The sequence below is a fragment of the Pseudomonas sp. MWU16-30323 genome (assembly GCF_020515595.1).
Taxonomy (GTDB): Bacteria; Pseudomonadota; Gammaproteobacteria; order Pseudomonadales; family Pseudomonadaceae; genus Aquipseudomonas; species Aquipseudomonas yamanorum.
Map to the genome: position 1 here is coordinate 1 of NZ_JAIWYM010000028.1, position 55004 is coordinate 55004.

At 62.9% G+C, this 55004-nt stretch carries 56 protein-coding genes (1 of these 56 running past the window's edge); 31 read left to right on the top strand and 25 right to left on the bottom strand.

Annotated elements, in window-relative coordinates; translation table 11 throughout:
* The 7 genes from LIY45_RS24490 to LIY45_RS24520 form a co-directional block, all read right to left on the bottom strand.
* Positions 1-261 (bottom strand): hypothetical protein (locus tag LIY45_RS24490; protein WP_226477932.1); only part of this gene is annotated, 261 nt, incomplete at its 3' end.
* Positions 262-435: 174 nt separating this feature from the next.
* Complete coding sequence (locus LIY45_RS24495) at positions 436-1197, bottom strand: SDR family oxidoreductase (RefSeq protein WP_226477885.1); 762 nt, start codon at positions 1195-1197, stop codon at positions 436-438.
* A complete protein-coding gene (locus tag LIY45_RS24500; protein ID WP_226477886.1) occupies positions 1190-1990 on the bottom strand; it encodes an SDR family oxidoreductase in 801 nt (266 codons plus the stop codon). Before LIY45_RS24500 ends, LIY45_RS24495 begins: the two co-directional genes overlap by 8 nt.
* Positions 1983-2804 (bottom strand): molybdenum cofactor biosynthesis F family protein, encoded by an 822-nt coding sequence (locus tag LIY45_RS24505; protein ID WP_017478940.1) that lies wholly within the window; start codon positions 2802-2804, stop codon positions 1983-1985. Before LIY45_RS24505 ends, LIY45_RS24500 begins: the two co-directional genes overlap by 8 nt.
* Before the next feature lie 86 nt (positions 2805-2890).
* Entirely contained in the window at positions 2891-3550 is a 660-nt protein-coding gene (locus LIY45_RS24510) for a helix-turn-helix transcriptional regulator (protein WP_226477887.1), read from the bottom strand.
* A gap of 51 nt (positions 3551-3601) precedes the next feature.
* Positions 3602-3967 carry a cupin domain-containing protein gene (locus LIY45_RS24515; RefSeq protein WP_076016036.1) on the bottom strand — a complete coding sequence of 122 codons (366 nt, stop codon included), beginning with the start codon at positions 3965-3967 and terminating at the stop codon, positions 3602-3604.
* A gap of 25 nt (positions 3968-3992) precedes the next feature.
* Entirely contained in the window at positions 3993-5291 is a 1299-nt protein-coding gene (locus LIY45_RS24520; protein ID WP_226477888.1) for an FAD-binding oxidoreductase, read from the bottom strand.
* 195 nt (positions 5292-5486) lie between these two features.
* On the opposite strand from LIY45_RS24520, the gene hpaR (LIY45_RS24525) reads away from it, so the two are divergent.
* Positions 5487-5909, top strand: a complete 423-nt coding sequence (gene hpaR, locus LIY45_RS24525) for a homoprotocatechuate degradation operon regulator HpaR (protein ID WP_017478944.1) — start codon at positions 5487-5489, stop codon at positions 5907-5909.
* 142 nt (positions 5910-6051) lie between these two features.
* Here the strand turns inward: hpaR (LIY45_RS24525) and hpaI are convergent, their stop codons facing one another.
* From hpaI to LIY45_RS24565, 8 genes are all read right to left on the bottom strand, one after another.
* On the bottom strand, positions 6052-6852 hold the full coding sequence (gene hpaI / locus LIY45_RS24530; protein WP_226477889.1) for a 4-hydroxy-2-oxoheptanedioate aldolase: 801 nt from the start codon (positions 6850-6852) through the stop codon (positions 6052-6054).
* Between the two features lie 17 nt (positions 6853-6869).
* Positions 6870-7673, bottom strand: a complete 804-nt coding sequence (hpaH, locus tag LIY45_RS24535; protein WP_226477890.1) for a 2-oxo-hept-4-ene-1,7-dioate hydratase — start codon at positions 7671-7673, stop codon at positions 6870-6872.
* A 10-nt stretch (positions 7674-7683) separates the two neighbouring features.
* Positions 7684-8988 (bottom strand): MFS transporter, encoded by a 1305-nt coding sequence (locus LIY45_RS24540; RefSeq protein ID WP_226477891.1) that lies wholly within the window; start codon positions 8986-8988, stop codon positions 7684-7686.
* A gap of 51 nt (positions 8989-9039) precedes the next feature.
* Positions 9040-9432 carry a 5-carboxymethyl-2-hydroxymuconate Delta-isomerase gene (locus LIY45_RS24545; protein WP_226477892.1) on the bottom strand — a complete coding sequence of 131 codons (393 nt, stop codon included), beginning with the start codon at positions 9430-9432 and terminating at the stop codon, positions 9040-9042.
* 144 nt (positions 9433-9576) lie between these two features.
* On the bottom strand, positions 9577-10434 hold the full coding sequence (gene hpaD, locus LIY45_RS24550; protein WP_226477893.1) for a 3,4-dihydroxyphenylacetate 2,3-dioxygenase: 858 nt from the start codon (positions 10432-10434) through the stop codon (positions 9577-9579).
* A 170-nt stretch (positions 10435-10604) separates the two neighbouring features.
* Positions 10605-12065, bottom strand: a complete 1461-nt coding sequence (hpaE, locus tag LIY45_RS24555) for a 5-carboxymethyl-2-hydroxymuconate semialdehyde dehydrogenase (RefSeq protein ID WP_177051961.1) — start codon at positions 12063-12065, stop codon at positions 10605-10607.
* Between the two features lie 5 nt (positions 12066-12070).
* On the bottom strand, positions 12071-12841 hold the full coding sequence (locus LIY45_RS24560; protein ID WP_226477894.1) for a fumarylacetoacetate hydrolase family protein: 771 nt from the start codon (positions 12839-12841) through the stop codon (positions 12071-12073).
* A complete protein-coding gene (locus tag LIY45_RS24565) occupies positions 12838-13503 on the bottom strand; it encodes a fumarylacetoacetate hydrolase family protein (protein ID WP_017478952.1) in 666 nt (221 codons plus the stop codon). Before LIY45_RS24565 ends, LIY45_RS24560 begins: the two co-directional genes overlap by 4 nt.
* A 143-nt stretch (positions 13504-13646) precedes the next feature.
* Here LIY45_RS24565 and hpaA point away from each other — a divergent pair, with 143 nt between their 5' ends.
* A complete protein-coding gene (gene hpaA, locus LIY45_RS24570; RefSeq protein WP_226477895.1) occupies positions 13647-14549 on the top strand; it encodes a 4-hydroxyphenylacetate catabolism regulatory protein HpaA in 903 nt (300 codons plus the stop codon).
* 11 nt (positions 14550-14560) lie between these two features.
* Here hpaA and LIY45_RS24575 read toward each other — a convergent pair whose 3' ends face one another.
* A complete protein-coding gene (locus tag LIY45_RS24575; RefSeq protein WP_226477896.1) occupies positions 14561-15817 on the bottom strand; it encodes an OprD family porin in 1257 nt (418 codons plus the stop codon).
* A 212-nt stretch (positions 15818-16029) separates the two neighbouring features.
* On the opposite strand from LIY45_RS24575, the gene hpaR (LIY45_RS24580) reads away from it, so the two are divergent.
* Entirely contained in the window at positions 16030-16452 is a 423-nt protein-coding gene (gene hpaR, locus LIY45_RS24580) for a homoprotocatechuate degradation operon regulator HpaR (protein WP_010175430.1), read from the top strand.
* 87 nt (positions 16453-16539) lie between these two features.
* The gene (locus tag LIY45_RS24585) at positions 16540-18930 is read left to right on the top strand and encodes a TonB-dependent receptor (protein WP_226477897.1); all 2391 of its coding nucleotides are present in this window, start codon (positions 16540-16542) and stop codon (positions 18928-18930) included.
* Here LIY45_RS24585 and LIY45_RS24590 read toward each other — a convergent pair.
* Genes LIY45_RS24590 through LIY45_RS24600 form a run of 3 tightly spaced genes read right to left on the bottom strand, consistent with a single transcriptional unit; the run spans position 18900 to position 23424 of the window.
* Positions 18900-19853, bottom strand: a complete 954-nt coding sequence (locus LIY45_RS24590; RefSeq protein WP_226477898.1) for a sulfonate ABC transporter substrate-binding protein — start codon at positions 19851-19853, stop codon at positions 18900-18902. The two genes, LIY45_RS24585 and LIY45_RS24590, sit on opposite strands and share 31 nt — an antisense overlap.
* Positions 19850-21181, bottom strand: coding sequence for an LLM class flavin-dependent oxidoreductase (locus LIY45_RS24595; RefSeq protein WP_226477899.1), 1332 nt, complete (start codon positions 21179-21181; stop codon positions 19850-19852). Before LIY45_RS24595 ends, LIY45_RS24590 begins: the two co-directional genes overlap by 4 nt.
* Before the next feature lie 2 nt (positions 21182-21183).
* Positions 21184-23424 (bottom strand): TonB-dependent receptor, encoded by a 2241-nt coding sequence (locus tag LIY45_RS24600; RefSeq protein WP_226477900.1) that lies wholly within the window; start codon positions 23422-23424, stop codon positions 21184-21186.
* A 205-nt stretch (positions 23425-23629) separates the two neighbouring features.
* On the opposite strand from LIY45_RS24600, the gene LIY45_RS24605 reads away from it, so the two are divergent.
* From LIY45_RS24605 to gspD, 12 genes are all read left to right on the top strand, one after another.
* The gene (locus tag LIY45_RS24605; protein ID WP_226477901.1) at positions 23630-24670 is read left to right on the top strand and encodes a LacI family DNA-binding transcriptional regulator; all 1041 of its coding nucleotides are present in this window, start codon (positions 23630-23632) and stop codon (positions 24668-24670) included.
* A gap of 627 nt (positions 24671-25297) precedes the next feature.
* On the top strand, positions 25298-26992 hold the full coding sequence (gene gspE, locus LIY45_RS24610; protein WP_226477902.1) for a type II secretion system ATPase GspE: 1695 nt from the start codon (positions 25298-25300) through the stop codon (positions 26990-26992).
* The gene (gene gspF, locus LIY45_RS24615; RefSeq protein WP_226477903.1) at positions 26989-28191 is read left to right on the top strand and encodes a type II secretion system inner membrane protein GspF; all 1203 of its coding nucleotides are present in this window, start codon (positions 26989-26991) and stop codon (positions 28189-28191) included. The genes gspE and gspF overlap by 4 nt, the downstream gene beginning before the upstream one ends.
* 20 nt (positions 28192-28211) lie before the next feature.
* Positions 28212-28637: a type II secretion system major pseudopilin GspG gene (gene gspG / locus LIY45_RS24620; protein ID WP_017478966.1), complete on the top strand. Its 426-nt coding sequence runs from the start codon at positions 28212-28214 to the stop codon at positions 28635-28637.
* A complete protein-coding gene (locus LIY45_RS24625) occupies positions 28637-29068 on the top strand; it encodes a type II secretion system protein (protein ID WP_017478967.1) in 432 nt (143 codons plus the stop codon). Before gspG ends, LIY45_RS24625 begins: the two co-directional genes overlap by 1 nt.
* The gene (locus LIY45_RS24630) at positions 29065-29433 is read left to right on the top strand and encodes a type II secretion system protein (protein WP_226477904.1); all 369 of its coding nucleotides are present in this window, start codon (positions 29065-29067) and stop codon (positions 29431-29433) included. The genes LIY45_RS24625 and LIY45_RS24630 overlap by 4 nt, the downstream gene beginning before the upstream one ends.
* A complete protein-coding gene (locus LIY45_RS24635; protein WP_226477905.1) occupies positions 29430-30047 on the top strand; it encodes a prepilin-type N-terminal cleavage/methylation domain-containing protein in 618 nt (205 codons plus the stop codon). The genes LIY45_RS24630 and LIY45_RS24635 overlap by 4 nt, the downstream gene beginning before the upstream one ends.
* Entirely contained in the window at positions 30044-30766 is a 723-nt protein-coding gene (locus tag LIY45_RS24640; protein WP_226477906.1) for a general secretion pathway protein GspK, read from the top strand. The genes LIY45_RS24635 and LIY45_RS24640 overlap by 4 nt, the downstream gene beginning before the upstream one ends.
* Positions 30763-31803: a PilN domain-containing protein gene (locus LIY45_RS24645; protein WP_226477907.1), complete on the top strand. Its 1041-nt coding sequence runs from the start codon at positions 30763-30765 to the stop codon at positions 31801-31803. Before LIY45_RS24640 ends, LIY45_RS24645 begins: the two co-directional genes overlap by 4 nt.
* Positions 31778-32389 (top strand): type II secretion system protein GspM, encoded by a 612-nt coding sequence (gspM, locus tag LIY45_RS24650; RefSeq protein ID WP_023659000.1) that lies wholly within the window; start codon positions 31778-31780, stop codon positions 32387-32389. The genes LIY45_RS24645 and gspM overlap by 26 nt, the downstream gene beginning before the upstream one ends.
* Complete coding sequence (locus LIY45_RS24655) at positions 32386-32910, top strand: DUF2531 family protein (protein WP_226477908.1); 525 nt, start codon at positions 32386-32388, stop codon at positions 32908-32910. Before gspM ends, LIY45_RS24655 begins: the two co-directional genes overlap by 4 nt.
* A complete protein-coding gene (gene gspD, locus LIY45_RS24660) occupies positions 32907-35120 on the top strand; it encodes a type II secretion system secretin GspD (RefSeq protein WP_226477909.1) in 2214 nt (737 codons plus the stop codon). The genes LIY45_RS24655 and gspD overlap by 4 nt, the downstream gene beginning before the upstream one ends.
* Positions 35121-35126: 6 nt before the next feature.
* Here gspD and LIY45_RS24665 read toward each other — a convergent pair whose 3' ends face one another.
* The 3 genes from LIY45_RS24665 to bamA form a co-directional block, all read right to left on the bottom strand.
* Positions 35127-35702 carry an HD domain-containing protein gene (locus LIY45_RS24665; RefSeq protein WP_226477910.1) on the bottom strand — a complete coding sequence of 192 codons (576 nt, stop codon included), beginning with the start codon at positions 35700-35702 and terminating at the stop codon, positions 35127-35129.
* An 87-nt stretch (positions 35703-35789) separates the two neighbouring features.
* Complete coding sequence (locus tag LIY45_RS24670; protein ID WP_226477911.1) at positions 35790-36347, bottom strand: helix-turn-helix transcriptional regulator; 558 nt, start codon at positions 36345-36347, stop codon at positions 35790-35792.
* Between the two features lie 806 nt (positions 36348-37153).
* Positions 37154-39526 carry an outer membrane protein assembly factor BamA gene (gene bamA / locus LIY45_RS24675; protein ID WP_017478978.1) on the bottom strand — a complete coding sequence of 791 codons (2373 nt, stop codon included), beginning with the start codon at positions 39524-39526 and terminating at the stop codon, positions 37154-37156.
* Between the two features lie 213 nt (positions 39527-39739).
* Between bamA and LIY45_RS24680 the strand changes: the two genes are divergently transcribed.
* The 3 genes from LIY45_RS24680 to LIY45_RS24690 all read left to right on the top strand — a co-directional run bounded on the left by LIY45_RS24680 (position 39740) and on the right by LIY45_RS24690 (position 42230).
* The gene (locus LIY45_RS24680; RefSeq protein WP_226477912.1) at positions 39740-40423 is read left to right on the top strand and encodes a response regulator transcription factor; all 684 of its coding nucleotides are present in this window, start codon (positions 39740-39742) and stop codon (positions 40421-40423) included.
* Positions 40420-41700, top strand: coding sequence for a HAMP domain-containing sensor histidine kinase (locus LIY45_RS24685; protein WP_226477913.1), 1281 nt, complete (start codon positions 40420-40422; stop codon positions 41698-41700). Before LIY45_RS24680 ends, LIY45_RS24685 begins: the two co-directional genes overlap by 4 nt.
* A gap of 80 nt (positions 41701-41780) precedes the next feature.
* The gene (locus LIY45_RS24690; protein ID WP_226477914.1) at positions 41781-42230 is read left to right on the top strand and encodes a hypothetical protein; all 450 of its coding nucleotides are present in this window, start codon (positions 41781-41783) and stop codon (positions 42228-42230) included.
* A gap of 47 nt (positions 42231-42277) precedes the next feature.
* Here LIY45_RS24690 and LIY45_RS24695 read toward each other — a convergent pair whose 3' ends face one another.
* Positions 42278-45103, bottom strand: a complete 2826-nt coding sequence (locus LIY45_RS24695; protein WP_226477915.1) for a winged helix-turn-helix domain-containing protein — start codon at positions 45101-45103, stop codon at positions 42278-42280.
* Between the two features lie 563 nt (positions 45104-45666).
* Here LIY45_RS24695 and LIY45_RS24700 point away from each other — a divergent pair.
* From LIY45_RS24700 to LIY45_RS24740, 9 genes are all read left to right on the top strand, one after another.
* Complete coding sequence (locus tag LIY45_RS24700) at positions 45667-45939, top strand: DUF2282 domain-containing protein (RefSeq protein WP_003211270.1); 273 nt, start codon at positions 45667-45669, stop codon at positions 45937-45939.
* The gene (locus tag LIY45_RS24705) at positions 45936-46364 is read left to right on the top strand and encodes a DoxX family protein (RefSeq protein WP_010175348.1); all 429 of its coding nucleotides are present in this window, start codon (positions 45936-45938) and stop codon (positions 46362-46364) included. The genes LIY45_RS24700 and LIY45_RS24705 overlap by 4 nt, the downstream gene beginning before the upstream one ends.
* Before the next feature lie 45 nt (positions 46365-46409).
* A complete protein-coding gene (locus tag LIY45_RS24710) occupies positions 46410-47177 on the top strand; it encodes an alpha/beta hydrolase (RefSeq protein WP_226477916.1) in 768 nt (255 codons plus the stop codon).
* A 24-nt stretch (positions 47178-47201) separates the two neighbouring features.
* Positions 47202-47474 carry a hypothetical protein gene (locus LIY45_RS24715; RefSeq protein WP_076016069.1) on the top strand — a complete coding sequence of 91 codons (273 nt, stop codon included), beginning with the start codon at positions 47202-47204 and terminating at the stop codon, positions 47472-47474.
* Between the two features lie 98 nt (positions 47475-47572).
* Positions 47573-48424, top strand: a complete 852-nt coding sequence (locus LIY45_RS24720; protein ID WP_226477917.1) for a DUF692 domain-containing protein — start codon at positions 47573-47575, stop codon at positions 48422-48424.
* Positions 48421-49197 carry a DNA-binding domain-containing protein gene (locus tag LIY45_RS24725; protein WP_226477918.1) on the top strand — a complete coding sequence of 259 codons (777 nt, stop codon included), beginning with the start codon at positions 48421-48423 and terminating at the stop codon, positions 49195-49197. Before LIY45_RS24720 ends, LIY45_RS24725 begins: the two co-directional genes overlap by 4 nt.
* A 3-nt stretch (positions 49198-49200) precedes the next feature.
* A complete protein-coding gene (locus tag LIY45_RS24730) occupies positions 49201-49737 on the top strand; it encodes an alpha/beta fold hydrolase (RefSeq protein ID WP_226477919.1) in 537 nt (178 codons plus the stop codon).
* A gap of 92 nt (positions 49738-49829) precedes the next feature.
* Positions 49830-51194: an MFS transporter gene (locus LIY45_RS24735; RefSeq protein WP_226477920.1), complete on the top strand. Its 1365-nt coding sequence runs from the start codon at positions 49830-49832 to the stop codon at positions 51192-51194.
* Between the two features lie 75 nt (positions 51195-51269).
* Entirely contained in the window at positions 51270-52394 is a 1125-nt protein-coding gene (locus LIY45_RS24740) for an MFS transporter (RefSeq protein ID WP_226477921.1), read from the top strand.
* Positions 52395-53239: 845 nt separating this feature from the next.
* Here LIY45_RS24740 and LIY45_RS24745 read toward each other — a convergent pair.
* Positions 53240-53761, bottom strand: a complete 522-nt coding sequence (locus LIY45_RS24745) for a DUF3087 family protein (RefSeq protein WP_017478990.1) — start codon at positions 53759-53761, stop codon at positions 53240-53242.
* A 154-nt stretch (positions 53762-53915) separates the two neighbouring features.
* Between LIY45_RS24745 and LIY45_RS24750 the strand changes: the two genes are divergently transcribed.
* Positions 53916-54089 carry a hypothetical protein gene (locus tag LIY45_RS24750; protein WP_167663801.1) on the top strand — a complete coding sequence of 58 codons (174 nt, stop codon included), beginning with the start codon at positions 53916-53918 and terminating at the stop codon, positions 54087-54089.
* A gap of 24 nt (positions 54090-54113) precedes the next feature.
* Complete coding sequence (locus LIY45_RS24755; protein ID WP_226477922.1) at positions 54114-54308, top strand: DUF6021 family protein; 195 nt, start codon at positions 54114-54116, stop codon at positions 54306-54308.
* A 34-nt stretch (positions 54309-54342) separates the two neighbouring features.
* Here LIY45_RS24755 and LIY45_RS24760 read toward each other — a convergent pair whose 3' ends face one another.
* A complete protein-coding gene (locus LIY45_RS24760; protein WP_063028819.1) occupies positions 54343-54588 on the bottom strand; it encodes a DUF6555 family protein in 246 nt (81 codons plus the stop codon).
* A 158-nt stretch (positions 54589-54746) separates the two neighbouring features.
* Here LIY45_RS24760 and LIY45_RS24765 point away from each other — a divergent pair, with 158 nt between their 5' ends.
* Positions 54747-55004, top strand: the 5' end (the start) of a protein-coding gene (locus LIY45_RS24765) for an arylamine N-acetyltransferase (RefSeq protein ID WP_226477923.1). It continues 573 nt past the right edge of the window; the window shows 258 of its 831 coding nt (coding positions 1-258); the start codon lies at positions 54747-54749; the stop codon falls past the right edge of the window.

The following is a 55004-nucleotide window of genomic DNA, read 5'->3' on the forward strand; positions in this document are numbered from 1 at the left end:
GCCGATGGGCACGAACCGCGTGCTCTGGAACATATGCACCAGGGTCAATGGCGCGTTGGCCTTGCAGGTCGCGACGGTGCTGGCGGGATACAGGGAACGGGTGATGGGTGCGACCAGCGAAACCTCATCCCCCACCTTGAACACCTGCTCGACGTCCAGTGCCGAGAAGCTCCAGAAGTGCTCGGCCCAGGCGTCGTAGGTGTTCAGGCAGTGTGTGAAGTCGTTGAGAACCCCGTCGACGTCGCGTGTCTTCGGGTCCATCGCCGCCACGACCAGAAAGCCTATGGCGGGAATCAAGAGGCAGCCCCTTCGGGCTGGGTGTTAATCGAAAATGACATCGGCGTTCCCTCGCACTGTGTGATCAGGCGAGGGACTTTGCAGCGGTTCTCGAGGCGGGGGAGTAGAGGTTATCCGGCGGTTCGGTAGGACGTTTCGTTAAACCTCCGGCAAGGTCGAGCCGCCATCCACCACCAGCGTCTGCCCGGTGATGTAGCCTGCCAGGTCCGATGCCAGAAACAGCATCGCCCCGGCAATATCCGACGGCGCACCCAGGCGTCCCAGCGGCACCCGGCTGGCGATCTGTGCGTTCACCTGGTCATCCCCCAGGTTGCCCATGGCCGGCGTGGCGATCATGCCGGGCTCCACACCGTTGACTCGCACATTCAAGCCGGCCAGCTCCAGCGCGGCATTGCGAATGAAACCGTTGACCCCGGCCTTCGACGCCGCATAGTGACTCAGGCCCGGAAATGCCACCCTCGGCCCGGTGACCGACGACGTGACCAGCACGCAGCCCCGACCCTGACGGCGGAACATCGGCAACGCCGCCTGGGTCAGCCAGAACAACGCAGAGAGATTGACCGCCAAGGTGCGGTCGAGCATCGCCGGAGTGATTTCGGCAAAGGGCGTCAGCGGAAAATACCCGGCGTTATGCACCACAACATCCAGCCGTCCCCAACGTTGTTCCACCCCTGCAATCAGCGCGAAAACCGCAGCCGCATCCGCCAGATCCACCGTCACCGCTTCCACCTGGCAGCCGCGCCCGCACAGCTCCAGCGCGAGCGCCTCTGCCAGTTGCAGGTCAGCGATCATCACCCGCGCACCCCGCAGGGCAAAGGCTTCGACGATGGCCCGGCCAATGCCCTGGGCGCCGCCCGTGACCAATACGTTGCGGCCAGTGAAGTCCAGGTCTTCATTCATGACGCTGCTCCAGATGCGCATAGGCCAACGTCGGCACATCGACGATGCTCGACCCGCCGTCCGCCACCAGCGTGGCCCCGGTAATGATCGACGCTTCACTGGAGGCCAGGAAGCGGCACACCCTGGCGATTTCGTCAGCACTGGCGGGCCGGCGCAACGGCACGTCGGCGCACACACGGTCATAGGCGTGTTGCAGTGTTTCGCCATAAAAGTCCATCAACGGCTGCATCTCCTCATCCGCCATCGGCGTGCGCACCCAGCCCGGGCACACTGCGTTCACCCGCACCCCGCGCGGGCCGTAATCCCGGGCCAGCGAACGGTTGAGTCCAAGCAATGCATGTTTGGCCGTGGTGTAGCCGCACACCTCGGGCCCGGCAGCCAGTGAGGCAATCGAACCCATCAACACGATGTTGCCGGCGCTTTCCATCAGCATCGGCAAACACGCCCGCGCGCTGTAGAACGCGCTGTCGAGGTTGCTGCGCAGCGCTGCTTCCCAGGTCTGCGGGCTGGTGTCGGTGGCGCTGCCCAGGCCATGGCCGCCCGCACAGGCCAGCAGCACATCCAGACGCCCATAGCGCTGGCGTATCTGCGCGATAAAACCGTCCCAGGTCTGCGGGCAGGCGGCATCACCCACCAACACCAACCCCCCGGTTTCCCCCGCGACCTGCTCCAGCGGCTCGCGACGACGGCCGATCAGCACCACGCGCGCACCCTCGGCGGCGTACAGCCGGGCGCACGCGGCACCGATGCCCGTGCCGGCCCCGGTGATCACAATCGTGCGCGGCTCAGTCATCGGGATGCTCCGTGCGGTTGAGCACCTGGCAGTAGGAGCTGATGGGGAAGTTCGACAGCTCATCGAAAGCCGCCCCGGCATAGCCGAAGATCTTGCCGTCGCTGCGATGCTGTTGCAGGTCGATCAGCACCAGGCCGAGGGTGGGGATGATTTTTTCGCGCCAGACGAACAGGTACAACTGGTCGGCGATCTTGTAGTAATGGCAGCGGTCGGTGTCGCACAGGCCTTGCTCGACGCCCTTGAGGCATTGCCAGGCGTAGAACTGGTGGTTGAGGTAGATGTGCTCGTAGACCTCGCTCGGGCTGTAGCGGTACTGGTTGCGCAGGCCGGTCAGTTCGGTGGTGGGCGCGTGGGGGCACTGGCCGGCTTGCCAGGGGCGGTCGAGGCTGCCGTGGAGGAATTCCACTTCCACCGAGGTCAGCGGCTTGCCGGCCAGGGCGCGGCTGTAGAGGCCTTCGCGGGTTTGTTCCTGGGTGGGCAGGCGCCCGAGTACGGCGGTGAACGAGGCGCTGGCGGTGTCGAGCACCAGGCTGACCGACCAGGCTTGGGCACCTTCGCGCTTGATGAAATCCACCAGGTACAAGCCGGGGCGCACCGAGGTCGCGCGGTAGGTTGCGCTGCCGCTGGAGTGACCGTCGGCTGCGACCCAGGACAGGCTATCGCGTTCGAAGCGATGCTCGATCTGCCAGCCATTGGCGAAGTTCAGCGTAAAGGTCTTGCCGCTCAGGTCCGCCAGGTTCGGCAGGATGAACGCCTCGGGGGCGAAGCCGTCGGCCAGGGCGCCCACGGTGATCCAGTCAGAAGGGGTGGTCATTTGCGATGCTCCGGTTGAGTGGGTGAACACCTCGAATCATCGCGCCCGGGAGCAAGCCCGGGTATCAACCGGATGGTTGAGACGGGCTACAGAAACAGGCTGCCCACCAGCTCGGTGCGGCTGCTGACGCCGGTCTTGCGAAACAGGTTGATCAGGTGGGTCTTGATGGTGGGCAGGCCGATGTCCAGCTCTCGGGCCAACTGCTTGTTGCTGGCGCCCTGGCGCAACAACAGGGCGATCTGACGCTCCTTGGGCGTCAACGCGGCCAGCGCCTCTTCAGTGGGCTGCATATTGGCCACGGCCAGCTGCAACAAGGTTTGCAGGGCGTTCAACTGAGCCAGTTGCTCGCCGGTAAAGGCGCCTTGATCGGCGGTGCGCAACAACGAAATCGCCGCCTGGGGTTGTCCGTCACGCTGGGCGAGGATCTCCACCACATCCACCACGCCATAGCGCCGCAGGAAATCCCCATAGCGCCGGGTATCCCGCACCGGCTGGCGGGCCATGGCAAGGCCCAGCGGCACCACCGCCAAGCCACTGGACAGGCAGTTGCGCGGTTGCAACGGGTCGAACTGGCGGTAGTTGTCCAGGTAGTCGCGGTGCATCTCGCCGCTCATGCCGTGCAACTGGAAATCCCGGGCTTGCAGGTGGCGGTCGACGCAATAGAACGCGGCCTGGCTGACCGGAATCAATCGGGTGAAAGCCTGCAGGCACTGGCCGGCGACTTCGTGGGCGGGGAGAGCGTGCATGGAGGGACACCTGCGCCAAAAGGCTGCCGACGGGGGCCGGCAGCCGGGCCATCACACCACGGCGAAGTAGTGTTTGACGAAACTTTCGCTGACCACTTCCCACAGCACCGGGGTGCCCTTGGTCACGAACCAGCTGTCGCCGGCCTGGTAGCGGGTGCTCTGGCCGGTGGATTCGTCAGTGAGTACCACTTCGCCGGTGACCACGGTGGCCTGTTCGGCGAAGGGATAGACCATGCGGAACTTGCCCTGGGTGGTGCCGAAATAGGCGCTGCTGACCGGGTCGGTGGGGGCGCCGAAGGTCATTTTGCCGAAGGCCCGGACTTCACCTTCGAGGATGGTCGAACCGAGGTCGGCGACGGTGCCCCAGGCGTCGAGTTCGGATAGCTGGATGTCTTTCTTGAGGGTAACGAGGGTCATGGCAGTTGCTCCTGATGAGAAAAAATTAGCGGCGGCCGTTCCAGTAACCGGAGAGTTGGTGCCAGGACTTGCCGGCGGTGAGCAGCAGTGGGCGGATCGCGTCCTTGCCGATGATGGTCGGGCGGTGGATCGAGCTGACCAGGTCATACCGCGCCGAGCCTTCGCTCATGCCTTCGGCCAGCACCTTGCAGATGATGTGGCTCGGCGTCACGCCGAAGCCCGAATAGCCCTGCACATAGAACGCGTTGCTGCGCCCGGGCAGGGTGCCGATCTGCGGGAACAGGTTCGGGCTGCAAGCCATCGGGCCACCCCAGGCCAGGTCGATCTTCACGTCCTTGAGGTACGGGAAGATCTTCAGCATCAGGTTGCGGTTCCAGGCTTTCAAATCGCCGGGAATGTGCTCCACCAACGGTGTGGCGGCGCCGAACAGCAGGCGGTTTTCGTGGGTGACGCGGTAGTAGTCGATTACCGGGCGAATGTCGCTGTAGGCCCCGCGAATCGGGCTGATACGCTTGATCAGTTCTTCGGACAACGGCTCGGTCATCATCTGGAACGCATAGGTATTGATGGTCGAGCGGTGCAGTTCCGGTTCCAGCTTGTTGAGGAAGCTGTCACAGGCCCACAGCAGCTTGCTGGCCTTGACCGAACCGCGGCCGGTGCGCACGGTGATGCGCTCGCCATAACTGACTTCCAGCGCCGGGCTGTTCTCGAAAATCCGCACGCCGTGGCTGGCCAGGGCCTTGGCTTCGCCCAGCAGCAGGTTCAACGAGTGCACATGCCCGCCGCCCATGTGCAGCAGGGCGCTGCTGTAGGCGTCGGAGCCGATGATCTGCTTCACGTCGGAACCGCCAAGGAAGCGGATCTCGTGTTGGGTGTTGATGGACTTGAAGTCTTTTTCCCAGGCGCGCAGGGTCTTTTCCTGGCGGGCGTTGAAGCCCATGTAGCCGTAGCCGTGGCAGAAGTCGGCATCGATGTCGTACTTGGCGATGCGGTTCTTGATGATGTCGGCGCCCAGGTCGCTGATCTCGAAGATCTGGCGCAGGCCGTCTTCACCCACGTCCTTCTTGATCTTTTCCAGGTCGTGGCCGATGCCGGCCATGATCTGCCCACCGTTGCGCCCGGTGCCGCCAAAACCCAGGTAACGCGCTTCCAGCACGACGATGTTGGTGATGCCTTTTTCGGCGAGTTCCAGGGCGGTGTTGATCCCGGAAAAGCCGCCACCGATGATCACCACGTCGGCTTCCACGTCCTGTTCCAGGGTGGGAAAGCTGAGGTTGTATTTCTTGGTCGCCGTGTAATAGGTCGGCGTTTCGATATTGATCATTGCGCTGCCTGACAGTGAAGAGCTAATGAGTGTATTAAGGCCGTTGGCACGCTGGATGTCTTGATCCTGTGTGCCGCGCTTTTTGATCCTGCGCGCCAGAGCCTTCGCCGGCTTCACAAGTTATAGCGTGAGGTGGGGAGGAGAGTGTTAGAGTTTCGTTAAAACATTAACTAAATCTATCGTGACCCTGAGCCTATGTTGAAACCCAGACAATCCCTGACCCTGACCCTGTTGCAGGCCCGAGAAGCGGCCATGAGTTTTTTCCGGCCCTCGCTGAATGAACATGGGCTGACCGAGCAGCAATGGCGGGTTATCCGAATTCTCAGCCAGCATGACGAGCTGGAGATTTACCAGTTGGCCGAACTGGCGTGCATTCTCAAACCGAGCATGACCGGCGTGCTGGTGCGCATGGAGACGGCGGGGATGGTGCACCGGCGCAAGGCCGAGCAGGATCAGCGGCGGGTGCTGGTGACGCTGGCGGAGAAGGGCAAGGCCAGTTTCGAGTCGATGAGCCAGTGTATGGAAGAGAACTACCGGCGCTTGCAAGAGCAGTTTGGGGAGGAGAAGTTGCAGGTGTTGCTGGGGTTGCTGGATGAGTTGAAAACCATCAAACGCTGAATCACGGTAGATGAGTAACAGGTGATCAAAATGTGGGAGCTGGCTTGCCTGCGATGCAGGCGCCTCGATCCTTCAAGTACACCGAGGTGATGCTATCGCAGGCAAGCCAGCTCCCACAGTTGATCTCTGTTGTTTGACGGGGTTAGTACACGCCGCCGGTTGTGGCAGGTGCTGCGGTGTCTTTGAACTTGGCCGCCAACCCCTGCAACCCGCGCATCAACACCGTTGTATCCACACCCACCGCCACAAACGCCGCCCCCAGTTCGATATACCGCCGCGCCAGTTTCTCATCCGCACTCAAGATCCCCGCCGCCTTGCCAGCCTGTTGAATCCTGACGATGGCGTCCTCAATCGCCGCCTGCACCTCGGGATGCCCGGGATTGCCCCGATGCCCCATGGCCGCGCTCAGGTCCGCCGGCCCGATAAACACCCCGTCCACCCCTTCAACCGCCGCAATCGCGTCCAGGTTCTCCAGGCCTTCACGGTTCTCGATCTGCACCAGCAGGCACATCTGCGCATCCGCTTCATCCAGATAACCCGGAATGCTGTTCCAGCGCGACGCCCGCGCCAGCGCACTGCCAACGCCCCGCACGCCAAAGGGCGGATAGCGTACGGCCCGTATTAACTGCCGGGCCTGTTCAGCCGTCTCCACCATCGGCACCAACAGCGTCTGCACGCCAATATCCAGCACCTGCTTGATCAGCGCCGTATCACCGATCACCGGGCGAATCACCGGCTGGCTGTCGTAGGCTGCGACAGCCTGCATCTGGCCGAGCATGCCGCGCAGGTCGTTGGGCGCGTGCTCGCCGTCGATCAGCAGCCAGTCGAACCCGGCATTCGCCGCCAGTTCGGCACAATAAGCGTCGGCCAGGCCGAGCCACAGGCCGATCTGGGTCTCGCCACGTTGCAGGCGCTGCTTGAAGCGGTTGATGGGCATGTCCATGAAACGGTCCTCAGTATTCAGACAAAGCGGCAGGAGATGGACCCCAGCATGTCGTAGTCGACATGGAAGGTGTCGCCCGGATTCGCCGCCACCGGGCGGGTAAAGGAGCCGCCGAGGATGATCTGGCCGGGTTGCAGGGTGACGTCGTACGGCGCCAGTTTGTTCGCCAGCCACGCCACGCCCTTGGCCGGGTGGTTGAGCACGGCAGCCGACACCCCGGACTCCTCGATCACCCCGTTGCGGTACAGCACGGCAGGCACCTTGCGCAGGTCGATCTCGGTGGGGCGTACGGCGCGGCCGCCCATCACCACACCGGCGTTGGCGGCGTTGTCGGAGATGGTGTCGAACACCTTGCGTGTGGCGTTGGTGTGCGGGTCAATCTGCTGGATACGGGCGTCGATGATTTCCAGGGCCGGGATCACCCATTCGGTGGCGTCCAGCACATCGAAGATCGAGCAGTTCGGGCCCTTGAGTGGCTTGCCGAGGATGAACGCCAGCTCCACTTCCACCCTTGGCACGATGAAACGCTCGAACGGAATGTCGGTGCCTTCGTCGAAGAACATGTCATCGAGCAGGGCGCCGTAATCCGGTTCGGTGATGTTCGACGACACCTGCATCGCCCGGGACGTGAGGCCGATCTTGTGCCCCACCAGCTTGCGCCCGTCCTTGATTTTCTGTGCCACCCAGGCGCGCTGGATCGCGTAGGCGTCTTCAATCGTGATGCTCGGGTGTTCCAGGGAAAACTGGCGCACCTGTTCACGGGAACGCTCAGCCTGGTCGAGGCGGGCGGCGGCTTGCTGGATGTGGGCTTGATCAAGCATGACGAACTCTCTACTGGGGATTGACGATGGCAGCGTGGGTGCGCAGCACCAGCAGGCCGCCGAGGGCGATAAGCAGCGCCAGCACATACAAGGCCAGGCTCGCGCTTTGGGTGGTGTCGCGCATCCAGCCGATCAGGTACGGCGCGAGGAACGAAGCGATGCTGCCGAACGAGCTGATCAGCGCGATGCCGGCCGCCTGGGTGCTGTTGGACAGGAACGCCGGCGGCAGTTGCCAGAACATCGGCAACGCGGCGCTGGCGCCCATGCCGGCCAGGATCAGGCCGCCCAGCACCAGGGTCGGGTTGGTGGGGGAGAGCCCGGCCACGGCGATGCCGATGGCCGACATCAACAACGGCACGCACAGGTGCCAGCGGCGCTCGCGGTTGCGGTCGGATGAGCGTCCGCAGCCGATCATGAAGAAGCACCCGGCGAGATACGGCACGGCACTCAGCAGGCCCACCTGGCTGTCGCGGCCGATGCCGGCGCCGTGGATCAGGGTGGGCATCCAGAACGCCAGAGTATTCACCGCCAGCATCACCGCGAAGTACACCGCCACCAGCAGCCACACTTGCGGGTCACGCAGGATGCCGCCAAAGGAGGTGATGGATTTGCGCTGTTCTTCATTGCTCAGTTGCTCGCGCAGCTGTTGCTTCTGTGCCGGTTCCAGCCACTTCACGGTTTCGAAGCTGTCCGGCAGGTATTTGAGAACCACCAGACCGAGCAGCACCACTGGGGCGCCTTCGATCAGGAACATCCACTGCCAGCCGCGCAGCCCGCCGAAATCATGAAAATGCTCCAGGATCGCACCGGACAACGGCCCGCCGACCACACCGGCCATGGGTACCGCAATCGCAAACAGCGCGGTGACTTGCGCCCGGCGCCGGGCCGGGTACCAGCGGTTGAGAAACACCAGGATCCCCGGGAAGAAGCCGGCTTCGGCCACCCCCAGCAGAAAGCGCAGCACGTAGAAGCCCGTGGAGCTTTCGATCCACAGCATGCTGGTGGAGAGCACGCCCCACACCACCATCAGGCAGGCGATCCAGCGCCGTGGCCCGACCCGGTCCAGGGCCATGTTGCTCGGCACCCCGAACAGCGCGTAGGCGATGAAAAATAGCCCGGCACCGAGGCCGTACACCGTGTCGCTGAAGTGCAGGTCGGTGCTCATCTGCATCTTGGCGAAGCCGATATTGATGCGGTCCAGGTGGGCAAACAGGTAGCAGATCAGCAGCAACGGCATCAGTCGCCAGGTGACGATGCGGTGGGTGCGCTGATGTTCGATCAGGGTGGTGCTGTCGGCGGTAGTGGCTGTGCTCATGATGTTGTTCTTTTTGGTTTGAGTGGCCATGGGCGGAAAGGTGGGCTGTGGTCAGCCCGCCTGGTTCTTCAGGAATGCGTGCACGTTGTTCTGCTTGAAGTTCAGTTCGGGGTGCAACTCGATCATCTCGAACGACAACGCCAGCAGCCGTTGGGATTGCAGCTCGGCGAAGTGTTCGGTGATGACCTTGAACAGGGCTTCGGCCACCGTTTTTCGGGTTTCCAGGTCGCGCCCGTGGCCAACCTTGAGGGTCATGTGGACGAAGGCGTAGTCATGCTTGCCGTCGGCCATGCGCCAGGTGTCCAGGCGCACGCCGCGACTGCGGATGCCCCCCAGGGGGAACACGCCGCTGTCCCCCAGCACGGCGTGAACTCGCTCGAACAGGGCCGGCAGGTTGGCTTGCTGCTCGAGGTTGTCGGTGTATTCGGCGATGAAGTGCGGCATGTGTGTATCTCCTCTTAGGGTGAGGTGCAGCGAATTCCTTGTGGGAGCTGGCTTGCCTGCGATGGCATCAACTTGGTGAGACAGATACACCGAGGTGCCTGCATCGCAGGCAAGCCAGCTCCCACATTTGATCCTCACCAAGGCTCATAAAGGGAAAATGGCATTGATCTGGCCGGTGCCCGAGCTGCCGAACGGCTGGGTGATGATCTCGGCCGGCTGGTTGTAGTCCGGCCCGCCCAGCAGTCCCAGGAGCATCGCGGTGTCGTGCATCTTGCCTTCGCCGAAGCAGTGCTCGGCGTAGTCCGGCAGCATTGCGCAGAACTCCTTGAAGCGGCCCTGCTTCCACATTTCCACCACGTGCAGGTCCATCTGTTTGTCGAATTCACGGGTCCAGTTGTGGATATTGGCTTCGGCTTCGCGGTCGTCGGAGAAACGGTGGGAGAGGGAACCCGAGGCCAGCACCAGCACCTTGCGATCGCTCTTCTCGATGGCCCGGCGCACGGCGGCGCCAAACGCGAAGCTGTCTTCCAGGCGGTGCCAGGCGCACCACGCGGCGATGGAGATCACGTCGAACTTGTGCTCGTCCGGCACGCCCATGTGCATGTAGCGCATCGGCACCAGGGTGCCGTATTCCAGCTCCAGGCTCGGGATGTTGTGGGCCATGGTGCGCACGCCGGCCAGGTTGGCCTCGGCGGCGATCAACTCGCCCAGCTCCGGGCAGCCCGGGTACTCGTACTCCATGTTCTTGATGAAGTGCGGCAGCTCGTTGCTGGTGTAGGTGCCCTTGAAATGCTCGCCACAGTTGACGTGATAGCCGCTGTTGACCAGCCAGTGCACGTCGAACACCACGGCGGTGTCGGCCCCCAGCTCACGGGCGCGCCGCCCGATTTCCTTGTGCCCGGCGATGGCTGCTTCACGGCAACCGTGGTGCTTGCCGGGCAGTTCCGACAGGTACATCGAGGGAACGTGGCAGATCTTCGCTGCCAGAACTACTTCGCCCATGATCATTCTCCTGAATAATTGTTTTTGTCTGGGAAGCGTGTTGCCAAAGCTCAAATGTGGGAGCTGTCGAGCCCCGGCGAGGCTGCGATGGGATCACCGCGCTGCATCTGGCAGACCGCAGCGCCTGCATCGCAGCCTCGCCAGAGCCTGACAGCTTCCACGGGGATCACTCAAACACCCCAGCGCGGGATGTGGTGACTGCCCATGGAAATGCACACGTTCTTGATCTCGGCGAACACTTCGAAGCTGTATTGGCCGCCTTCACGGCCGGTGCCGGAACCTTTTACCCCACCAAACGGCTGGCGCAAGTCCCGCACGTTCTGGCTGTTGATGAACACCATGCCGGCTTCGATGCCGTAGGCCAGACGATGCGCCTTGCCGATGTCCTGGGTCCAGATATAGGACGCCAGGCCGTACTCGGTATCGTTGGCCAGTTGCAGCGCTTCGGCTTCGTCCTTGAACGGGATCAGGCACACCACCGGGCCAAAGATCTCTTCCTGGGCGATGCGCATCTGGTTGTTTACATCGGCAAACACCGTCGGTTGGATAAACTGCCCGCGGCTCAAGTGCGCCGGCAGGTTGGCCGGGCGTTCCAGGCCGCCGGCCAGCAGGGTGGCGCCTTCCTCGAGGCCAATCCTGATGTAGCCGGTGACCTTGTCATAGTGGGCCTGGGTGATCATCGAGCCGACCTGGGTCTTCGGGTCCTGTGGGTCGCCGACGATCAGGCGCTTGGCGCGGGCGGCAAACTCGGCGACGAACTGCGGGTACACGCTCTCCTGAATGAAGATCCGGCTGCCGGCGGTGCAGCGTTCGCCGTTGAGCGAGAAAATGGTGAACAGTGCCGCGTCGAGGGCGCGGTCCAGGTCGGCATCTTCAAAAATCAGCACCGGCGACTTGCCGCCCAGTTCCATGGAGTACTTTTTCAGGCCAGCGGTCTGCATGATTTTCTTGCCGGTGGCGGTGCCGCCGGTGAAGGAAATCGCTCGCACGTCCGGGTGGCGCACCAGCGCATCACCGGCGGTGGCGCCGTAGCCCTGAATCACGTTCAGCACGCCTTTGGGGATCCCGGCTTCGACCGCCAGGCGCCCCAGTTCATTGGCCGTCAGCGGCGACAACTCGGACATCTTCAGCACCGCGGTATTGCCCAGCGCCAGGCACGGCGCAGTCTTCCAGGTGGCGGTCATGAACGGCACGTTCCATGGCGACACCAACGCACACACACCCACCGGCTGGTACAGGGTGTAGTTGAGCATCTGGTCGTCCACCGGGTAGCTGTGGCCGTCCATGCGGGTGCAGACTTCGGCGAAGAAATCGAAGTTGTGGGACGCCCGTGGAATCAGCACGTTCCTGGTCTGGTGGATCGGCAGGCCGGTGTCGAGGGTTTCCAGCTCGGCCAGGTGCGGCACGTTCTGTTCGATCAGTTCACCGAGCTTGCGCATCAAGCGGGCACGTTCCTTGGCGGGTGTTCCCGCCCACTTCGGAAAGGCTTCCTTGGCTGCCGCTACCGCTTGCGCTACTTCCTCGGCGCCGCCGCTGGCCACTTCACCGATGGCTTCGCCGGTGGCCGGGTTGTAGTTGATGAAGGTGTCTTTGCTTTCGACCTCACGGCCGTTGATCCAGTGTTTGATCATGTTGCTCAAGCCTCTTTACGGGCGGCGAAAAAGTCCGCCTCGCTGACAATTCGATTCACCAGGCGGCCGACGCCTTCCACTTCCACGATTACTTCATCCCCCGGCACCACATCCGCCAGGCCTTCCGGGGTGCCGGTGGCGATCATGTCGCCGGGTTGCAGGGTCATGAAGCTGGACAGGTATTCGATCAAATACGGGATGTCGAAAATCATGTCCGAGGTTGAGCCTTCCTGGCGCAGTTCACCGTTGATCCAGGTGCGCAGCTTCAGGTTGCTTGGATCTGGCACGTCGGCGACGTCGACGATCCATGGGCCCACAGGCGTGGTGGCGTCGCGGTTTTTCACCCGCAGGTTGGGGCGGTAGTAGTTTTCCAGGTAGTCGCGGATCGCGTAGTCGTTGCACACGGTGTAGCCGGCCAGATACTCCAGGGCATTCTCGCGCTTGACGTTGCGCGCCGGTTTGCCGATGACCGCCACCAGTTCGCACTCGTAGTGCATGTAGGCGACGTTGTCCGGGCGCCAGGTCACCTGGTGGTGGCCGGTGTAGGTGCCGGGGGACTTGATGAACGCCAGCGGTTCAGTCGGCGGCTTGAAGGCCAGTTCGGCGGCGTGGTCGGCGTAGTTCAGGCCCAGGGCAAACATGCTGCCGGTGGCCGGTGGCAGCCATTCGACCTGGTCTTCGGCCAGCAGGCGACCGTCGGCCAGGCGTACGGCGTTCTCAGCGTCGACCTGTACCGAATGAACTTCACCTTCAAAGCGAATACGCGCGTGTTTCATGACAGCTCCTCTGCCTTGATGTGGTTGACCAGGCGGCCCAGGCCGCTGATCTCGACTTCAACCGTGTCGCCGGGTTGCACATCCACGCGGCCTTCGGGCGTGCCGGTGATCAGCACATCGCCTGCGTGCAGGGTCATGAACTCGCTGATCTCGGCGATCAACTGCGGCAGGCTGCGCACGAAATTGGCGGTGGAGTTTTGCTGGCGCAGCTCACCGTTGACGAACAGCTTCACGCTCAGTTGGTGCGGGTTGGCAACTTGGTCGCGGGCCACCAGTTCGGGGCCCAATGCGCAGAACCCGTCCCGGCACTTGGCTTTCACCGCCGGGCGGTAATAGCTGTCTTCCGGCAGGCTGAACTCATTGATGATGGTGTAGCCCGCCACATGCTCCAGGGCGTTTTCGACGCTGACACGGCTGGCGGTCTTGCCAATCACCACACCGAGTGCCGGGCCCGGTTGCAGGCGTTCACCCTGAGGGTGCAGCACCACGCCGTCGTGGCCGTTGCGGGTGTTGGGCGTCTTGATGAACAGCACCGGCTTCACCGGCGGTTTCTGGTAGGGCGCTTGTTCGAATTCGGCGAGACGTTGGTTCAGCAACCCCTGGTAGTTCAGCGCAACGCCGAACAGGGTGCCGTTCGCAACATCATGCAGGGCACGGCTCATGCTTTTCTCCTGGCAGTGGCGGGGCAGATTCGGGCCTGCTCCTTGGGATATTCGTTAACCTGTTAACGTTATAATTAAGATGTTAACTATCGTCAAGCGTGGCAATATTTCAGGGCACTCAAAACAACAAAGAGAATGCAGTGATGAGCGATCGTCAGCCGATCCCCAACATCAACATCGGGCAGGTCTACGACCAGCGTTACAGCGATGCCGAGGTGCACTACGACCGGCTCGGCAACCTGGCGGGATTTTTTGGGCGGAACATGCCGGTGCATCGCCATGACCGGTTTTTCCAGGTGCATTACGTCAAGACCGGCGCGGTGCGGGTCTACCTGGACGACCAGCAGTACCTCGAATCCGGGCCGATGTTTTTCCTCACGCCGCCGACGGTGGCGCATTCCTTCGTCACCGAAGCCGACGCCGACGGCCATGTGCTGACCGTGCGCCAGCAACTGGTGTGGGCCTTGATCGACGCCGACCCAAGCCTGGCCCCCGGCGCGCAATTGCCGGCGGCCTGTGTGGCGTTGGCGCGGCTGGCACCGGAGTTTCAGCCCGAGGTACGCCGCCTGGAACTCCTGTTTGATGAACTGTGCAGCGAGATCAACGCCCAGGCCAGCGGGCGCAGTTCGGCCCTGGACAGCCTGACGCGCCTGATCATGATCAGCCTGCTGCGGCTCTGCGCCAATTCCCTGGAAGCCCGCCCGGCACGCCACGAAGACCTGCGGATCTTCCACCGCTTCAACGAACTGATCGAAGACCATTACCTGCAACACTGGCCGCTGTCGCGTTATGCCGACGGTATCGGCGTCACTGAAGCGCGGCTCAACGAGGTGTGTCGGCGGATCGCCGACCTGCCCTCGAAACGCTTGATCCTCGAACGGCTGATGCAGGAAGCCCGGCGCCTGTTACTGTTCACCGGCAACTCGGCGAATGAAATCTGCTACCAGCTGGGGTTCAAGGACCCGGCGTATTTCAGCCGGTTTTTCCAGCGCTACGCGCAAATGACGCCGGGGGAATACCGCCAGCGTCAATCGGGGTTGCGTTAAGGGGCCCGGCGTTACCACAGGGCCACGGTGTAGCCGATGATCACCCGGCTTTCGTCGATGTCGCTGGTCAGGCCGTTGCTTGAGCGCAGGGTGGCGTTGCGCAGCCGTACATTGACGTTCTTCAGCGGGCCGCTCTGCACGGTGTAGACCAGGTCGGTGTCGCGCTCCCATTCGCGGCCGTTGCGCACCGTGGCGGTTTGCGCGTGGCTGCCGTCGACGTAGCGGGTCATGAAGGTCAGGCCGGGCAGGCCGAGGGCGGCGAAGTTGTAGTCGTAGCGCGCCTGCCACGCGTCGGTGTTGGCCTTGGTGAAGATATTGATGGTCACCAGGTTGACCGAATACGGATCTTGCCCCGGGAAGGCAAAGTCGCCGTCACCGGAAAGGCTCTGAAAGCCCAGGCCGAATTTGTGCGCGCCCACCGACAGGCTGAACATGCCGTTGAAAAAACGGTTGTCGATCCGGCCGCCGTCCACGCGGGTAGGGCTGCGCAACCGCGCGCTGCCTTGCTCGCGGGTGTCGAAGTAGCGCAGGTCGGTGCGCAGGTTCACGCCCTGGGCCAGCGGCAGGTCCTGCACCAGGCCGATGAAATTCTGGCGGTAGATGTCCTGCATCTGCGCGTAGTAATAGGTCGCCGCCAGGTGCGGATTGATGGCGTAGGTGCCGCCGGCCAGGTCCAGGTGGCTGCTGGTGACGCCGCCGTAGCTCATGGATTCGTTGTTGGAAGAGTCCCGCAGGTTCTGTTTTTCCAGGCGGCCGAGGTTCAACGTCAGGCCGTCGATGTCCTGGGAGGTCACCAGTTCACCGTTGTAGGTCGATGGCAGCAGGCGGGTGTCGTTGTAGGCGGCCACCGGCAACAGCGGTTGCAGGGTGCCGAGCTTGAGCACGGTTTTCGACAGGCGCAGCTTGGCGGTCAGGCCGAGTTCGCTGTAGCTGTCAGCCGGCTCGCCGCTGGCGCCAAATGGCAATAACCCGGTGCCACGGCGGTCGCGGCTGGAATCGAGTTTCAAGCCCATTTCACCCAAGGCATCCACGCCAAAACCGACCACCCCTTCGGTGTAGCCTGATTCCAGGCGCAGCACAAAACCTTGCGCCCATTCGTCCGCTTTGTTCTGCGGCGCGTTGGTCTGGCGAAAGTCGCGGTTCATGTAGAAATTGCGCAGGTCCAGGCTGGCTTTGCTGTCCTGGATGAAATCGGCGTGAGCGACCAGAGGGGTAAACGCGGCGCACAGGCCAGCGCTTGCCGCCGTGCGAAAGAGGCACGAATGCATGAGGGGCGTTCCTTTTGTTGTTTTTGTTGGTATGCGCCCTCTGTGAGGTCAGGGGCGGCATATTGTTAACATGTTATCGTTAGGCCGGGTAGCGTGATTAACAAGTTTTTGAAAAATCATTTATAGGTTAATGATTTACTCCATGCCCCGGGTTGCATGCACCGGACACCGACTCTAAGCTTCGACGCTTCGACCTTTAATGCGCGTGAACCATGCCCACCCCTAGACCGTCCCTTACGCTCACCTTGCTCCAGGCCCGCGAAGCGACCATGGCGTTCTTCCGGCCACTGCTCAATGAACATGACCTGACCGAACAGCAATGGCGGGTGATCCGCATCCTGCGTCAGCAGGGCGAACTCGAAAGCCACCAACTGGCGCACCTCGCATGCATCCTCAAGCCGAGCATGACCGGCGTACTGGGCCGGCTGGAGCGTGACGGCATCGTGCGCCGGCGCAAATCCGCCGAAGACCAGCGCCGGGTGTTCGTCGCCCTGACCGAACAGGGCCAGCAGTGCTTCGTCGACATGAGCGCCGGGATGGAAAGCAACTACCAGAAGATTCAGGAGCAGTTCGGCGAGGAATCCCTGGAGCAATTGATGGAGCTGCTCCAAAAGCTCAAAGGCATCAAACCGTAATATTCAAAAAAATTGGCTGAAGCCTGTCCCTTTTTTTCACGTGGCTGGTCATTCCAGGTAAGTGAACAAAATCGAGAGCTTCTGCCAATGCCCGCAATCCGTCCGCTGCTGAATTTCAGCCTGATGCTGAGCCTGAGTGCCAGCCCGCTGTTCGTCCCCATCAGTTATGCCGAAGACGGCGCGTCCCGGCGCAGCTACCAGGTGCCGGCCGGCAGCCTGAGCGCCGCGTTGACCCGTTTCGCCGGCCTGGCCGGGGTCAACCTCTCGGTAGACCCGGCGCTGGTCAGCGGCCGCAACAGCAGCGGGTTGTCCGGCGAATACGGCGTCGAAGAAGGGTTTGCCCGCTTGCTGCAAGGCTCAGGCCTGCAACTGCAACCCATGGGCGAGCAGGCCTACATGCTGACCCCAATTCCGGAAGGCGGCAGCCTGCAACTGGCGCCCACCTCGATTCTTGGCACCGTCGGCGATGCCGGCAGCGAGTCATTCGCCGGTGGCCAGGTGGCGCGCCGAGGCTCCCAGGGCCTGCTGGGCTCACGGGACTTCATGGACACCCCGTTCAGCATGACCACCTACACCAGCGCGGCGGTCAAGAACCAGCAGGCGCGCACCCTCGGCGACCTGATCGCCAGCGACCCCTCGGTGCGCGCCACCAACCCGGCGGGCGGGCGCTATGAGCAATTCACCATTCGCGGCTTCAGCCTGTTCAATAGCGATGTCGCCTACAACGGCCTCTACGGCGTGCTGCCGACCTACACCATCGACATGGAAATGGCCGAGCGCGTCGACATCATCAAAGGCCCCAGCCAGTTGATCAACGGCATCTCGCCGCGGGGCAGCGTCGGTGGCGGGATCAACGTGGTGCCCAAGCGCGCTACCGACACACCCATCACCTCGTTTACCGGCAGCTGGGCCTCCGACAGCCAGGCGGGCGGGGCCGTGGACATAGGCCGGCGTTTTGGTGAAGACAATAAATTCGGCCTGCGTTTCAACGGCGTGAAGCAGTCCGGCGACACCGCCTGGGACGACCAGAGTGTCGACCGCGAAATGGCCGTGCTGGGCCTGGATTTTCGCGGTGAACGCTTGCGCCTCTCCACCGACATCGGCCGCACCGAGCGCGACACCAACGCCCCGCAAGAGCGTGTGCAAGTTGGACCCAACGCCAAGGTGCCGAGTGCCAACGACGTGCGCCACAACTACGCGCAGCCCTGGAGCAAGGCGAGCACCAATGACACCTTTGGCACGGTCAACGGCGAGTTCGACCTCAGTGACAACCTGATGCTCTACGGCGGCGTCGGCGCGCGTAAAAGCAACCACGACTTCCTGCGCCACGCGGTGTCGGTGACCAACAACGCCGGTGACTTCAGCGTGCAGCCCCGCGACTTCACCCGCGACGAAAACGTGCGCACCGCCACGGCGGGCGTGCGCAACTGGTTCCATACCGGCCCGGTGAGCCATGAGGTCAACCTGGCGGCCAGCTACTTCTACATGGACTTCGAAAACGGCGGCGCGCGCTATGCCGCAGCCCCGAGCAATCTCTACAACCCGGTGGAAACACCTGCGCCAAGCCGGCCAACGCGATTTGACTCGAAGGTCTACACCGAAAACCGCTTCAGCGGCGTGGCGTTGTCCGACACCTTGGGCTTCTTCGATGACCGGCTACTGCTGACCCTCGGTGCGCGCTGGCAGCGGGTCAAGGTGGACGACTGGACCGATAACGTCAAAGGCGACACCGCCTACGACGAGGAAAAAATCTCACCGTCGGGCGGCATCCTGTTCAAGGCCACCGACCAGCTCTCGCTGTACGCCAACTACATGGAAGGCCTGAGCCAGGGCAAGGTCGCGCCGTCGACCTCGATCAACGAGGATGAAATCTTCCCGCCCTTTATCAGCCGCCAGGTTGAAGTCGGTGCCAAGTACGACGCGGGGGCGTTCGCGGTCACCGCTGCAGTGTTCCGGATCAAGCAGCCGGCCTACGAGACCAACGCCACCACGCGGGTCTTCGGCCCCAACGGCAAGCGCCAGAACGACGGCGTCGAACTCAGCGTGTTCGGCGAACCGCTCAAGGGCTTCCGCCTGCTGGGCGGGGTGATGTACATCGACAGCGAATTGACCCACACCACCAACGGCACCTATGACGGCAATCGCGCGCCGGCCACGCCCAAGTACAACGTCAACCTCGGCGCCGAGTGGGATGTGCCCACCGTTGAAGGCCTGACCCTGACCAGCCGCGGGATCTATTCCAGCTCGCAGTACCTGGACCAGTCCAACGTCAAGGAAATCGACGCCTGGACCCGTCTTGATGTGGGCGCACGCTACGGCTTCAAGGTCGACGACAAGCACATCACCCTGCGGGCCAATGTCGAGAATCTAGCCAACCGGCGCTACTGGAGTTCGGCCGGTGCCTCGGATGACAGCGAGCCGGGGTTGACCTTGTCGACGCCGCGCACTTACTTGCTGTCGGCCACCGTCGACTTCTGAGGAGCCTGCCATATAGCCTTCTGTACATCGATGGGCTTGGGCAGCAGGCGGTTCTGGTAAAACAGGTCCGCCGTCTCTTGCTGCGCCCCAATGATGTGCTCATCCATCGGCAGGATCGGCGATGGCGGTCGGTTGTCGACGTAACGTGCAATCACCCCGGCCGGCAAACCCATGAAACGGGTCAGCACCTGCAGGCTGTCTTCGCGCTGGCTGCGGGTCAGGGCTTCGGCGGCGCTGAGTTCGTCGAGCAGGGCGTGGATGAACGCACCGTTGGCCTGGGCGTAATCACGGCGTGCGGTATAGATTGGCCCTGAAAGGTTCAAGCCTTCGCCATTGGCGAGCACGCGGCTGGGACTTTGGCTCAGGGCCAGTGACGAGTAGGGCTCCCAGATTGCCCAGGCATCGACACTGCCTTGCTCGAAGGCGGCGCGGGCATCAGCCGGTGGCAGGTAAACCGGCTGGATATCCTTGTAGCTCAGGCCGGCTTTGTTCAAGGCCCGCAGGATCAGGTTGTGGGAACTGGAGCCTTTCTGGAAGGCGACTTTCTTGCCCTTGAGGTCGGCGATGCCGTGCGGTGGGCTGTCGGCCTGCACCAGAATGGTTTCCGCCGTCGGCTTGGGCGGTTCAGCGCCGATGTAGACGAGGTCGGCGCCCGCCGCCTGGGCAAACAATGGCGGGATATCACCGGTGGATGCCACGTCCAGCGCGCCCACGTTCAAGGCTTCGAGCATCTGCGGGCCAGCGGGGAATTCGATCCATTGCACTTTGGTCTGGTCGAAGCGTTTTTCCAGCAGGCCATGTTCCTTGGCGAGTACCAGGGCGATCGAGCCTTTCTGGTAGCCGATCCTCAGGGTGGCCGGCTCGGCAGCCATCGCGGTTTGAGTCAGGGCCAACAGCGCAAACAACAGTGCAGACATTCTCATGCCGGTTGCTCCGCAAAGCGATTGGCCGGCCGTGCCAATCCCAGGTTTTCACGCAGGGTGGTGCCGGCGTATTCGGTGCGGAACAGCCCGCGCCGTTGCAGTTCCGGCACCACCCCTTGGGCGAAATCTTCCAGCCCGCCCGGCAGGTGCGGCACCAGCACATTGAAGCCATCGGCGGCGCCATTCTCGAACCAGTGCTGCAGTTCATCGGCGATCTGCGCGGGTGTGCCGATCAGGCTGTAGTGCCCGCGGCCACCGGCGATGCGCCGGCCCAGTTGCGCCAGGCTCAGCTGTTCGCGGCCCGCCAGTTCGGTCAGCAGTTGCTGGCGACTGCGCTGGCCGCTGTCGGTCAATGGCAGGTCTGGCAGCGGGCCATCCAGCGGGTAACCGGACAAGTCGAAGTTACCCAGCATGCGCCCCAGCAACGCGACACCCACCTGCGGTTCGACCAACTGCTGGAAGGCCTCGAATTTGTCCCGAGCTTCAGTTTCTGTCTGCCCGACCACCACAAACACCCCCGGCATGATCTTCAGCGCATCCGGTTCCCGCCCGTATCGAGCCAGGCGACCCTTGAGGTCGGCATAGAACGCCTGGGCGTTGGCCAATGATGTCTGGGCGGTGAACACCACTTCGGCGGTTTGTGCCGCCAATTCACGGCCCGCCTCGGAAGAGCCGGCCTGGACAATCACCGGTTGGCCTTGAGGCGAGCGCGCCACGTTCAGCGGGCCTTTCACACGAAAGTGTTCGCCGACATGCCCGAGTACATGCAGTTTTGCCGGGTCGTAGTAGCTGCCACTGGCCTTGTCGCGCACAAAGGCATCGTCTTCCCAGCTGTCCCACAACCCCGTCACCACCTGATGAAACTCCCGGGCACGGCTGTAGCGTTCACTGTGGCCGAGGTGTTCGTCGCGCCCGAAATTCTGTGCCTCGGCGGCGTTGTCCGAGGTCACCAGGTTCCAGCCGGCGCGCCCGCCAGACAAGTGGTCCAGGGAGGCGAATTTGCGCGCTACATGGTAAGGCTCGTTGTAGCTGGTGGTGGCCGTGGCGATCAGGCCGATGTGTTCGGTCACCGCACTCAATGCCGACAGCAGCGTCAGTGGCTCGAAATAGTCCGAGCGCGCCATGCGGCTGGCAATGTCTCCGGTGGCGGCGGCAATGCTGTCAGCCACGAACAGCGCGTCGAATTTCGCCGCTTCGGCAATCTGCGCCAGGCGTTTGTAGTGGGCGAAATCCAGCCCGGCATTGACCGGCACATCGGGGTGGCGCCAGGCAGCGACGTGGTGCCCGGTGGCCATCAGGAACGCGCCGAGTTTCAGTTGACGGGTCATGCTTAGAAATCCTTGCGCAGTTGCACGCCGAAGTAACGTTCATCGTCACGGGGTACGGCGCGGTAGATGTAGCTGCCGCCACTGGCCAGCAGCGGTGAATAGGACTTGTCGGTGAGGTTCTTCGCCAACAGAGCCACGCGCCAGCCGTTGCTGTAGTCGGCCAGGGCGACGCTGGCGTTCCAGATGCCGTAGGCGCCTTGCTTGGTGTCGACGTTCTGGCTGATGTCGTACTGCACTTCGCTCTGCCAGCTGTAGTCGGTACCCAGTTCGATATCCAGGCCGTTATCCAGCGGGATGCTGTAGTCGGCGCGCACGTAGCTTTTCCAGTCCGGGCTGAAGGGCAGCGGCTTGCCGTTGACGTTGCAGGACGCCGCCGCGCCAGGCGGGCACGCGAACTCATCGATGCGGGCCCGGGTGTAGGCCAGCGCGCCGGAAAGTTTGAGTTGTTGGGTGGCCTGCAGGGCGTAGTCGAATTCGACGCCTTCGGTGCTGACGCTGCCCGCGTTGATCAGGCGCGTCACCACTTGCCCGGCGACGGTGTCGAAGAAGTTCGCCTGGTAGTTGTCGTAGTCGCTGTGGAAGATCGCCAGGTTGGTGGTCAGGCGATTGTTCCAGCTGGTGGCCTTGATCCCGACTTCCCAGGTATTGGAGGTCTCCGGTTTCAGCGCGTCGGTGTCCCGTGGCTGCATGTTGAAGAACACGTTGTAGGCCGGGCCCTTGTAGCCGCGCGAGTAGGTCAGGTAGCTGGTGACGGTGTCGCTCAGGTCGTATTGCACCCCCAGCCGGCCGGACCAGCCGTCTTCGTCCACCGAGCCCGAACTGCTGGTGGCCGGTTGAATGCCGCTGACCGTGGTGGCCGAGGTGGACACGCGGCGGTGATCGTATTCCAGGTCGTCGTGGGTATAACGCAGGCCGGCGATGCCACGGAAAGCCGAGGTGAAATTCAGCGTGGTCTCGCCGAACACCGCGTAGCTGTCGCTGGTGGTGCCGTAGTCGGCGACGCCGCGGTCGGTGCGTGTGGTGGTGGTCAGGGTGCGCTGGTAGGTTTCCTGGTCCTTGCCGTGCATGTAGAACAGGCCGCCGACGTATTCGAGGAATTCGCCTTTGGGCGAGGCCAGGCGCAGCTCCTGGGAGTATTGGTCGAACGCCAGCTCGCCTTTGTCGGCGGTGCCGGGGAACGCGGCGGTCACGGTGCCCAGGCGGTCGCCGTCCTGGTACTGGGTGTTGTCCCAGCCGCGCCAGGCGGTGATCGAGGTCAGGGTGTAGTCGCCGAGGTTCCAGTCCAGTTGGGCAGACAGGCCTTTGTTGGTGTCCTCCACGTGGCTGCGGGTGTCGGTGTTGATGTCGCGGTTGTCGCTGGAGCCGCGCACCGGGTTCAGCGCGTTGGCGAACGCCGGGGTCAGGGATTGGCTCACCACGCCATTTGGCGCATCGTCGTGGGACTGCATGTAGTCGGCAATCAGGGTCAGTTTCACGTCGTCGTTGGGGGTGAACTCCAGTTTGCCGCGTACGCCCTGGTGGTTGTAGCCGTTCACTTCCTGGCCGTTGTGCTTGTTGTCGACGTTGCCGTCGTAGGTGCCGAACAGGCCGCTGATGGAGCCCTTCAGCGTGCCGGGAATCAGGCTGCCGCCCAGGCCGAAGCGGGTGCGGCTTTCATTGCCGCTGAAGTAGGACTGGTCAATGTAGCCGTGGGTCTCGGCCGTCGGCGCCTTGCTGGTGATATTCAGCACGCCGGCCGAGGCGTTCTTGCCGAACAGCGTGCCCTGGGGGCCGCGCAGGACTTCGACACGTTCCAGGTCCAGCAGGTCCAGGGTGGCCTGGCCGGGGCGGGCGTACACCACGCCGTCAATCACCGTCGCCACCGTGGGTTCAACCCCGGGCGAGGTGGATATCGTGCCCACTCCGCGTACGAACAACGAGGTGTCCTTGTTCGACGCGCCGGTGCGGAAATTCAGCGAGGGTACTTGCTGGACGATGCTCGCCACGCCGTTGCGATTGTCGCGCTCCAGTTGTTCGCCATCGAGTACCGAAACCGCCACCGGGACTTTTTGCAGCGACTCTTCGCGGCGGGTGGCCGTGACCGTGACCGGCTTGAGGGTGGGTTCCTGCTCGTCGGCGGCGAATGCAGCGGGAACGGGCAGGGCGGCGAGCCCCGCGAGTAGCCAACCCAGGTGGGCGCGGCGCCCGGTGGCGGCGCGTATGGATTGCGAAAGTTTTTGAGGTTGCCCCGGCTGTGTGTGCATGCTCTGACCGCTCGAAATGTGCCCTGAACCGCTGCCGTTCTGCGACGACAACGCCGTTGAATCTGTCTTGGGCATTCGCTCGAGCGAGTAGCAGACAAAATGCTTTGGTAGCGCTAACATCGGCATTATTGGTAGGTGTGACATAGAGCGTCAAATACTAAAAAATTAGTTTTATATTCTTTTAAGTTTTTAACAGGATCGTCCCTTGAGCGAAGACAAACCCCGGAAACGCCGTGGCGCCGGCCGTGTCACCTTGAACACCGTGGCGCGCCAGGCCGGTGTTTCAGCGATTACCGTGTCGCGCTATTTCAACCAGCCAGAGCAGGTCTCGCCCGAACGCCGCGAACGCATCGCGGCGGTGGTCGCCGAGCTGGGCTACGTGCCCAACCTGGTGGCGGGTGGGCTGGCGTCGGCGCGGGGCAAGATCGTCGCCATGGTGATTCCGAACATCTCCGGGCCGATCTTCGCCAATACCATCCAGGGCTTCAGCGACACCCTTAGCCGCCACGGCTACCAACTGCTGCTGGCGTCCAGTTACTTCAGCGCCGAGCAGGAAGAAAATGCAGTGCGCGCGTTCCTCGGTTGGTCGCCGGCGGCATTGGTGATCACCAGTCGCTTCCACAGCGCGGGCACCGAGAAGATGATCGCCGAGGCCGATATCCCGGTGGTCGAAACCTGGGATTACCAACCCGAGCGTGAGCCCTTACAGATCGGCTTCTCCCATTACGAGGTGGGCGTGACCGCTGCGCGCTACCTGCATGGCAAGGGTTATCGGCGCATCGCCTTTGTGCAGAACAGCGCGCCGGGGGACTTCAGCGCACTGGAACGCCGGGATGGCTACAGCGCGACCCTGATTGAGTTGGGCATGCAGCCCTGGGTGTTTGCCCCGGACGCCGATCGCGCACCGTTTGAGGCGGGCAAGCAAGCCATGCACGTGTTGATGAGCGCCGCCACGCCGCCCGACGCAATCATCTTCGCCAATGACAACCTCGCTGCCGGTGGCTTGCTGGCGGGGCAACGGGCAGGGCTGAAAATCCCTGAAGATTGTGCCGTGCTCGGCTTTGGTGATTACCCGTTTGCCGAAATGCTCCTGCCCAGTCTCAGCACCATCAAGCCGCCCGCCCTGGAGATAGGCGTGCTGGCGGCGACGCGGGTGCTCGAAAGCCTGGGCGTGTTGCCGGTGGAGGATGAGGTGCAACGCTTGAACCTGCTGGAGTGCCGCTTGATCGAGCGCGAGAGCGCCTGAGTCCAGTTGCGGCTCATGGCCATGTTGCGTTGATTCTCGGGATTTTCTGATAACGGGCTATTCAAGGTCAGGCGCTGAAACATGCGTTTGATTGCGTGCGCTCGTCTCTTTTTTATCATTGGGTAGTTCGTCTTTGGTGACAAGTTTTGGCGATGGCTAATTGCAATTATTGCGGTGAGTTTCGCGATTTAAAAAGTGCAATGACTTGGTGGGTTGTTCTTTTGAGTAGTGTCCATGTGATATTGCAAGATGGCACATTGAACTGATCGTTGATTGCCATTAGGTGCCGGGATAAAGCCAGACCTTGCGTGAGGCTGGCGATATTTTCTTGCGCTGATGAACTAAGTTTAAACATGTTAGTCGATGCTTTAAACGGCATGTGTGCGGTCATGGCTAACTAATGGCGCTTGTTGGTAGTTCTAAAAGGCCATAACTTAAGTGGGCTGTAATACAAAATGTTTTGGTGTAGGGTCCGTACCTTGTCATGACAGCGCTTGCGCTAAAAACCTCCAACTAAGTGTGGATGCCCTTGTTCCCGCACGTGCCACGGAACAGGTTTTTAAATAGCCCCTCAGACTTGTGCAGATGCCCCAGCCGATACCGTCAATGCCCATCGATGCATGCCGAATGCAGATTCCGGATGCCGAACAAGTGTGCGCGTGGCTGATGCGAAAAGCCGGTCTGAAAACCGTCGACCTGGAACGTGCCCGACGGTTATCCCAGGAATCCGACGACCCCGAACTGCTCGGCCTGCTGACGCGCCTGGGGCTGGTTTCCGAGGTGGAACTGGCGCGGGCCTGGGCCGATTTACTCGGCGCGCCGTTGCTGCTGGCGGACGCCGCACCGCCCGTGCTCGACCCGCTGCCGACGCTGACCGAACGCTTTATGCGCCACTACCAGGTGGTGCCGGTGGGCTGGAGCCACGGTGGCGTGCGAGTGCTGGCGGCCAACCCGGCGTTGCTGTATCCGTTCCAGGCCCTGGCGTATGCGTGCGGCGTGCCGGTGTGGTTGGCGGTCGGGCCGCGCAACGAAGTCGAAACCCTGATCGAGCGCTACTACGGCCAGGGCCGTTCGGCCATGGGCACCCTGATCGAAAACCTCGATGAACAAGGCGGCGCCCTGGAAGACATCGAACACCTCAAGGACATGGCCTCCGAGGCGCCGGTGATTCGCCTGGTCAACCTGATCCTGCAACGGGCCGTGGAACACCGCGCCTCGGACATCCATATCGAACCCTTCGAAAACCAGCTCAAGGTGCGCTACCGCATCGACGGTGTACTGCATGAAGCCGAAGCGCCGCCGTCGAGTTCTTCGGCGGCGGTGATTTCCCGGGTCAAGATCATGGCGCGCCTCGACATTGCCGAGCGCCGCCTGCCCCAGGACGGTCGGATCATGTTGCGCATTCAGGGCAAGGAACTGGACCTGCGGGTGTCCACGGTGCCCACCAGTTTTGGTGAGTCGGTGGTGATGCGCCTGCTGGACCGCCAGACCGTGCAGTTCGATTTCCAGAGCCTGGGTTTTGATGGCCAGCGCCTGGAAACCTTTCTTGAAGTGCTCGAGCGGCCCCACGGCATCCTGCTGGTCACCGGCCCCACCGGCTCGGGTAAAACCACCACGCTCTATACCGCGCTTTCGCGGCTCAATACCGCCGAGCGCAAGATCATCACCGTCGAAGACCCGGTGGAATACCAACTGGAAGGCATCAACCAGATCCAGGTCAAGCCGGCCATCGGGCTGGACTTCGCCGGCGCGCTGCGCTCCATCGTGCGCCAGGACCCGGACGTGATCATGATTGGTGAGATCCGCGACCTCGAAACCTGCCGCATCGCCATCCAGTCCTCCCTGACCGGCCACCTGGTGCTCTCGACCCTGCACACCAACAGTGCCGCAGCGAGTATCACGCGCCTGCTGGACATGGGGGTGGAGAGCTACCTGATCGCCTCGACCGTCAATGGCATCCTCGCCCAGCGCCTGGTGCGCCGCCTCGACCCGGCGACCCGTGAGGCGTTCGAAGCCCCGCCGGAGTTGATCGAGGAACACGGTCTCGACCGCTTCACCGACCAGCGCCCGATCCTGCTTTACCGGCCTCGCGCCAACGCCCCCGGCGGCGGTTACCACGGCCGCAGTGCAATCACCGAATTGCTGGTGATGAATGACGAACTGCGCAGTTTGTTGATGCGCCAGGCCGACGCCGCGACCCTCGAACAGGCTGCCCGCCGTGGTGGCTTGCGCACCCTGCATGAAGAAGGTCTGCGCCAGGCGGTGGCCGGTGTCACGTCCCTTGAAGAAGTGCTGCGCGTCACCCGTGGAGAGGGCGCGTGAGCCTGTTCAAATACCGCGCCCTGGACAGCCAGGGCGTCGTGCAGAACGGCACCCTCGAAGCCAGGGACCAGGCCGCCGCCGTCGCCGCGCTGCACAAGCGTGGCCTGCTGCTGTTGCACATCGATGCCGCCGGTGCCCAAGGGCTGCGCAATGCCTTCGGACGTGGCCAGTTGAATGGCGCGGCGCTGGTCAGCTTTACCCAGCAACTGGCCACGCTGCTGGGAGCCGGCCAACCGCTGGAACGCTCCCTGGGCATCCTGCTCAAGCAACCCGGCCAACCGCAGACCCGTGCGCTGATCGAGCGTATTCGCGAGCACGTCAAGGCGGGCAAGCCATTGTCGGCAGCGCTGGAAGAGGAGGGCAGCCAGTTTTCGCCGCTGTACCTCAGCATGGTCCGTGCCGGTGAGGCGGGCGGCGCGCTGGAGAACACCCTGCGCCAACTCAGCGACTACCTGGAACGTAGCCAGTTGTTAAGAGGCGAGGTGATCAACGCGTTGATCTATCCCGCCTTCCTGGTGGTGGGCGTGCTCGGCTCCCTGGCGCTGTTGCTGGCTTACGTGGTGCCGCAGTTCGTGCCGATCTTCAACGATTTGGGTGTGCCGATCCCGCTGATCACCGAAGTGATTCTGGGCCTTGGCCAATTCCTCGGCGCCTATGGCCTGGCGGTGCTCGCCGGGTTGATCGTGACGGTCTGGGCCCTGGCGGCACGCCTGCGCAACCCACGACACCGCGAACAGTACGACCGGCGCGTGCTGGGTATCCGCGTTATCGGCCCGCTGTTGCAGCGGGTCGAAGCCGCACGCCTGGCGCGCACCCTTGGCACCTTGCTGAGCAACGGCGTGGCGCTGCTGCAAGCGCTGGTGATCGCCCGCCAGGTCTGCACCAACCGCGCCTTGCAGGCCCAAGTGGCCCAGGCCGCCGAGTCGGTGAAAGGCGGCGGCACCCTGGCCAGTGCGTTTGGCAGCCAACCGCTGCTGCCGGACCTGGCCCTGCAAATGATTGAAGTCGGCGAACAGGCCGGTGAACTGGACAGCATGCTGCTCAAGGTCGCCGACGTGTTCGACGTCGAAGCCAAGCGCGGCATCGACCGCCTGCTCGCCGCCCTGGTGCCGTCCCTGACCGTGGTCATGGCGGTGCTGGTGGCGGTGATCATGCTGGCGATCATGCTGCCGCTGATGAGCCTGACCAGCAACCTATGAAAACCCGAGGAAGCAAGCCGATGCGCCATACCCGTTTCAAACCCGCCCGCCGCCAAGGCGGTTTCACCTTGCTGGAAATGCTCGCGGTGATCGTGTTGCTGGGCATCGTCGCCACTATCGTGGTGCGCCAGGTAGGTGGCAACGTCGACAAGGGCAAATACGGCGCAGGCAAGGCGCAACTGGCCAGCCTGAGCATGAAGATCGAGAGCTACGGCCTGGACGTCGGCTCGCCCCCCAAGAGCCTCCAGCAATTGGTCGACAAGCCTGGCAACACCGCCGGCTGGGCCGGGCCGTACGCCAAGCCCTCAGACCTCAAGGACCCGTTCGGCCATGCCTTCGGCTATCGTTTCCCCGGTGAACATGGCGCCTTCGACCTGATCTTCTACGGTCAGGACGGCCAGCCCGGCGGCGAAGGCTACAGCGCCGACCTGGGCAACTGGGAATAATGCCGGCCCTCCAACGCGGCTTTACCCTGCTGGAGATGCTGGTGGTGATCGTGTTGATCAGCATCGCGGCCGGGTTGGTGGGATTTGGCCTGCAACAAGGCCTGCGGGTTGCCAAGGAGCGCCAGGTGGTCGGGCAGATGGTGGATGCCCTGCGCAGCACCCGGGCGCGGGCGATTGTCAGCGGCACGTCGGCCAAGACCGTTTTCGACTTGGCCCGGCTGAGCTTTCAGGCGCCGGGGCAACCCATCAAGCACTGGCCGGCCGACCTGCAAGTCACCCTGCACACCGCCGAACACGCCGGCGCTGCGGTGGAGTTTTACCCCGACGGCAGCTCCACCGGCGGCAACCTGTTGTTGGCCAATGGCACGCGGCGCTGGCGCATCGATGTCGGTTGGCTGACCGGCAGCGTGCAGTCCAAGGCATTGCCATGAAGCGTCAGTCGGGTTTCACCTTGCTGGAAATGCTTGCAGCGCTGACCCTCATGGCGATCTGCAGCACGGTCTTGCTGGTCGCGTTCGGCCAAAGCGCGCGCTCGTTGTTGCAGGTGGCCCGCAGCGACCGTTTGACCCATGCAGCGTTGAGCGTGATGGATCAGGAAGCGTCGGGCCCCCTGGCCAGTGGCGTGCGCCAGGGCGAGCTCGACGGCATTGCCTGGCAACTGCGCGTCGCCCAGCAGCCCACCCGCATCGGTCAGCCACATTTGTTTCGCCTCGATCTCAGCGTCAGCGAAGGCCCGCGCCACGCAAATTTCAGTACCTTGAAACTGCGCGCCAGCCGCGACGGGAGCCTCCAGTGAAGCAGCAGCGGGGCTTCACGTTGCTCGAAATCATGATCGTGCTCAGCCTGCTGGGGGTGTTGTTGACCCTGGTGGGCGGCGCGCTCCTGGGAGCCAATCGTGCAGTACTCAAAGCGCAGCGCTACACCGTCAGCCTGGATGAAAGTCGCGCCGCGCAACAGTTCCTGCGCACGTCCATCAGCGAGGCGCTGCCCCTGGACGTGACCGAGGACGACAGCCAGACCAACGGTTTTTTTGTCGGCGCTCCCCAGCGCCTGCAATTCGTCGCGACCTTGCCGGGCGTGCTCGGTGGCGGCATCCAGCGTTTCACCTTGCAGTTGAGCGAGGGCGAGTTGCAGGTGGCGTTCGCACGGTTTGAGTCCAATGCCCAAGTGAGCGTGCCGGCCACCCGCAGCGAACCGCAGGTGTTGCTGAAGAACGTCGAGGATCTGCAATTCAGCTATCGCGGCCTGTCACCCAAGGGACAGGCCACGGGTTGGATCAATGACTGGCCGTGGACCAAGCGCCTGCCGTACGCAGTGCGCATTGCGGCGCGGGTCAACGGGCCGGTGCCGTGGGTGACCCAGGTGGTCGCCCTGCGGCTGAATCTCTCCGGCGGAGAATCAGGCGAATGAGGCGTCAGCGCGGTGTCGCCCTGCTGCTGGTGCTGTTTGTGCTGGCGTTGCTCAGCTTGCTGCTGGGCGGCCTGGCCGGTTGGGTACAACTGGAAAGCCGCCAGGCCCTGTGGCATCGCCAGCATACCCAGGCGTTGCTGGCGGCGGAGGCGGGTGTGGCGTTGGCCATGCAGGCCTTGGCCGACCCGCTGCAACGCAAGCAATGGATCGCCGACGGCCGCGAAATGCCGCTGGTATTTGATGACGCACAGCTCCACGTAAGCCTGCACAGCGAGCGCGGCAAACTGTATTTGAACAGCGCCGAGACGGCCGACTTTGCCCGCCTGGCCCTGGCTTGCGGCGCCACCCAGGCCCAGGCCAGCCGGCTCGCCAGGGACCTGGAAGTGCGGCGCAACGCAGGCCTGGCGCCGTTCCGCGTGGTGGAGGAGGTGCGGCAATTGCCCGGCATGACCCAGGCGCTGTACAGCCGGCTGGCCCCGGAAATCAGTTTGTGGAGTGGCCTCGACCGGCCCGATCCCGCCTTCGCCAGCCCCTTGATGCGCCAGGCGCTGAACCTGCCCCGGCAGAGCGCGGTAGGGGCCGACCCCGGTGACGTGCTGGTGATCGACAGCCGCGCACAACGCCCCGGCGGTTACCACGCCCGGTTACGAACCACGGTTTTATTGAGCCCATCGGAGGGAAGCGCACAACCTTATCGGGTGCTGCGTTGGCAAGAATGAGTCCATACTTTTCGGCGCCAGTGGCGCGCCTTCAACAGCTGGCCGAACCGCTCACCCGGCGCTGGCGCGGCAGCCTGCTGCAAGTGGGCTGGCGCCTGTGGCTCAAGGAGCTGCGTGGCTGCCTGCCGGCATGGCTGTCGGTCCGTGACATCCCCGAGCACCGCTACCACTGGCCGTTGACCGAGCCGGTGGCAAAACCTGCCGGCGAAGTGCGCCAGGTGCTGGTGCTCGCGCCCTCGGCGGTGCTGCTGCAAACCCTGCCACTGCCTTTGGCGGCCGCGCGCAACCTGTCGACGGTGGTGGGTTATGAACTGGACCGCTTTACCCCGTTCGAGGCTGAACAGGTGTACTTCGTGGCCCGTCAGGAGCGGCGCAGCGCCACGCATGTGCAAGTGACCCTGGTGGCGATTCTGCGGGAGCGACTGGATCAAATTCTGGTGGACTGTGCTGCCCTCGGTTTGCAACCCCACGCGGTGGATGTAGAGGGTCCTATGGGCATCGATTTGCTGCCGGCGCCGTTGCGTCCACGCCAACGCCCGGCGGGGAAGGGTTTGCAACGCAGCCTGCCATGGCTGTGCGGCGCCTTGCTGATTGCCGCGATGCTGCTGTGGCTCAACGACCGCCAGCGGGTGCTCGACGTCATGCAGGCGCAGGTGCAGCAGCAAAAAGCCCAGGTCGCCGAGGTCCAGAGCCTGCGCCAGCAATTGCTCAATACCCGTGGCGCCGCGCAGTACCTGATTCGCCGCAAGTCGGCACAACCGCCGTTGGCGGCGCTGCTCAATGAGCTGACCGCCTGCCTGCCCGCCGACACCTGGATCGACCAGTTGGAGGTCAACGACGGCGCCGACGTGTCCTTCTCCGGGCAAAGCGCCAAGGCGAGTGCCCTGATCACCCGGATCAAGGCCTGCCACAGCCTGGAAAACCCCCAGTTCGAAGGGGTGATCCAACCCGATGCGCAAACCGGCAAGGATCAGTTTTCCCTGCGCGCCCACTTGCACCAGGAGGCCGCCGATGCGCCGACCACTGACACCCCGTGAACGTCGCGGCGCCGCTTTGCTGGTCCTGGCGCTGGTGCTGGGCGGCGGTTACTGGCTGCTGATCGACAGCTGGTTCGCCGGGCCGTTGCGCGCCATGGGCGAGCAAGCCGAACAGCTGCGCGAACAACAGCAACGCTATGCGGGCCTGCTGCACCAGGGCGCCGCTCTGCGTGAGCAACTGGAACAAGCCCGCCAGGACCCGGCCAGCAGCACCAGCCTGTTGCCGGGAGATGACCCCAGCGCCGTGGCGGCGGACCTGATGCAGCGCATCGCCGACCTGATCAACAGCCGCGCCGGCCTCGGCGGCGGCTGCAGCCTGACCCAGCGCATGCCCATCACCCCGGAGCAAGACGACACCGAGCCCTATCGCCAGGTCAAAGTCAGCCTGACCCTCAATTGCGCCATCGAACCCCTGACTGCGATCCTGCATGAGCTTGAGTACCAGCGACCGTTCCTGTTCGTGGATGAAATGAGCGTCCGTCGCGGGCCGAATGCCCCCGCCAGCGGCGGTGCCGGAAAGTTGGTGGTGCACCTGTTGGTGCGCGGCTATCTGCAACCGGCCGCTGCCACGCAGGCTCGCCGATGATCAATTCATTGCGCCCCCTCGAGTGGGGACTGCTCGGTGTGGCCGGGCTGCTGGGCCTGCTGATGGTGGGCATCTTGAGCAGCATCGGCGATGCACCGCAGTGGCTGGACGAGCCTGCCTCCGCCGCGCGCGCCAATGCGTCGGCCAAGGTTCACGTGGCGCCGAGTGCAACCCTGGAAAGCCTCGCCGGCACCTGGCAGACGCCGCTGTTCAGCCCTGATCGCAGCCCCGATGCCGCCGTGGGCCAGGCCGAGATTTCCAGCCTGTCGAGCCTGAAGCTGACCGGCGTGCTGCTCGACGGCGACCTGCGCGTCGCGCTGCTCAAGCGTGCCGATGGCCCGCCGCTCAAGGTCCACCAGGGCCAGACCCTGCCCAACGGCTGGCGTCTGGAACACCTGACACCGCTGCATGCCCGTTTTGTGCTGGATGGCCGCACGCAAACCCTGAGCCTCAGCGTTCCGCGTTTGCCGCCGCCGTCCACCACACCGCCGATTTCCCTTCCTCACGAGCCCGCCCCTTGATCGATACTTCCCCTCGCGCCTTGCGCACCACCGTATTTTGCCTGGCCACCGCCGTCGCCCTGGGCGGCTGTGGGTCATTCCCAGATCACCTCGACCCGGACGATGCCTTGCTTCACGAGGCGATGCAGGGCACCGGTTCGCAGCGGCCGCCCGTGGACCCGGCCAGCGAGCAGTCGGCGGCCGACAGCCGCCAGCCCCAGGCGCCCACGCCGGCCCAGCGCCAGCTGATTCGCGGTAACCAGCAGTTCGTGCGCCAGCCCGCACCGGCGCCGGCGGTCAAGGATGAAGCCAGCGGCGACATCGTGTTCAACTTCGCCGACCAGCCGATTGAGGCGGTGATCAACAGTGTCATGGGCGACCTGTTGCACGAGAACTACAGCATCGCCCAAGGTGTGAAAGGCAACGTAAGCTTCTCCACCTCAAAGCCGGTGAACAAGAAACAGGCGCTGTCGATCCTCGAAACCCTGCTGTCCTGGACCGACAACGCGATGATCCGCCAGGGCCAGCGCTACGTGATCCTGCCCGCCAACCAGGCGGTGGCGGGCAAGCTGGTGCCGGAAATGAGCGTGTCGCAACCCTCCAGCGGGCTCTCGGCGCGGCTGTTTCCGTTGCGCTATATCTCGGCCACGGAAATGCAGAAACTGCTCAAGCCGTTTGCCCGGGAAAACGCGTTCCTGCTGGTGGACCCGGCGCGTAACGTGCTGAGCCTGGCCGGTACGCCCGATGAGCTGGCCAACTACCAGGACACCATCGACACCTTCGATGTCGACTGGCTCAAGGGCATGTCGGTGGGCGTATTCGGTTTGCAACGGGCTTCGGTCGCGGAGTTGATGCCCGAGCTGCAAAAGATGTTCGGCCCCGACAGCGGCATGCCTTTGGCGGGTATGGTGCGCTTCCTGCCCATCGAGCGGACCAATTCGGTGGTGGCGATCTCGTCCCAGCCGCAGTACCTCAGCGAAGTCGGCGACTGGATTTACACCATCGACGAAGGTGGCGGCAACGAGCCGCAGATGTACGTCTACGACGTGCGCAACATGAAGGCCACGGACCTCGCCAAATACCTGCGGCAGATCTACGGCACCGGCGCGATCAAGGACGATACGCCGGCCAAGGTGGCGCCGGGTCTGCGCACGGCGACCTTGTCCTCACTCAACACCAGCGGCGGCACCTCGGGTGGCCTGAACAACCGTGGCAATAACCCGCCCGTCAGCGACGACGAAGACCAGGCCCCGGCCGCCAGCGAAGGCAGTGAAAACACGGAGCAGGGCGCTGCCGAAGGCACGACCGCCAAAAGCCTCGACGCCGGCACCCGGATCACCGCGCAAAAAAGCAGTAACCAACTGCTTGTGCGCACCCGCCCGGTGCAGTGGAAGGAGATCGAATCGGCGATCAAGCGCCTCGACAACCCGCCGCTGCAAGTGCAGATCGAGACGCGCATTCTCGAAGTCAAACTCACCGGCGAACTGGACCTCGGGGTGCAATGGTACCTGGGCCGCCTGGCGGGCAATTCCACCAGCACCACGGTGGCCAATACCCCTGGCAGCCAAGGCGCCCTGGGCGGTGGCGGTGCGGGATTGGGCGCGGATTCGCTGTTCTATTCCTTCGTCAGCTCCAACCTGCAAGTGGCCTTGCATGCCCTGGAAACCAATGGCCGCACCCAGGTGCTGTCGGCGCCGTCGCTGGTGGTGATGAACAACCAGCCGGCGCAGATCCAGGTGGGTGACAACATCCCCATCAGCCAGACCACGGTCAACACCGGCAACGCCGACAGCACCTTGAGCAGCGTCGAATACGTGCAGACCGGGGTGATCCTCGACGTGGTGCCGCGCATCAACCCGGGCGGCCTGGTGTACATGGACATCCAGCAACAGGTCAGCGATGCCGAGAACCAAACCACCAACAGCAGCGACACGCCCAACAACCCGCGCATCTCCACACGGTCGGTGTCCACCCAGGTGGCGGTGCAAAGCGGCCAGACCGTGTTGCTCGGCGGGCTGATCAAGCAGGACAACGCCGAGAGCGTCAGTGCGGTGCCGTACCTGGGGAAAATCCCCGGGCTGCGCTGGTTGTTTGGCAACACCAGCAAGTCCAAGGATCGCACCGAACTGATCGTGCTGATCACCCCCCGGGTGATTACCAGCAGCGGCCAGGCGCGGCAGGTGACGGATGACTATCGCCAGCAGATGCAGCTGTTGCGGCCGGCGAACTAGTTCACGTTAACGTCGGGTGGGCTGGATTTTTGCCTCCGTATCCTGGTCGATGATCTCGCGCAGCGTTTGGAAAATCGGCTCGGCGCTGGTGTGTTTCTTGCCATAGGCCAGATTGAAGGCGTAGTCGAAGTCGGGCGGGTTCAAGCCCTGGTTGTGTTGCAGCAGGGTCTCCAGCTTGTCCAGGGCCTTGACTGCCTTGGCCTCGGCAGACCGGGCGTTTTCGTAGTCGTCCCACAGGGCCAGGATTTCGGCTCGCAACGGTTCATCCAGTGCTCGGGTCAGCAACAACAGGTCGTCGTGTTCTTGCTGGCTCTTGTTGGGGAACTGCGCTTGCTGGACCGCCGGGATGTCGCCGTGGAGGGCCTCTCCCAGGTCGTGGATTACGCACATCTTGAGGATTTTCAGCAGGTCGAGGCCGGCCAGTTCATCCCCGAAGGTAATTGCCATCAGGCACAGGCGCCAGCTGTGTTCCGCGGTGCTTTCGGTGCGGCCGGAAGAGGTGTGCGCGCTTCTGAGCACGTCCTTGAGTTTTTCCGCTTCGCGCAGGAAGTCGAGGCGGCCCTTGAGTTTTTCGATGTCCATGAATCTGCCCCGGCAGGGTCGCGGTTAAGGATTCAAGACTAGGCGCGGTGGGGCGAAGCGTCCACGCATAAAATATGCGTCGGGCGGTTAGAGGGTTTCGACCAGGCGTGCGGCGGTGCCATCGCTCAGCGGGATGCGAGTCCAGCGGCACAGGCTCTGGCGGATCGGCACAACCGTGGAATCGTTGGTGCCGGTGATGAATTCCAGGGCCGGCGGGGCGAGGCTGTCGCGCCAGCCCGAGTCATCCAGCGCGGACTCCATACGCAGGATTTCCGGCGTCACGAAGCGCCACAGCGAATGCCCCAGAAGGTCGGTCAACGGGCTGCTGAACTCGGCAGCACGGGAGGCCGAGCAAGCCAGCAAACGATGGGTCAGGTCACACACCAGGTGCATCGGGCGCGGGCTTTCCTTGACCAGTCGCGCGAGGACTTGATCGGCGGCGGCCTCCAGGCGTGCGGCCAGTAACTGTTCAAGGTGTTGGTGCGCCGCAGGCTCCATGGCCTGCACGCCATTTTCCCAGCGGGAAATGGTCGATTGGGTGACGTTGAACAACTCGGCGGCGTGAGCCTGTTTGACGCGGTGCAGCAGACGCCATCGTCTCAGCGCAATGCCGGGCAGGGCAGGCTTGAGCAATAGGTCGGACATGGCGAATTCCGGAAAAGTCGATGAGGGCGGGTAGTGTGAGGAATGCAGGGGCCGCTGCGCAAATCTGCTGGATCAGCGGAGCGGCCCGGTGCGTCTCAGCCCTTGCGTTGCAGGGTGTGATAACCCAGCACTGCCCGTGCTTCCCTCAATGATTTGCCTTCATCGAGCAATCCCCGGATTCATGAGCCCGCTCCGCACTGCCTACGTTCGGCCTCGGGCTTATTGGGGCAGTCAGATCAAAAGCAAAAGCAAAAGCAAGAGCACAGCGGCCTACCGGCCGGCTTGAGTGTTAAAAGCAAAGGCAAGATCCAGAGCGAAAGCCAAATCTGAAGCGGATGCAGCTCTGCTTTTCTGTGGGAGCTGGCTTGCCTGCGATGCAGACAACTCGGTACATCAGACACACCGAGGCGATGCCATCGCAGGCAAGCCAGCTCCCACATTTGAACCGTGTCCGCTTTAGCTTTTGATTTGGCTTTTAAACACTCAAGCCGGCCGGTAGGCCGCTGTGCTCTTGCTGTTGATCTTGATCTTGATCTTAGGCGCCCCGTTAAACCACGCTGGCCGAACGCAGGCTTTGGAGCGTGGGTAACCCGGCAGGACGCCGGGTTAGCCGCGCTGGGCCAAGGATGGCCCATGACGGCGGCCCACGGTCCAAAGCCGGAGTGAGGGCACACCGAGCCTGGGCGAGGTGCCGAGTGGTGGGGCAAGAGCGTTTTGCTTACTTTTGCGCTGTTCAAAAGTGAGCCGCCGTAAGGGCGGAACCCATAGCGGCCATAACCGCAAAAACGGATATGTACCCAGGCAGATCAAAAATTCTGCCCCATGGAGAACTGGAACACCTGCTTGGTCGCATTCTCCGGCGTACGAACCGGCAACGCCAGGTTGATACTCAGCGGCCCCAGCGGGCTATACCACGTAGCCCCAACCCCCACCGAAGCCCCCAACTGACTCAGGTCAACCCCATTGCAACCCTGGGTGGTGCTGAGGGCGCACTTGTCCGAATAAACATTGCCCACATCCCAGAAGACCGAGGTGCGCACCGATTTGTTGTCCTTGAGAAACGGCATCGGAAACAGATATTCCGCCCCACCCGTGATCAGGATATTGCCCCCCAACGCTTCAGGGCTGCGGTCGGAGTAGTACTGCTGACCCGCACTGGCATAGGTGCCCGTGGCCGGCGTACTGCGCGGCCCAAGCGTGCCGCTCTCAAAACCGCGCACCGAGCCCTCACCGCCAGCGGTGTAGTTCTCATAGAACGGCAGGCCGTTCGTCGAGCCATACCCGTTGCCATAGCCGAGCTTGGTATGCAACCGCAGCGTCGTCGAATTGGTGATCGGCACAAACGTCTGCCCGGAATAATCCAGTTTGTAGAAACTCAAGTCACTGCCCGGAAGCGTCACTGTCAGGTTCAGGTTCTGCGAGTAACCACGGGTCGGCATCACCCCTTTGTTCAACGTCGACTCCGACCACCCCAGGTTCGCCTTGAAGTTGGTGAACTCACTGCCTTCACGCTGCAGGAAATCGTAGATCTCATCAGAGCTGTAGGTGCCCGGGTCGATACTGTCGTGTTGCACCGTCAGGCCGAAACTCAACCGCGAGGTCTCATTGATCGGGTAGCCGAGGGTGGCACCGAGGCCGTAACTGTTGATGGAGTAGTAGGAAACACCACTGCCATCGTCGTAGTAGTTGTTGTAATCGGTGGCGCTGTAGAACGCGTTGTAGCCCAGGCTCACGCCGTCCGGCGTGAAGTAGGGATTGGTAAAGCCGATGTTGTACTTGCTCTGGTACTGCGAACGGGTCAACCCCAGGCTGGCGTAATCACCGGTGCCCAGGAAGTTGTTCTGGGTGATCGAGCCACCGAGGATCAGCCCCGCGTCCTGGGCAAAGCCGACGCTGGCGGTAATCGAACCGGACGCCTGCTCTTCGACGGCGTAGTTCACATCAAGCTGGTCGTCGACACCCGCCACAGCCGGGGTTTCGACGTTGACCTCCTTGAAGAAACCCAGGCGCTCAAGGCGGACCTTGGACTGGTCGATCAGGTAGGTCGAGGCCCAGCCGCCTTCCATCTGGCGCATTTCCCGGCGCAGCACCTGGTCGTCGGTCTTGGTGTTGCCACGGAAGTTGATGCGGTTCACGTAGGCCCGTTTGCCCGGGTCGACGGCAAACACGATGTCCACGGTGTGGTCGTCATCGTGGGGCGTGGGCACGCCGTTGACGTTGGCGAAGGTGTAGCCGTCGTTACCCAGGCGCCGGGTGATCAGGTCGGAGGTGGTGGTCATCAGCTTGCGCGAGAACACCTGGCCCTTCTGCACCAGCAACAGCGCCTCGAGCTGGTCCTGGGGCACTTTCAAGTCGCCGCTGAGCTTCACGTCCCGTACCCTGTATTTCTCGCCTTCGTTGATGTTGACGGTGATATAGACGTGCTTCTTGTCCGGGGTGATGGACACCTGGGTCGAGGTGATGTCCATGTTGATATAGCCACGGTCCAGGTAGTAGGAGCGCAGGCGCTCCAGGTCTCCGGTGAGTTTTTCACGGGCGTATTTGTCATCGTTGGTGAAGAACGACAGCCAGTTGCTGGTCTTGAGGGTGAAGGTGCCGATCAGTTCCTTGTCGGTAAACACATGGTTGCCCACCACGTTGACGTGCTGGATCGCGGCCACGGAGCCTTCGTCGATCTTGACCTTCAGGCCCACGCGGTTACGCGGTTGCGGCAGCACTTCGGTGTCGACGGTGGCCGAGTAGCGACCCTGGGCCACGTACTGGCGCTGCAGCTCGTTGCGCATGCCCTCCAGGGTGGCGCGCTGGAAGATCTCGCCCTCGGCCAGGCCCGATTGCTTCATGCCTTTGAGCAGGTCTTCGGTGGAAATGGCCTTGTTGCCTTCGAACTCGATGCTCGCCACCGACGGGCGCTCCACCACATTGATGATCAGCACCGTGCCGTCGCGGCTCAGTTGTATGTCCTGGAAGAAGCCGGTCTTGAACAGCGCGCGGGTGGAATCCACCAGCCGGCGGTCATCCGCTTCGTCCCCCACGTTCAGCGGCAAGGCACCAAACACGCTGCCCGCGGAGACCCGTTGCAGACCGTTGATACGGATATCCGAGATTTTGAAAGCTTCAGCGTGTGCAAGTGTGACATTGAGCAGCAGCGCAACCGAGCAGAGCAGGCGCGAAAAATTCATCAAGATCTTTTCCAGAACACATCGACAAGCAGCGCAAGCGCGCCGGGATGACTCGCCGCAGACGGGTCACCACAACGCGGCCAGACGGGTGGACGGCAAGCATAAGAGCGGTGGGGGTTTGGTGCGGTTAACCAAGTGTCAAGTTAGGTAAAGGTTGGCCAGCAGGCGATGAGGCTGGGCGATACTGTGGGGGTACCCTTTCACGAGCTCGCCATGATCCGCGTATTGCTAGTCGACGATGACCAGGAACTGACTGAAATGCTGGGCCAATACCTGGAGCATGAAGGCTTTGAGGCGACCTGCGTGCACACCGGCGAGGAGGGTGAGGTTGAGGCGCTGTCGGGGCGCTACAGCATTGTGGTGCTGGATGTGATGCTGCCCAGGCTCTCGGGCATCGAGGTGCTCCGGCGTATCCGGGCCAGCAGCCAGGTGCCGGTGGTGTTGCTCACCGCCCGGGGCGACAACATCGACCGGATCACCGGGCTGGAACTGGGCGCGGACGATTATGTGCCCAAGCCCAGCTCCCCGGGTGAACTGGTGGCGCGGCTGCGCGCGATCATGCGCCGGGTGCAGCCTGTGGACCCGCCGGCCACAGACGTGATCAAGACCGGCGCCCTGGTGCTGTGGCCCGGTAAACGCCAGGCCCTCTGGAAGGGCTGCGAACTGGGGCTGACCAGTACCGAATTCAGCCTGCTTGAAGTCCTGGCCCGGTGCGCCGGCCAGGTGGTGAGCAAAAAGGACCTGTCGCTCAATGCCCTGGGCTGTCCGTTGACCCGTTATGACCGGCGCATCGACGTGCACATCAGCAGCATTCGCCAGAAGTTGGGCCCGCGCCCCGATGCCAAGGGCTGGATCCAGAGCGTGCGCGGTCTCGGTTACCTGTTGATTGCCGAATGATGAAGCCCAGCCGGCTGTTCTGGAAACTCTTCCTGGCGTTCTGGCTGGCCACCAGCCTGACGTTTCTGGTGGGGTTGAGCATTCTGGTGGCGGGCAGCCTGGGCCCCGGGGACCATCATCTGGATGCGATCCTGGCCAGCGAAGAACAGTTGCTGGAGCAATACGGTGTCGACTCGGGGCGTCAGCTCCTGACGGTGTGGGAGCCGGCCCATGGCCAGGCGATTGGCGTCTATGACAATGCCGGTCAATTGCTGGCCGGCACGCCGGTCCCGCAGCCAGCCTATGAAAAATCGCTTATCAGCAAGGACGGGGTCACGCTGTCGCTCAGGTCTTCCCATCCTCCCCACGAGCCCGGACGCCTGGGCCATTGGATTCCGCTGATCATCGGCACGGTGATGAGTGCGCTGTTCAGCGGTTACATGGCCTACTACCTGGCGTGGCCGTTGGCGTATCTGCGCAGGGCGATGGGTGACGTGGCCCTGGGGCGCTTCGAAACCCGGGTGCGACCGATGATGGGCCGGCGCCGTGATGAAATCGTCGACTTGGCCGAAGACTGTGACCGCATGGCCAACCAGCTGAAACTGCTGGTAGAAGCCCAGCAGCAGCTGTTGCACGACATCTCCCACGAGCTGCGTTCACCGTTGACGCGCCTGCAAGCGGCCATCGGGCTGCTGCAGCAAGACCCGGCACGCCAGGAAATGCTCGGGCGCATCCAGCGAGAATCGGGGCGCATGGACACCTTGATCGAGGCGCTGTTGACCCTGGCGCGCGTGCAGGGCCGGCCCGAAAGTATCGAGCGCGAGCCGGTGGATATCGTCGAATTGCTGGCCGTGATTGTCGAGGACGCGCAGTTTGAGGCGGGCATCAAGGGCTGTCGTGTCAGCTTGCAGGCGTGTCCTGACTTTGTCAGTCGTGCCAGCGGCGAGCTGCTGTATCGGTGTTTCGAGAATGTCCTTCGAAATGCGGTGCGCTACACGCGGCCTGATACGACAGTGCTGGTTTCGGCTGAGGTCAGTCCCGACATGCGCTGGCTGAGGGTGTTGATCACTGATCAGGGGCCCGGTGTTGAAAACCAGCGGCTGCGGAGCATTTTCCAACCCTTCGAACGCGGCCCGAATGACGCCGATGCCGGCTTCGGACTGGGCCTGGCAATTGCCTTGAGGTCCGTGGAAATGCATGGCGGCACCATCGAGGCGCACAACGAGCCATCCGGCGGGTTGAGCGTGGAAATCATCCTGCCTCGGGTGGGATCTTTACACGATATTACATTGGCTTGACCGCCCTGTACGCCTCGCGCCCTTAGACTTTTCCTCTGCGTGAGCTGATGTTCAGTGACGCCATTGGCGTGGAGGTGGCGATGTTTCAAGTGCACAAAAAAGGCTTCGTGGCCGGCAAGAAAATGGTCGACGGGCTGGTGCCTTACGATTTCTTTTGCGAAGACAGCCCGGCGATCAACCTGTTCGTGTTTACCGGCTCGGCGGCTCTGGGCCAAACCGTGGAAGAGCAGACCCTGTGGGGCTTCACCCGGCTGGAGCGGTTTGAAGCCATGACCGGCGCCCTGGTGGCGAACAAGAAGAACGATGGCTGGTTTCAAAGCGTCAACGTGCTCACCGGGCCCAACCAGAACGGCACCCAAAGCGTGAAATTCCAGCGCGTGCTGAAAATCATCAAGCACGCCAGCGCCACGGGCCGCGCGACCAGCAAGTTTGAATACGAGATTCATACGGATGAAGGCGACACCTACTTCACCCGCCGACCCGCTGCTCAAGACGGCGCACAAACCATCATTTATGCAGCGGATCAGTAACCCCGAGGCCAGCAACAGCGGCCCCGGGCGAAGGTCGCTGCGCTCGCCTACCGATGCTGAAACCGTGGCAATGAAGCAATCCGCATCTTCGGCTCCTGCAACCTGGCCAGGTCACTGGCAATCTGCGCCCGCCAGAAATGCGCCCCGGCCAATTGCGCATCCACCCACGCCTGGCGCAGCAACACCTTGGCCTTGTCCACCGACCCGTACTGGGCCTGGCGCAAAATCAGTTGCGCCTTGATCCGCAGCATCTGCGGCACGAACCAGTGCTCATGGCGCCCCAGCGCCAATTGCAAGGTGTCTTCCAACACCTCCAGCGCCAGCTTCTCCAGGCCCAGCCGCGCCAGGCCCAAGGCGTATTCACAGCGCAGCAAGCTATACAGCTGGCTGTCTCCCTGCCCACTGAGGTGATGCAATGCCTCGCCCAGCAGCGGCACGCCGTCTTCCGGCGAGCCCTGGCGAATCAGCAGGATGCTCTCGAAACACAACCGAAACTGGCGCCAGATATGCAGGTCTTGTTGCGTGGTGCTGCCCTGCAGCAAGCCCAGGTAATAACGCACCTTGGGCAGGTTGGACGCCAACAACGCCAGGGGAATCGCCCCCAGGCACAGGGTGTACCAGAGGGTCGCGGGGTGATCGAGGGTGATGGCTTCATCGACGCAACTGCCGATCAGGCGCAGCGCCGGGTCGACATCGCCTTCCAGCAACTGCACCTTTGCCTTGAGGCAGCGGGCGGCGATGCGCTGGTCGAAATGCACGTCGATAATGTGCGAGCGCGGGGCCGACGGTGACCCCAGTGCCTCGTCGATATTCTGCCGGGCGCCGGCCAGGTCGCCCATGTGAAACAACGCCACCGCACGCATGCGTTTACCCAGCAGTTGCTGGTTGCCGCTGTGGCTCAAGCTGATGTAGCGCTCGGCCAGTTCCAGCGCTTCGGCGTACTGGTTGCAGCCGCAGCGGTCACTCCACAGGCCCCACAGCGCCCGCAGTTTGTGCTCGGCATCGCCCAGGTCGCGGGCGTCTTCACGCACCTGGCGCCAGGCTTCGCGCATCGGCCCGCCGGTGCCGTAGGTGAGCATCAGCACACTGGCCAGGGCGGTTTGCAACAGCATGCGCTGGCGCAGCGGCAGCGGGGTGGTGTCGGCGCTGGCCAGGCCTTTGTCGACCCAGGTACGGCACTCGCTGACCAGCGACAGGCGCAGCCACAATGGCACGCCGCCCAGGGTCAGTTCGATGCCGGTGGGCAGGTCGCCCGAGGCTGAAAAGGCCCACTCCAGTGCGGCGCGGACGGTGTTGATTTCCGGGCCATAGAGGCCAAGCCAGGTCTCGGGAGAAAGGCTGTCGAGGGTCTGCCCGGCTTCCTGCAAAACCTCGAGGGCATACCGTGCATGACGCTGACGGGTGGCATCGGCTTCGCCGTGTTCGTTGAGTTTCTCCAGGGCGTAGGCGCGAGTGGTTTCCAGCAGGCGGTAGCGCTTGAGCAACCGGGATTCACCAGCGATCAGCAGCGACTTGTCCATCAGGCTTTCCAGCAGGGGCAGGGCGTTGCGGGCATCGAGGGCGCTGCTGGCGGTCATGGCCTTGACTGCATCCAGGGTGAAGGAGCCGCTGAACACCGCCAGTTGGCGCAGCATGGCCTGTTCGTCGCCGGTGAGCATCGAGTAGGTCCAGTCCAGGGTCGCGCTCAGTGAACGGTGGCGGGCGAGGGCGGTGCGCCGGCCGGTCATTTGCAGGCGGAAACTGCCGTCGAGCAAGCCCACCAGGTCCTGGATGCCGAAGGTGCGCACCCGCGCCGCCGCGATTTCGATGGCCAGGGCATTGCTGTCGAGCTTGCGGCAGATGGCGCTGGCGGCGGCGACGTCGGCGTCCTTGAACACGAAGCCGGGGTCCAGGGCCTTGACCCGTTCGATAAACAACGCGATGCCGGACCAGGTCATGGCTTGCTCGGCGCTCAGGTTTAAGTCTTCGTCCGGCACCAGCAACGGTGCCAGGTCGTGCACCCGTTCGCCTTCGGCCCGCAGCGGTTCGCGGCTGGTGGTCAGCACGCAACACTGGGGCGCGCAGCGCAGCAGCACTTCGACGGCGTCGGCGGTGGCTTGCAGCACGTGTTCGCAGTTGTCGAGCACCAGCAGCAGCGGGCTGTTGGCGAGCATCGAGGCCACGCTTTGCAAGGGGTCGTCACTCACGCTCTGGATGCCCAGGGCGTTGGCGAGCATGCCGGCCACCCATTGGCCGCTGGTGGCGGGGGCCAGGTCGACGAAGCACATGCCCTGGTGAAAGCGGCCCTGCAGCAGTTGCGCCACGGCCAGAGCGACCGTGGTCTTGCCGATGCCGCCGGGGCCGGTGATGGTCAGGAAGCGCTGGCTCAGAAGCTGGTCAGCCAGGCTCAGGATCAGCTGTTCGCGGCCAATCACCGTGCCTGGCGGTGGTTGCAGGTTCGGTGCCTCCACGGTCGGGGCAGGCAGCAGGGCCTGGGTCACTGCGCCGTCACTCACCGCCTGCAACGTCACCGGCGCGACAAACCGGTAACCCCGGCCCGGCACGGTGACGATGTAGCTGAAGTTACCGTCATCCCCCAACGCCCGGCGCAGGGCAACGATCTGTGCGCGCAGGTTGCATTCCTCCACCACCACCTTGGGCCAGGCGAAGGAGATCAGTTCGGACTTTTCCAGCAACTCGCCAGCCCGGCTGGCGAGGGCGATCAGCAAGTACAAGGCGCGGCTGCCGAGGGTCACCGGCTCGCCGTTGCGCAGCAAGACATGCTGGCGCGCCAACAAGAGAAAGGGGCCAAAACCGATAGCATGCTCGGTGTGGTCCGGGGCCTGGGGGACGAGGTCCGTGAAGGACACTGCGGGGTATTTGCTCGAACTCATCAATTTGTCCTTTTTTGTAGTCGGGCTTGTTATTGGCGATCAGGCCATTCGCCCTTTGGGTGCTTACGTGCGGCAGCAGGCTTGGAGAGTTGAAGTCGATCAAAAAGGTGAGAGTTACCGCCCTCCTTTGGGGCATGGACGTTGTTATAGGGCGCGGGGCCGTTGGGGTTCAGGCGATGAGACTGTTTCAATTTAGAAACATTTTATTACTAGAAAACCTGATGTAGCAGAATGTATGCCAGTTGGCATGTAACAAAGATGACAACAACCGTATGAAATTTATGGTGATTTTTGAGGTCATCGGAGGCGGCCAAGGAGGAGTGTTCGGAAAGGCGAATATTTCTAATTGTGTCGTTCGGGATGCCGAATAAAACGGCGGTGGTGGGTGGCTGTGTATCAGACTGTGTATCAGCACCCATCTGATACAGCGGCATGATTAGCAGGAGGGAACGCGACACAGACGGGATACACGCCTGGCTTTAAATCTGTCTACCAGATGGCGCAAGTGGTCACGCACCGCACAAGCGCCCTGGCCACATTCAGTCAAGCCAGGAGATTCAACCATGAAGCGCCACTACGCAGCCCTTGCCGCCACCCTCGCACTGTCCCTCGGTGCCTTCGCCGCCACCGCCCATGCCGAGGATGCCAAGCCTCAGGAAAAATGCTTCGGCGTGTCCCTCGCCGGGGCCAACGACTGCGCCGCCGGTGCCGGGACTTCCTGCGCCGGTACCGCCAAGGCGGATTACCAGGGCAACGCCTGGGTGCTGGTGGACAAAGGCACCTGCACCCAGATCAAAACCCCCAAAGGCTTCGGCAGCCTGACGGAACAACCATGATTGCCCTGGCCCCTGCGGTGCTCAAGCGCGTGCTGCCTGAGGCGCTGCTGTTGCTGGTGGCTCGTGTCGGCATCGCTTCGGTGTTTTTCCTCTCGGGCCGCACCAAGGTGACCGGTTTTCTGCAACTCAAGCCGTCGACCTACACCTTGTTTCGCTCGGAATACGCCTTGCCGCTGGTGCCGCCGGACTGGGCGGCACACCTGGCGACCTACGCCGAGCATCTGTTCCCGCTGTTGTTGGTGCTGGGCCTGCTGACCCGCCCGGCGGCCGCCGCGCTGTTGGGCATGACCCTGGTGATCGAGGTGTTCGTGTACCCCGATGCCTGGCCGACCCACCTGACCTGGGCCGGGCTGTTGTTGCCGCTGCTGGCGTATGGCGGCGGGGCCTGGTCACTGGACCGCGTGTTGTCCGGCCAACGCCGTTAACCCTTTCACAACAATGATCAGGCCCCAAGGCCTGTGGAGAGTCGCATGCGTATTCTTTCTTCCCTGGCGATGGCCATGGCCCTCGCTACACCGTTAGTGGCCTCGGCCGCCGATGCAGCCAAGCCTCAGCCAGGCACCGGCAAAAGCGTGGTGATCGTGCCCGGTTCCTTCGTCGACGGCTCCGGTTGGCGAGTGGTGCACGACATCCTGATTCACAAGGGCTACAAGGTCACCGTGGTGCATCAGGGCCATGAAAGCCTTGCCGCCGACGTGGCCGAGGCCCGCGAAGTGCTCGAGCAGCAAGTCGGCCCGGTGGTGCTGGTGGGGCACAGTTCCGGCGGCGGGGTGATCTCGATTGCCGGTGACCGCGACAAGGTCAAGTCGATGGTCTATGTCTCGGCCCTGCAACCGGAAGTCGGCGAGAACATGAGCCAACTGCTGTCTTCGATGCCGGCGCCGAGCAATGACATCAAGCAGACCCGCGACGGGCACCTGTTCTTTGATCGCACCAAATTCAATGCCGATTTTGCCGCCGACCTGACCACCAACCGCACCGACTTCATGGCCGCCTCCCAGGTGCCGGCCACCACCGCTTTGTTTGGCGGCACCGTGTGGGCCGCGGCCTGGCACAAGAAGCCGACCTACGCCGTGGTGTCCACCGAAGACCGTGCCCTGAGCCCCGATCTGCAGCGCTGGATGTACAAGCGCGCCGGCTCGAAAGTCACTGAAATCAAGGCCAGCCACTCGGTGTACATCTCCCAGCCCGAGGCTGTGGCGAAGGTCATCGAAGACGCTGCATCCGTCATCAAATAAACCCCACCCTGAGGAGTAATACCCATGAGCACGTCCATTAAATCCCGCTTGAGCCTTGCCACTGCTGCCGCCCTGATCGCCATGGCGTCCGCTTCCTTCGCGGCGGCCGCCAGCGCCGCCGACCAGCCGGAACAGCCGGGTCGCTGCTACGGCGTGAACAACTGCAAGGGCGAAAGCCTGTGCGCCACGGCCAAGAACGATTGCAAGGGCCTCAACAGCTGCAAGGGTGAGGGCGTTGTGGTCAAGACCCCGTCCGAGTGCTTGAAGCTGGGCGGTACCACCACTGAGCCGAAGTAAGACCGTTAACGATGACGCGGGGTGCCTGGTACCCCGCGTTGTTCCCGGGTTTTTCGCGAGCAAGCTCGCCTCTACAGATTTTTAACGGAGACCCTGTGATGCCGACACCCAACCCGCGTTTTCCGGGCTACGGCCTGGGGCTGCGCAAGGAGCACTACAGCGAATTCCTGGAGACCATGGTGGCGGTGGATTTCGTCGAAGTGATCTCCGAGAACTTCATGGTCGCGGGCGGCCAGCCCCGGCATATCCTGCGCCAGATTCGTGAGCGCTACCCGGTGGCGTTGCATGGGGTGTCGATGTCGATCGGCAGCGCCGAGGGGCTGGATCTCGACTATCTGAAGCGCCTCAAGTCGCTGGTGGACGAGATCGAACCGCTGTTTGTTTCCGACCACCTGAGCTGGTCCCGCAGTGGCGGCTTCAACGCCCACGATTTGCTGCCGGTGCCTTATACCGATGAGGCACTGGACCGGGTCTGCGCCAATATCGACAGGGCTCAGGACGTGTTGGGCCGCACGATGCTGTTTGAAAACCCGTCCAGCTACCTGGCCTTTGATGGCGCATCCATGAGCGAGTGGGAATTCATCGCCGCCATGTCCCGGCGCACCGGCTGCGAGCTGTTGCTGGACGTCAATAATGTGTTTGTCAGCGCCAGCAACCATGGCTTCGACGCCCGGGCATTTCTCGACGGGATTCCGGCCGAGCGGGTGCGGCAGATTCACCTGGCCGGCCACAGCCAGGGCCGCGATTTGCTGATCGACAGCCATGACAGCCCGGTGTGTGACGGGGTCTGGGATTTGTATGCCAAGGCCGTTGCGTTGCTCGGCCCGGTCGCCACGATGATCGAGCGCGATGACGAGATCCCGCCCTTGGCCGAGCTGCTTGAAGAACTGTCGATCGCCCGGATGCTGGGCGCTTCCGAGGCCTACAAGCGCGCGCAGGTGCGCCCATGAACCTGGCGCAGTGGCAGCAGGCGTTTCACGCCTGGCTGGTGAGTGCTTCGGAGGAGTCGGCCCAGTTGCTGGGTAACAAAGCCGCAGGCCTGGCGGTTTACCAGAACAACTACCGGGCGCAGTTGGTGGGTTGCCTGGAACAGGCGTTTCCCAACCTGCGGCGCTGGCTGGGGGATGAGGCGTTTCTGGCCGCGTGCATCAGCCATATCGACCGGTATCCACCCCATGCCTGGACCCTGGATGTCTATCCCGAGGGCTTTCACCTGACCCTGGGTGAACGGTTCCCCAACAATCCCGACGTGCATGAACTGGCCTGGATCGAGTCGTCGCTCAACGAGGCATTTGTCGCCGCCGATGCCAGCCCGCTTCCCATGGACGCGCTGGCGGCGGTGGATTGGGACACCGCGAGCCTGCAACTCACGCCATCCCTGCGTTGCCACGGGCTGACCACCAACGCCGAGGCCATCTGGTCGGCGTTGTGGCAGCAAACCCCGGCGCCCGAGGCGGTGATGCTGGCCGAGGCCGGTGGGCTGTTGGTGTGGCGTCGGCAGTTTACGTCGCGCTTGCGGCAAGTCGAGGCTTTGGAGTTCCAGGCGCTGGTGCACCTGCAAGGCGACGGCAGTTTTGCCGGGTTGTGCGAGTTTCTGGTGGAGCGCCTGGGGGAAGAGCAGGGTGTGGCGAAGGCCGGTGAATGGCTGGCCGGCTGGATCGGCAGCGAGTTGATTGTGGGGGTCGTTGACGACCTTCCAATGTCGAATTTTTTGGAGCTATAACCCATGTCTTTTTTCAATCGCCGTCGCTTTCTGATTTCCAGCGCCATTGCTTCAGTCGCGCTGTCACTGCCGGTATGGGCGGCGCCTGCGCCCTGGACGATCCGCCAGGTCAGCACCGACCTGCTGGATATCGGCTACTACGAAGCCGGGCCGGAAGACGGCCGGCCGATCATTTTGCTGCATGGTGCTGACGGCGACCTTGAGCGTTTCGCCGACGTCGCGCCGCATCTGGTGTCCCAGGGCTTTCGGGTGGTCATCCCGTACCTGCGAGGCCATGGCAGCACCACGCAACTGGACAAGGCTGCACCTGCCAACACCCAGGAAGTGGTGCTCGGCCAGGACGTGCTGGACCTGATGAACGCCTTGCACATCCCCGAGGCAGTACTGGGTGGATTCGATCTCGGCGGTCGTGCCGTCACGGCAGCGGCCACCTTGCGGCCAAGCCGTTGCGTGGCGCTGGTCACCGTCAACAGCGCGCCGCAGCCCACCCTGGCTGAGGTGCTGGTGCAGATGGCGCGGATGGGCAAATGGCGCACCTGAACATGAATATTTGGACAGCCGCGCATTTGCCCGCTGAAAAAAAAGGTCGCTGCCCGTAATCTAGAGGCCTTTGCCACGTGTGCGGATTGTCCATGTCTTCAGTAGCTGATGGGTTGCCCAGTGATAAACGTCTTGCGGCGGTTGTCGCCATTTCCCTGGGGATCGGCATGGCGACCCTCGACACGGCCATCGTCAACACCGCGTTGCCCACACTGGCCGAAGGCATTGGCACCGACTCCGCTTCGGTGATCTGGGTGGTCAACGCCTACCAACTGGCGACCATCGCCGCCGTGCTGCCCTTTGCTTCCCTGAGTGACGTGATCGGCCACCGCCGGGTGTTCCTCGGCGGCTTGCTGGTGTTTGTCGTGGCGTCTCTGTTCTGCGGGCTGGCCTGGTCGCTGCCGACGCTGACTGCCGCCCGGGTGGTGCAGGGCCTGGGTGCGGCGGCGATCATGAGCGTGAACATTGCGCTGTTGCGGCATATCTACCCGGCAAAAATACTCGGCCGAGGGCTGGGGTATAACTCGCTGGTGGTGGGGCTGGCCTTTACGTTGGGGCCCACGGCCGCGTCGGCGATTCTGTCGGTGGCCACCTGGCACTGGTTGTACCTGATCAACCTGCCCCTGGGGGCATTGGCCTTGTGGCTCGGGGTGCGTGCGATTCCGGTGATCCCGATCACCGGGCATGCCTTCGACCGGCTGGCGGCGATTCTCTGTGCCGGGTTGTTCGCCCTGCTGGTGCTGGGCCTGGGCTCGGCGGTGCACGGTGCGCAGGTCGTGTTGACCCTCGGGCTGATCGCCGTGGCGCTGCTGTGCGGGCTGTTGCTGATCCGCCGTCAGGCCGGGCACCCGGCGCCGATGCTGGCGGTGGATCTGTTCAAGCGCCCGCTGTTCACCTTGTCGGCCCTCACCGCGATTTGCGCGTTCAGCGCCCAGGGCCTGGCTTTTGTGTCGCTGCCATTCCTGTTGCAAACAGTGCTGGGTCACAGCCAGGTGGCCACCGGCTTCCTGATGACCCCGTGGCCGGCAGTGGTGGCGGTGATGGCGCTGATTGCCGGGCGCCTGGCGGACCGTATCTCCCTGGCGTTGCTGTGCGGCATCGGCCTGGTGATGCTGAGCGCGGGCATGGCCTCGCTGGCGACCCTGGGCAACGACGCTTCGACCTTCGACATCGGCTGGCGCATGGCCCTGTGCGGCGCCGGGTTCGGCTTCTTCCAGTCCCCCAACCTCAAGGCGATCATGACCAGCGCGCCCATCGCCCGCAGTGGCGGTGCCAGCGGGATTGTCGCCACGTCGCGGCTGATGGGGCAGACACTCGGCGCTTCATTGGTGGCGTTGTGCTTCCACTTGTCCCTGAGCAGCGGCCCGCAGTACGCGTTGTGGCTGGGGTGCGGGTTTGCCCTGGTGGGCGCGGTGGCCAGCGGGTTGCGGCTGATGCAGGATGGCGCCAAGGTTTAAGTATTTGGGCCTTGTAAAACATTGAGGGAGACGGCTACCGTGGCCGTCTAAATAATTCTGAATGTTTCAGCCTTTATGTCTGATCTGGCCCAACGCAGTGCTGATTCCCACTCCCGCCGTGCCGCGCTGACCCTTGGCCTGTGCCTGCCCAGTGACGTGTTGCTGTACCTGGTACTGCCGATGGAGTCCCAGGCGTTCGGAATCACCCTGGCCCAGGCCGGGGTGCTGCTGGCGGCCAACCGTCTGGTGCGGATCTTTGGCTACAAGCATGTTCTGAATTTCTACGCCCGTAACGGTGATCGGCTGACGTGCTCCATCGCCGCCGGCGCGGCGGCGGTGTGTGCCCTTGGTAACTCGATGTTGTCCGGCTTTGCGGCCTTGCTCGGCCTGCGGTTGGTCTGGGGCCTGTGTTTTGCGGCGTTGAACCTTTCCACTCAAGTGTTGGCCACTTCTGAACCGCTGGGTGCGGCGCGTCGGGCGGGGCGGTCGCGGGCGTTGATTGCCCTGGGGCCGATGCTGGCCTTGCCGCTGGGTGGATGGCTGACGTTACAGGTGGGGCCGCGGCCGATCTTCTGGATTCTGGCGGTGTGTTGCCTGGTGGGGTTGTGGATGGCGCGGGGGTTGCCGACTGCGGGTCACAATTTGCATGGCACGCCGGGGCGGCGGTTCAAGTTGCCTGACAGTGTGGCGACCTGGTCGTTTATCGAAGGGGTGGCGCTGGATGGGCTGTTTATCTTTGGTCTGTCGCTTCAGGCGCAGAAGCTGTTGGGTGGGAATGCGGTATTGATTGCCGGTGGGTTGATGGCGCTGCGATATGTTTCGGAGTTGCTTCTGAGTCCCCTGGGTGGTCGCGCGGCGCAGCAGTTTGGTGCGACTTCGATGTTGTTGCTGTTTTCGTTTCTCAGTGCGTTGGCGTTGGGGGCGTTTGGTAGTCACTGGGTGATTGTGGGGGCGGCGGCGGTGCTGGTGTTGCGGGCGTTGCAGTTGCCGCTGGTGACGACGTTGGTGGCGGAGCGTAATCCGGGGGCGATGCGGGTTTCGGCGTTGGCGTCGAATGCGGTGTGGCGGGATGTGGGGGCGGGGCTTGGGCCTTTGCTGGCGGGGTTGTTGTTGCCGGTGGCGTCGGCGCCTTGGGTGTTTGGCGTGGCGGGGGCGGCGATTGCCGTTAGTGCGGTGTTTTGCTGGCGGGCCAGGGGTTGAGTATGAGATGGGGTGGGGCCTTGGTGTACATATCCGTTTCTTCGGTAACGGCCACTTAGGGTTCCGCTCTTACAGCGGGTCACTTTTGGCAAACGCCCCAAAAGTAACCAAAAGGTCTTTGCCCCACCACTCGGTGCCTCGCTTAGGCTCGGCATGCCCGCACTCCGGCCCGATTCCGCGGGCCGCCGCGACGGGCCATCCATGGCCCGGCGCGGCTAAATCGGCATCCCTGCCGATTTACCCGCTCCACCGTGCCTACTTGCGGCCATCGTGGTTAACGGGGCCCGCAGATCAAGATCAAAAGCAGATCAAAAGCAGAGCACAGCGGCCTCCCGGCCGGCTTGAGTGTTAAAAGCAAAAGCAAAGACCAGAGCGAAAACAGATCTGCTTTTCTGTGGGAGCTGGCTTGCCTGCGATGCAGACACCTCGGTGCATCAGGCACACCCAGTTGATGCCATCGCAGGCAAGCCAGCTCCCACATTTGAACCGTGTCCGCTTTAGCTTTTGATTTGGCTTTTAAACACTCAAGCCGGCCGGGAGGCCGCTGTGCTCTTGCTTTTGATCTTGATCTTGATCTTAGGCGCCCCGTTAAACCACGCTGGCCGAACGCAGGCTTTGGAGCGTGGGTAACCCGGCAGGACGCCGGGTTAGCCGCGCTGGGCCAAGGATGGCCCATCGCGGCGGCCCACGGTCCAAAGCCGGAGTGAGGGCACACCGAGCCTAAGCGAGGTGCCGAGTGGTGGGGCAAGAGCGTTTTGCTTACTTTTGCGCTGTTCAAAAGTGAGCCGCCGTAAGGGCGGAACCCTAAGTGGCCGTTACCGCAGCAACGGATATGCACACCCCAATCAGCGACCCTTCACCGCCTCAACCCAATCCGGATCCAGCCGCGTCTGGTCAGGCTCAATCCCCAACCCCCGCATCTTCTCCAGATGCTCATCAACCTCCCGCACCAACTGCGCCTGAGAACTCGAATTAGCGTCCAGTTCGTGCATCTGCATCAACCCAAGGTGATAAAACCGCAGCAACTTGATCGCCACCGGATCATTCACCTTCACTCCGTCAGTCACCTTGTGCATCACATTCGTCACACTCATCAAACTGCGCTTGAGCTGCCACCCATACACCGCCGGCGCCAGCCACGCCTGGCTCCAGAACGGCCCCCGCACCAACCCCACGGTAATCAACACCCCGGCAAACACTCCGCCCACATTAAAGCGAAAGTTATCCCCCCCAGGCTCACCAAACACCATCACCGCCAGGCTGGAAAGCACCATCGCCAACACCACAAACAGCCCCGCGACAATCAGCGTGCTGCGACGGGTCTGCTGGCGAAAGGTAATCGGGTCGCAGGGTTTGAGCTCAAACATCCGGGTGCAGTCTCCATGGGCAGAGTAGGGGTATCGCATCGGCCGGCATCTTCTCATGCTTCGCCCGTCGGAGTGACGGCAATCAGGTTGAACGATGACACACAGCAATTTCTCTAAACCTCGTAGGCAACCGACCCCCCAAGCGAGGTGAACCATGACCCGGTACCAGCAACAGCCGCCCGGCACACCCAACCCCGACCGCACGCCTGGCGAAGAGGAGCGTGACAACGACGCCCTGCGCCCCAACGATCCCGCCGAACGGCAAGACGACGAAGAGCGGGTCGAAGAAGACCTGGAAAACCTGCACGACAAGGCCCGCCCGCTGTAAACCCGGCGCGCAAAGGAGGTAGTTATGACTAATGGTACAAGCGGCCCGCATTCATCCGAGCATTCCAGCGGCAAGGACGAATTGGGCTTCGACCCCGATTCTCCGGACGTCGCCGACCCGCAGGTCGACCCGGTAGGCCCTGCCATTGCCCCGTTGGACAAGCCAGAAAAAACCGGCAAGAAGCCGGCCTATGATCCCCTCGGTGATCTGAAGAAGTGAAACAAGCCCCGCCGTCGAGCGGGGCTTTTTTTCCTCAGCCAAGCCGTTTCGGGGCTACCCAGGTCACCTCAGTGATGCCGAACTTCTCCGCCCAGGGCCGAGTGGTCTTTTTCACCCGCTCATGGCCCGGTCGGCCTATCCGCCCCACGTGGGCAATGTCGGCGTCAACGGCCGCCCAATGCCATGCTTCGGCGTTGTTCATGACCTCGGCACGCACCACAAAGGTTTTCGGTTCGCCGTGTAGCAAGTAGTGGATGGTGTAGATCATTGCGGTACTCATGATGCCTCCCTGTCTTGTTTTGAATGGATATAAATCGGTTCAGAAAGGTTCAGAAAGTTTATGCATCCGAGGGCTTGCATTTGATTCAAATCACAATTGGCAAACAACGGCCGTCAGGGTATTAGTGGTGCCTTCGCCACCGACTCAAGGATTGCGTCATGCCTGAGCTGACCCACAGCCGCCTCTACCTGCAACGTTTGGGCTACGACACGCCGCCACCGCCCACCCTGCAAACCCTGCAGGATTTGCAGTTGCGCCACGTCAGTACTTTCGCGTTTGAAAACCTGTCGACCTTGCTGCGCGTGCCTGTACCCATCGATTTGCCGAGCGTTGAGCACAAAGTCCTGTTCGACGGGCGGGGTGGTTATTGCTACGAGCTGAACCAGATGTTCCTGGCCTTGTTGCAGGAGTTGGGT

Bases quoted from the DNA above. Each gene is read 5' to 3' on its own strand.
- LIY45_RS24735 (WP_226477920.1), top strand. From the start codon at position 49,830: ATGTCTTCAGTAGCTGATGGGTTGCCCAGTGATAAACGTCTTGCGGCG.
- LIY45_RS24520 (WP_226477888.1), bottom strand. From the start codon at position 5,291: ATGATCAATATCGAAACGCCGACCTATTACACGGCGACCAAGAAATAC.
- LIY45_RS24755 (WP_226477922.1), top strand. From the start codon at position 54,114: ATGACTAATGGTACAAGCGGCCCGCATTCATCCGAGCATTCCAGCGGC.
- hpaR (WP_017478944.1), top strand. From the start codon at position 5,487: ATGTTGAAACCCAGACAATCCCTGACCCTGACCCTGTTGCAGGCCCGA.
- LIY45_RS24545 (WP_226477892.1), bottom strand. From the start codon at position 9,432: ATGCCGCACTTCATCGCCGAATACACCGACAACCTCGAGCAGCAAGCC.
- LIY45_RS24745 (WP_017478990.1), bottom strand. From the start codon at position 53,761: ATGTTTGAGCTCAAACCCTGCGACCCGATTACCTTTCGCCAGCAGACC.
- LIY45_RS24540 (WP_226477891.1), bottom strand. From the start codon at position 8,988: ATGAGCACAGCCACTACCGCCGACAGCACCACCCTGATCGAACATCAG.
- LIY45_RS24715 (WP_076016069.1), top strand. From the start codon at position 47,202: ATGAGCACGTCCATTAAATCCCGCTTGAGCCTTGCCACTGCTGCCGCC.
- LIY45_RS24600 (WP_226477900.1), bottom strand. From the start codon at position 23,424: ATGCACACACAGCCGGGGCAACCTCAAAAACTTTCGCAATCCATACGC.
- LIY45_RS24695 (WP_226477915.1), bottom strand. From the start codon at position 45,103: ATGAGTTCGAGCAAATACCCCGCAGTGTCCTTCACGGACCTCGTCCCC.
- LIY45_RS24510 (WP_226477887.1), bottom strand. From the start codon at position 3,550: ATGCACGCTCTCCCCGCCCACGAAGTCGCCGGCCAGTGCCTGCAGGCT.
- hpaE (WP_177051961.1), bottom strand. From the start codon at position 12,065: ATGATCAAACACTGGATCAACGGCCGTGAGGTCGAAAGCAAAGACACC.
- LIY45_RS24585 (WP_226477897.1), top strand. From the start codon at position 16,540: ATGCCCGCAATCCGTCCGCTGCTGAATTTCAGCCTGATGCTGAGCCTG.
- LIY45_RS24630 (WP_226477904.1), top strand. From the start codon at position 29,065: ATGAAGCGTCAGTCGGGTTTCACCTTGCTGGAAATGCTTGCAGCGCTG.
- LIY45_RS24595 (WP_226477899.1), bottom strand. From the start codon at position 21,181: ATGACCCGTCAACTGAAACTCGGCGCGTTCCTGATGGCCACCGGGCAC.
- gspG (WP_017478966.1), top strand. From the start codon at position 28,212: ATGCGCCATACCCGTTTCAAACCCGCCCGCCGCCAAGGCGGTTTCACC.
- gspM (WP_023659000.1), top strand. From the start codon at position 31,778: ATGCGCCGACCACTGACACCCCGTGAACGTCGCGGCGCCGCTTTGCTG.
- LIY45_RS24730 (WP_226477919.1), top strand. From the start codon at position 49,201: ATGTCTTTTTTCAATCGCCGTCGCTTTCTGATTTCCAGCGCCATTGCT.
- LIY45_RS24685 (WP_226477913.1), top strand. From the start codon at position 40,420: ATGATGAAGCCCAGCCGGCTGTTCTGGAAACTCTTCCTGGCGTTCTGG.
- LIY45_RS24725 (WP_226477918.1), top strand. From the start codon at position 48,421: ATGAACCTGGCGCAGTGGCAGCAGGCGTTTCACGCCTGGCTGGTGAGT.
- gspE (WP_226477902.1), top strand. From the start codon at position 25,298: ATGCAGATTCCGGATGCCGAACAAGTGTGCGCGTGGCTGATGCGAAAA.
- LIY45_RS24705 (WP_010175348.1), top strand. From the start codon at position 45,936: ATGATTGCCCTGGCCCCTGCGGTGCTCAAGCGCGTGCTGCCTGAGGCG.
- LIY45_RS24665 (WP_226477910.1), bottom strand. From the start codon at position 35,702: ATGGACATCGAAAAACTCAAGGGCCGCCTCGACTTCCTGCGCGAAGCG.
- LIY45_RS24575 (WP_226477896.1), bottom strand. From the start codon at position 15,817: ATGCATTCGTGCCTCTTTCGCACGGCGGCAAGCGCTGGCCTGTGCGCC.
- LIY45_RS24505 (WP_017478940.1), bottom strand. From the start codon at position 2,804: ATGACCACCCCTTCTGACTGGATCACCGTGGGCGCCCTGGCCGACGGC.
- hpaH (WP_226477890.1), bottom strand. From the start codon at position 7,673: ATGCTTGATCAAGCCCACATCCAGCAAGCCGCCGCCCGCCTCGACCAG.
- LIY45_RS24560 (WP_226477894.1), bottom strand. From the start codon at position 12,841: ATGAAACACGCGCGTATTCGCTTTGAAGGTGAAGTTCATTCGGTACAG.
- LIY45_RS24495 (WP_226477885.1), bottom strand. From the start codon at position 1,197: ATGAATGAAGACCTGGACTTCACTGGCCGCAACGTATTGGTCACGGGC.
- LIY45_RS24640 (WP_226477906.1), top strand. From the start codon at position 30,044: ATGAGGCGTCAGCGCGGTGTCGCCCTGCTGCTGGTGCTGTTTGTGCTG.
- hpaR (WP_010175430.1), top strand. From the start codon at position 16,030: ATGCCCACCCCTAGACCGTCCCTTACGCTCACCTTGCTCCAGGCCCGC.
- LIY45_RS24710 (WP_226477916.1), top strand. From the start codon at position 46,410: ATGCGTATTCTTTCTTCCCTGGCGATGGCCATGGCCCTCGCTACACCG.
- LIY45_RS24680 (WP_226477912.1), top strand. From the start codon at position 39,740: ATGATCCGCGTATTGCTAGTCGACGATGACCAGGAACTGACTGAAATG.
- LIY45_RS24670 (WP_226477911.1), bottom strand. From the start codon at position 36,347: ATGTCCGACCTATTGCTCAAGCCTGCCCTGCCCGGCATTGCGCTGAGA.
- LIY45_RS24690 (WP_226477914.1), top strand. From the start codon at position 41,781: ATGTTTCAAGTGCACAAAAAAGGCTTCGTGGCCGGCAAGAAAATGGTC.
- LIY45_RS24590 (WP_226477898.1), bottom strand. From the start codon at position 19,853: ATGAGAATGTCTGCACTGTTGTTTGCGCTGTTGGCCCTGACTCAAACC.
- bamA (WP_017478978.1), bottom strand. From the start codon at position 39,526: ATGAATTTTTCGCGCCTGCTCTGCTCGGTTGCGCTGCTGCTCAATGTC.
- LIY45_RS24760 (WP_063028819.1), bottom strand. From the start codon at position 54,588: ATGAGTACCGCAATGATCTACACCATCCACTACTTGCTACACGGCGAA.
- hpaA (WP_226477895.1), top strand. From the start codon at position 13,647: ATGAGCGATCGTCAGCCGATCCCCAACATCAACATCGGGCAGGTCTAC.
- hpaI (WP_226477889.1), bottom strand. From the start codon at position 6,852: ATGGACATGCCCATCAACCGCTTCAAGCAGCGCCTGCAACGTGGCGAG.
- LIY45_RS24655 (WP_226477908.1), top strand. From the start codon at position 32,386: ATGATCAATTCATTGCGCCCCCTCGAGTGGGGACTGCTCGGTGTGGCC.
- LIY45_RS24645 (WP_226477907.1), top strand. From the start codon at position 30,763: ATGAGTCCATACTTTTCGGCGCCAGTGGCGCGCCTTCAACAGCTGGCC.
- LIY45_RS24515 (WP_076016036.1), bottom strand. From the start codon at position 3,967: ATGACCCTCGTTACCCTCAAGAAAGACATCCAGCTATCCGAACTCGAC.
- LIY45_RS24700 (WP_003211270.1), top strand. From the start codon at position 45,667: ATGAAGCGCCACTACGCAGCCCTTGCCGCCACCCTCGCACTGTCCCTC.
- LIY45_RS24740 (WP_226477921.1), top strand. From the start codon at position 51,270: ATGTCTGATCTGGCCCAACGCAGTGCTGATTCCCACTCCCGCCGTGCC.
- hpaD (WP_226477893.1), bottom strand. From the start codon at position 10,434: ATGGGCGAAGTAGTTCTGGCAGCGAAGATCTGCCACGTTCCCTCGATG.
- LIY45_RS24720 (WP_226477917.1), top strand. From the start codon at position 47,573: ATGCCGACACCCAACCCGCGTTTTCCGGGCTACGGCCTGGGGCTGCGC.
- LIY45_RS24625 (WP_017478967.1), top strand. From the start codon at position 28,637: ATGCCGGCCCTCCAACGCGGCTTTACCCTGCTGGAGATGCTGGTGGTG.
- LIY45_RS24500 (WP_226477886.1), bottom strand. From the start codon at position 1,990: ATGACTGAGCCGCGCACGATTGTGATCACCGGGGCCGGCACGGGCATC.
- LIY45_RS24565 (WP_017478952.1), bottom strand. From the start codon at position 13,503: ATGAGCCGTGCCCTGCATGATGTTGCGAACGGCACCCTGTTCGGCGTT.
- LIY45_RS24750 (WP_167663801.1), top strand. From the start codon at position 53,916: ATGACCCGGTACCAGCAACAGCCGCCCGGCACACCCAACCCCGACCGC.